General features: G+C 57.7%; 44 protein-coding genes and 7 pseudogenes (1 of these 51 running past the window's edge). 16 read left to right on the top strand and 35 right to left on the bottom strand.

Going from position 1 to position 57,671, the window contains the following annotated elements; genetic code table 11:
* Positions 1 to 242: the end of an amidase gene (locus H281_RS0100295; protein ID WP_020065085.1), read on the top strand. The gene continues 1,213 nt to the left of window position 1, outside the view; 242 of the gene's 1,455 nt are visible here — the last part of the coding sequence; its start codon lies beyond the left edge, outside the window; it ends in the stop codon at positions 240 to 242.
* A gap of 181 nt (positions 243 to 423) precedes the next feature.
* On the opposite strand, the gene H281_RS0100290 is transcribed toward H281_RS0100295, so the two are convergent.
* From H281_RS0100290 to H281_RS35790, 13 genes and pseudogenes are all read right to left on the bottom strand, one after another.
* Positions 424 to 1,233, bottom strand: coding sequence for a helix-turn-helix transcriptional regulator (locus H281_RS0100290; protein WP_027804164.1), 810 nt, complete (start codon positions 1,231 to 1,233; stop codon positions 424 to 426).
* A 255-nt stretch (positions 1,234 to 1,488) separates the two neighbouring features.
* Positions 1,489 to 3,750 carry a catalase/peroxidase HPI gene (gene katG / locus H281_RS0100285; RefSeq protein ID WP_020065083.1) on the bottom strand — a complete coding sequence of 754 codons (2,262 nt, stop codon included), beginning with the start codon at positions 3,748 to 3,750 and terminating at the stop codon, positions 1,489 to 1,491.
* Between the two features lie 648 nt (positions 3,751 to 4,398).
* Positions 4,399 to 4,863 (bottom strand): DUF3331 domain-containing protein, encoded by a 465-nt coding sequence (locus tag H281_RS34170; protein WP_241077825.1) that lies wholly within the window; start codon positions 4,861 to 4,863, stop codon positions 4,399 to 4,401.
* A 722-nt stretch (positions 4,864 to 5,585) separates the two neighbouring features.
* The gene (locus H281_RS0100260) at positions 5,586 to 5,897 is read right to left on the bottom strand and encodes a DUF1330 domain-containing protein (RefSeq protein WP_020065079.1); all 312 of its coding nucleotides are present in this window, start codon (positions 5,895 to 5,897) and stop codon (positions 5,586 to 5,588) included.
* Positions 5,894 to 6,484, bottom strand: coding sequence for a type 1 glutamine amidotransferase domain-containing protein (locus H281_RS0100255; protein ID WP_027804163.1), 591 nt, complete (start codon positions 6,482 to 6,484; stop codon positions 5,894 to 5,896). Before H281_RS0100255 ends, H281_RS0100260 begins: the two co-directional genes overlap by 4 nt.
* Before the next feature lie 860 nt (positions 6,485 to 7,344).
* Positions 7,345 to 7,926 (bottom strand): DJ-1/PfpI family protein, encoded by a 582-nt coding sequence (locus H281_RS0100250; protein WP_020065077.1) that lies wholly within the window; start codon positions 7,924 to 7,926, stop codon positions 7,345 to 7,347.
* Between the two features lie 203 nt (positions 7,927 to 8,129).
* Positions 8,130 to 8,507 (bottom strand): BON domain-containing protein, encoded by a 378-nt coding sequence (locus H281_RS0100245; protein WP_027804162.1) that lies wholly within the window; start codon positions 8,505 to 8,507, stop codon positions 8,130 to 8,132.
* 181 nt (positions 8,508 to 8,688) lie between these two features.
* Entirely contained in the window at positions 8,689 to 9,387 is a 699-nt protein-coding gene (locus H281_RS36695; RefSeq protein WP_020065075.1) for a hypothetical protein, read from the bottom strand.
* Positions 9,388 to 9,551: 164 nt separating this feature from the next.
* Positions 9,552 to 9,929, bottom strand: a complete 378-nt coding sequence (locus H281_RS0100235) for a tautomerase family protein (RefSeq protein ID WP_020065074.1) — start codon at positions 9,927 to 9,929, stop codon at positions 9,552 to 9,554.
* 403 nt (positions 9,930 to 10,332) lie between these two features.
* Complete coding sequence (locus H281_RS0100230) at positions 10,333 to 10,746, bottom strand: DUF3331 domain-containing protein (RefSeq protein WP_020065073.1); 414 nt, start codon at positions 10,744 to 10,746, stop codon at positions 10,333 to 10,335.
* A gap of 147 nt (positions 10,747 to 10,893) precedes the next feature.
* Positions 10,894 to 11,100: a hypothetical protein gene (locus H281_RS0100225; protein ID WP_020065072.1), complete on the bottom strand. Its 207-nt coding sequence runs from the start codon at positions 11,098 to 11,100 to the stop codon at positions 10,894 to 10,896.
* Positions 11,087 to 11,872 (bottom strand): annotated as a pseudogene (locus H281_RS34165) (helix-turn-helix domain-containing protein); the annotation flags it as partial. The pseudogene H281_RS34165 and the gene H281_RS0100225, both read right to left, overlap by 14 nt.
* Entirely contained in the window at positions 11,824 to 12,675 is an 852-nt protein-coding gene (locus H281_RS35790) for an AraC family transcriptional regulator (RefSeq protein ID WP_241077836.1), read from the bottom strand. The pseudogene H281_RS34165 and the gene H281_RS35790, both read right to left, overlap by 49 nt.
* Before the next feature lie 1,110 nt (positions 12,676 to 13,785).
* On the opposite strand from H281_RS35790, the pseudogene H281_RS37600 reads away from it, so the two are divergent.
* A pseudogene (locus H281_RS37600) lies at positions 13,786 to 14,398 on the top strand (LLM class flavin-dependent oxidoreductase); the annotation flags it as partial.
* 133 nt (positions 14,399 to 14,531) lie between these two features.
* Here H281_RS37600 and H281_RS0100200 read toward each other — a convergent pair.
* A complete protein-coding gene (locus H281_RS0100200) occupies positions 14,532 to 14,873 on the bottom strand; it encodes a winged helix-turn-helix transcriptional regulator (RefSeq protein WP_020065066.1) in 342 nt (113 codons plus the stop codon).
* 273 nt (positions 14,874 to 15,146) lie between these two features.
* Here H281_RS0100200 and H281_RS0100195 point away from each other — a divergent pair, with 273 nt between their 5' ends.
* On the top strand, positions 15,147 to 16,001 hold the full coding sequence (locus H281_RS0100195; RefSeq protein WP_020065065.1) for an SDR family oxidoreductase: 855 nt from the start codon (positions 15,147 to 15,149) through the stop codon (positions 15,999 to 16,001).
* Positions 16,002 to 16,618: 617 nt separating this feature from the next.
* Here the strand turns inward: H281_RS0100195 and H281_RS36690 are convergent.
* Entirely contained in the window at positions 16,619 to 16,771 is a 153-nt protein-coding gene (locus H281_RS36690) for a hypothetical protein (protein WP_020065063.1), read from the bottom strand.
* 146 nt (positions 16,772 to 16,917) lie between these two features.
* Here H281_RS36690 and H281_RS0100180 point away from each other — a divergent pair, with 146 nt between their 5' ends.
* Together H281_RS0100180 and H281_RS0100175 are read left to right on the top strand one after the other, a co-directional pair.
* The gene (locus H281_RS0100180; protein WP_020065062.1) at positions 16,918 to 19,683 is read left to right on the top strand and encodes an ATP-binding protein; all 2,766 of its coding nucleotides are present in this window, start codon (positions 16,918 to 16,920) and stop codon (positions 19,681 to 19,683) included.
* 549 nt (positions 19,684 to 20,232) lie between these two features.
* Positions 20,233 to 20,646, top strand: a complete 414-nt coding sequence (locus H281_RS0100175) for a tautomerase family protein (protein WP_020065061.1) — start codon at positions 20,233 to 20,235, stop codon at positions 20,644 to 20,646.
* Between the two features lie 1,385 nt (positions 20,647 to 22,031).
* Here H281_RS0100175 and tnpC read toward each other — a convergent pair.
* From tnpC to tnpA, 3 genes and pseudogenes are all read right to left on the bottom strand, one after another.
* Positions 22,032 to 23,585, bottom strand: a pseudogene (tnpC, locus tag H281_RS35340) (IS66 family transposase).
* Positions 23,586 to 23,641: 56 nt separating this feature from the next.
* The gene (tnpB, locus tag H281_RS0100160; RefSeq protein WP_020065056.1) at positions 23,642 to 23,992 is read right to left on the bottom strand and encodes an IS66 family insertion sequence element accessory protein TnpB; all 351 of its coding nucleotides are present in this window, start codon (positions 23,990 to 23,992) and stop codon (positions 23,642 to 23,644) included.
* On the bottom strand, positions 23,980 to 24,369 hold the full coding sequence (gene tnpA / locus H281_RS0100155; protein ID WP_020065055.1) for an IS66-like element accessory protein TnpA: 390 nt from the start codon (positions 24,367 to 24,369) through the stop codon (positions 23,980 to 23,982). Before tnpA ends, tnpB begins: the two co-directional genes overlap by 13 nt.
* A 134-nt stretch (positions 24,370 to 24,503) precedes the next feature.
* Here tnpA and H281_RS36685 point away from each other — a divergent pair, with 134 nt between their 5' ends.
* Positions 24,504 to 24,674, top strand: a complete 171-nt coding sequence (locus tag H281_RS36685; RefSeq protein ID WP_020065054.1) for a hypothetical protein — start codon at positions 24,504 to 24,506, stop codon at positions 24,672 to 24,674.
* A 32-nt stretch (positions 24,675 to 24,706) separates the two neighbouring features.
* Here the strand turns inward: H281_RS36685 and H281_RS0100145 are convergent, their stop codons facing one another.
* Positions 24,707 to 25,588 (bottom strand): NAD(P)-dependent oxidoreductase, encoded by an 882-nt coding sequence (locus tag H281_RS0100145; protein WP_020065053.1) that lies wholly within the window; start codon positions 25,586 to 25,588, stop codon positions 24,707 to 24,709.
* A gap of 47 nt (positions 25,589 to 25,635) precedes the next feature.
* Positions 25,636 to 27,015: an NAD-dependent succinate-semialdehyde dehydrogenase gene (locus H281_RS0100140; protein WP_020065052.1), complete on the bottom strand. Its 1,380-nt coding sequence runs from the start codon at positions 27,013 to 27,015 to the stop codon at positions 25,636 to 25,638.
* 1,319 nt (positions 27,016 to 28,334) lie between these two features.
* On the opposite strand from H281_RS0100140, the gene H281_RS0100135 reads away from it, so the two are divergent.
* Both H281_RS0100135 and fumC read left to right on the top strand, forming a co-directional pair.
* Positions 28,335 to 29,954, top strand: a complete 1,620-nt coding sequence (locus H281_RS0100135) for an NAD-dependent malic enzyme (RefSeq protein ID WP_020065051.1) — start codon at positions 28,335 to 28,337, stop codon at positions 29,952 to 29,954.
* A 14-nt stretch (positions 29,955 to 29,968) separates the two neighbouring features.
* Positions 29,969 to 31,441, top strand: coding sequence for a class II fumarate hydratase (gene fumC, locus H281_RS0100130; RefSeq protein ID WP_020065050.1), 1,473 nt, complete (start codon positions 29,969 to 29,971; stop codon positions 31,439 to 31,441).
* A gap of 227 nt (positions 31,442 to 31,668) precedes the next feature.
* Here the strand turns inward: fumC and H281_RS0100125 are convergent, their stop codons facing one another.
* A complete protein-coding gene (locus tag H281_RS0100125; RefSeq protein ID WP_020065049.1) occupies positions 31,669 to 31,995 on the bottom strand; it encodes a DUF4148 domain-containing protein in 327 nt (108 codons plus the stop codon).
* A gap of 911 nt (positions 31,996 to 32,906) precedes the next feature.
* Between H281_RS0100125 and H281_RS0100120 the strand changes: the two genes are divergently transcribed.
* Positions 32,907 to 33,608, top strand: a complete 702-nt coding sequence (locus H281_RS0100120) for a glutathione S-transferase family protein (protein ID WP_020065048.1) — start codon at positions 32,907 to 32,909, stop codon at positions 33,606 to 33,608.
* Between the two features lie 343 nt (positions 33,609 to 33,951).
* On the opposite strand, the pseudogene H281_RS0100115 reads toward H281_RS0100120, so the two are convergent.
* The 3 genes and pseudogenes from H281_RS0100115 to H281_RS0100105 form a co-directional block, all read right to left on the bottom strand.
* Positions 33,952 to 34,546 (bottom strand): annotated as a pseudogene (locus tag H281_RS0100115) (IS66 family transposase); the annotation flags it as partial.
* Positions 34,547 to 34,753: 207 nt separating this feature from the next.
* Positions 34,754 to 35,124 (bottom strand): annotated as a pseudogene (locus H281_RS35335) (DUF427 domain-containing protein).
* Between the two features lie 198 nt (positions 35,125 to 35,322).
* Complete coding sequence (locus H281_RS0100105; protein ID WP_020065047.1) at positions 35,323 to 36,021, bottom strand: glutathione S-transferase family protein; 699 nt, start codon at positions 36,019 to 36,021, stop codon at positions 35,323 to 35,325.
* Positions 36,022 to 36,186: 165 nt separating this feature from the next.
* On the opposite strand from H281_RS0100105, the gene H281_RS0100100 reads away from it, so the two are divergent.
* Positions 36,187 to 37,098, top strand: coding sequence for a LysR family transcriptional regulator (locus H281_RS0100100; RefSeq protein ID WP_020065046.1), 912 nt, complete (start codon positions 36,187 to 36,189; stop codon positions 37,096 to 37,098).
* Positions 37,099 to 37,768: 670 nt separating this feature from the next.
* Here the strand turns inward: H281_RS0100100 and H281_RS0100095 are convergent.
* The 3 genes from H281_RS0100095 to H281_RS34140 all read right to left on the bottom strand — a co-directional run bounded on the left by H281_RS0100095 (position 37,769) and on the right by H281_RS34140 (position 41,739).
* Positions 37,769 to 38,413 carry a hypothetical protein gene (locus tag H281_RS0100095; protein ID WP_020065045.1) on the bottom strand — a complete coding sequence of 215 codons (645 nt, stop codon included), beginning with the start codon at positions 38,411 to 38,413 and terminating at the stop codon, positions 37,769 to 37,771.
* An 87-nt stretch (positions 38,414 to 38,500) separates the two neighbouring features.
* Positions 38,501 to 39,304, bottom strand: coding sequence for a hypothetical protein (locus tag H281_RS0100090; RefSeq protein WP_020065044.1), 804 nt, complete (start codon positions 39,302 to 39,304; stop codon positions 38,501 to 38,503).
* 143 nt (positions 39,305 to 39,447) lie between these two features.
* Positions 39,448 to 41,739, bottom strand: a complete 2,292-nt coding sequence (locus H281_RS34140) for a beta-glucosidase (RefSeq protein WP_020065043.1) — start codon at positions 41,737 to 41,739, stop codon at positions 39,448 to 39,450.
* 440 nt (positions 41,740 to 42,179) lie between these two features.
* Between H281_RS34140 and H281_RS37170 the strand changes: the two are divergent.
* The 4 genes and pseudogenes from H281_RS37170 to H281_RS0100070 form a co-directional block, all read left to right on the top strand.
* Positions 42,180 to 42,431 (top strand): annotated as a pseudogene (locus H281_RS37170) (IS5/IS1182 family transposase); the annotation flags it as partial.
* A 644-nt stretch (positions 42,432 to 43,075) separates the two neighbouring features.
* A pseudogene (locus tag H281_RS37595) lies at positions 43,076 to 43,600 on the top strand (FAD-binding oxidoreductase); the annotation flags it as partial.
* A gap of 617 nt (positions 43,601 to 44,217) precedes the next feature.
* Positions 44,218 to 44,445, top strand: a complete 228-nt coding sequence (locus H281_RS37590) for a BBE domain-containing protein (RefSeq protein ID WP_408735230.1) — start codon at positions 44,218 to 44,220, stop codon at positions 44,443 to 44,445.
* Positions 44,446 to 44,475: 30 nt separating this feature from the next.
* The gene (locus H281_RS0100070) at positions 44,476 to 45,903 is read left to right on the top strand and encodes a cytochrome P450 (protein WP_033379384.1); all 1,428 of its coding nucleotides are present in this window, start codon (positions 44,476 to 44,478) and stop codon (positions 45,901 to 45,903) included.
* 584 nt (positions 45,904 to 46,487) lie between these two features.
* Here H281_RS0100070 and H281_RS0100060 read toward each other — a convergent pair.
* The 5 genes from H281_RS0100060 to H281_RS34120 form a co-directional block, all read right to left on the bottom strand.
* A complete protein-coding gene (locus H281_RS0100060) occupies positions 46,488 to 46,856 on the bottom strand; it encodes a nitrile hydratase accessory protein (RefSeq protein ID WP_020065039.1) in 369 nt (122 codons plus the stop codon).
* A 1-nt stretch (position 46,857) separates the two neighbouring features.
* Entirely contained in the window at positions 46,858 to 47,529 is a 672-nt protein-coding gene (nthB, locus tag H281_RS0100055) for a nitrile hydratase subunit beta (protein ID WP_020065038.1), read from the bottom strand.
* Positions 47,526 to 48,185: a nitrile hydratase subunit alpha gene (nthA, locus tag H281_RS34125; protein WP_020065037.1), complete on the bottom strand. Its 660-nt coding sequence runs from the start codon at positions 48,183 to 48,185 to the stop codon at positions 47,526 to 47,528. Before nthA ends, nthB begins: the two co-directional genes overlap by 4 nt.
* Positions 48,186 to 48,485: 300 nt before the next feature.
* Positions 48,486 to 49,100, bottom strand: a complete 615-nt coding sequence (locus H281_RS37585) for a plasmid partitioning protein RepB C-terminal domain-containing protein (protein WP_020065036.1) — start codon at positions 49,098 to 49,100, stop codon at positions 48,486 to 48,488.
* A 310-nt stretch (positions 49,101 to 49,410) separates the two neighbouring features.
* The gene (locus H281_RS34120; protein ID WP_051120877.1) at positions 49,411 to 51,006 is read right to left on the bottom strand and encodes a recombinase family protein; all 1,596 of its coding nucleotides are present in this window, start codon (positions 51,004 to 51,006) and stop codon (positions 49,411 to 49,413) included.
* Between the two features lie 207 nt (positions 51,007 to 51,213).
* On the opposite strand from H281_RS34120, the gene H281_RS35555 reads away from it, so the two are divergent.
* Both H281_RS35555 and H281_RS36680 read left to right on the top strand, forming a co-directional pair.
* On the top strand, positions 51,214 to 51,591 hold the full coding sequence (locus tag H281_RS35555; protein WP_020065033.1) for a hypothetical protein: 378 nt from the start codon (positions 51,214 to 51,216) through the stop codon (positions 51,589 to 51,591).
* A 504-nt stretch (positions 51,592 to 52,095) separates the two neighbouring features.
* On the top strand, positions 52,096 to 52,377 hold the full coding sequence (locus H281_RS36680) for a hypothetical protein (RefSeq protein WP_164701804.1): 282 nt from the start codon (positions 52,096 to 52,098) through the stop codon (positions 52,375 to 52,377).
* 1,565 nt (positions 52,378 to 53,942) lie between these two features.
* Here H281_RS36680 and H281_RS0100020 read toward each other — a convergent pair.
* The 3 genes from H281_RS0100020 to H281_RS34110 form a co-directional block, all read right to left on the bottom strand.
* The gene (locus tag H281_RS0100020; protein ID WP_408735232.1) at positions 53,943 to 55,016 is read right to left on the bottom strand and encodes an NAD(P)H-dependent flavin oxidoreductase; all 1,074 of its coding nucleotides are present in this window, start codon (positions 55,014 to 55,016) and stop codon (positions 53,943 to 53,945) included.
* 737 nt (positions 55,017 to 55,753) lie between these two features.
* Positions 55,754 to 56,824 (bottom strand): hypothetical protein, encoded by a 1,071-nt coding sequence (locus H281_RS36675; protein ID WP_164701802.1) that lies wholly within the window; start codon positions 56,822 to 56,824, stop codon positions 55,754 to 55,756.
* 142 nt (positions 56,825 to 56,966) lie between these two features.
* Positions 56,967 to 57,671, bottom strand: a 705-nt coding sequence (locus H281_RS34110; RefSeq protein ID WP_020065029.1) for a transposase, incomplete at its 5' end; no start/stop codon positions are given.

Genomic DNA, 57,671 nt, shown 5'->3' with positions numbered 1-57,671 from the left:
TCCAATGGACGCAGCGAGTCTTTCAGCATTCTCCCTTCACGCCGCCCTTCAACGTCTCCGGCGTCCCGGCGATGTCTGTTCCGCTTGAAGCGCACTCCGCAACCGGTTTGCCGATCGGCATGCAGTTCGCAGCAGGATTTGGACGGGAAGACACGTTGCTGAGGCTGGCCGGACAACTCGAGCAGGCCCGTCCGTGGGCCAATCGTCGGCCAATGCTGTGGGCGGGCAACGGGCCGAAGTAAGACGGACGCCGAGAGCATGGGAAACGCATGTTGGCGACGCAACAGCGTTAATCAGACCTTTGCTCATTGCTCAGCTACAGGACCGGTCTTCCCGGCCGGCAATGTCGGACCGACGCAAGCTCAGATTGATTGCGTCGATCCCTGCCGGCAAACGTGCCCATCGGCGCCGACTCTCATGAGCCTACGCATCGGAATTGCCTGCCTCCGCAAGTCGCGGAAGGTACGTCACGAGTGAGAGGTCTGGCCTGCCCGTCGGTGTCAGTGCAACGTATGTGAATTCGATGTGGCCGCCCGAAGGATGTCGGAGCCGTTTGTCGCCCTCGTCGAAACCCTTTACGTTGGTGTCTTGCCACCAGTCGCGGAACTCGGCGCTTAGCGCCGTGAGCTCGCTCACCAGCTTGTCAAACGGAGCTTTATCCGGTGCCTGGGCGCGCGCCGCGCGGAAAGCTGAGATCATGCCCCGGGTCATCTGTTCCCAGTCGAGGATGAGCGCACGGTACGGCTTGTAAAGGAATAGCAAACGCAACGTATTACGTTCGTGAGGCTCGAGTGATCCATAGTCGACGAAAAGATCGCAGATCGCGTCGTTCCACGCAAGGATGTCGAGGCGCGTGTTGCGAACATACGCCGGGACGTTGATCGACCGTACGAGCAGTTCTAGCCCCTCGCTCACGCCGCTTCCGGTCGCGACCTGCGAGAGCTCCCGAGCGGACAGCGCGAACAGGTGCGCAGATTCAACAGCATCAAGCTTGAACACTGCCGACAGTCTACGTAGCGCGTCTGCGGACGGCTGGATGTCGCGTCCCTGCTCGAGCCATGTGTACCAGCTCACGCTGACTCCGGCGAGCACGGCGACTTCTTCGCGTCGCAGACCGGATGTACGGCGCCCGCCTTGGGGCAGATTGAAGTCGGCAGGCTGCAAGCGCCTGCGGCGGCTCGACAGGAAAGAGCCAAGCTCACGGCGTTGTTCGGGAGAGGGTCGTCTAGACATTGTTGAGTCGATATTGGTTGATTGTCAGGCGGCACAACAGAGTGCACAAAGTCTATTAGAAGGGCGCCACGTCTGAACGATGGATGCGTTCGGCTTCTATTGAGCGGCCAAGTGTGCCTATCGCACCGCAATTTCCCTCGCAACGCCGGCTTCGCTGGTCACACGCCCTGCGGTCGCGGTCGCCGATACGAGTCGTCGTCTGCATCCGTGATGACTCGCTGGCGACATGACAACAACATCGCGGCGTTCGTCACATCAGGGCACACGCAGATCAAAGCGATCGAGATTCATAACCTTCGTCCATGCCGCGACGAAGTCGCGCACGAACTTGTCCTTGCCGTCCTGGCTTGCATACACCTCGCCGAGCGCGCGTAGCACGGCGTGTGACCCGAACACCAGGTCAACCCGCGTACCGATCCACCTAAACTTGCCGGTAATGCGATCAGTACCGGCGAACTCGTCGCACGCAGTGGAGACCGGCTTCCACTGCGTGTCCATGCTGAGCAGATTAACGAAAAAATCATTGGTAAGCACGCCTGGACGGTCAGTGAATACACCGGGTGCGTCAGTGTCTGTCGATACACCCAGCGCCCGCAATCCACCGATCAGTGCTGTCATTTGCGGCGCCGTGAGCGTCAGCAGTTGCGCCTTGTCGATCAGCAGAGCCTCGGCGTGCACCCGCACGTCGCGCTTCCTGTAATTGCGGAATGCGTCCGCGATGGGCTCCAGGGCCTTGAACGAGTCGACGTCAGTCTGCGCCTGCGACGCATCCGTGCGGCCCGCGGCAAACGGAACCGACACTGCGTAACCGGCCTTTTTCGCGGCCTCCTCAACGCCAACGCCTCCCGCCAGAACGATCAGGTCTGCAACCGATATCTTCCTGCCATCCTTCTGCGAGTCGTTGAAGGTGCGTTGAATGCCTTCCAAGATGTCCAATACGCGCCTTAACTGTTGTGGCCGATTCACCTCCCAATCCTTCTGGGGCGCGAGACGGATGCGTGCGCCGTTGGCACCGCCGCGCTTGTCTGATCCTCGGAACGTCGAGGCGGAAGCCCACGCCGTTGACACCAACTCGGTCACGGAAAGCCCTGATCCGGCGATCTCCCGCTTGAGCGCGGCAATGTCCGCGTCGTTCGGTAGCGGATGATCAACCGGCGGAATCGGGTCTTGCCAGCCAAAATTCTCCGCAGGTACTTCCGAGCCAAGATACCGTGCGCGAGGGCCCATGTCCCGATGCGTCAACTTGAACCAGGCGCGAGCGAACGCATCGGCAAACTGATCGGGATGCTCCAGAAAACGGCGGGAAATCTTCTCGTATTCCGGGTCGAACCGCAGGGAAAGGTCCGTGGTCAGCATGCCGAGTCGAACCTTCTTTGATGAGTCATGCGCGTGCGGAATCGTCTCTGCAGCGTCTTTCGCAATCCACTGATGCGCGCCGGCCGGGCTTTTCGTCAGCTCCCATTCGTGGCCGAACAGGTTTTCGAAAAAGCCCATTCCCCATTGGGTGGGCGTGCTGGTCCACGTCACTTCGAGCCCACTGGTGATAGTGTCGGCGCCCTTGCCAGTGCCGAACGTGTTCTGCCATCCAAGGCCCTGATGTTCAAGTCCAGCCGCCTCCGGCTCCGGCCCCACGTGGTCGGCGGGGCCTGCACCATGTGTCTTGCCAAATGTGTGGCCGCCCGCGATCAGGGCGACCGTTTCTTCGTCGTTCATCGCCATGCGGGCGAACGTGTCGCGAATGTCGTGCGCGGCCGCAAGTGGGTCGGGGTTGCCGTCGGGGCCTTCGGGATTCACATAGATGAGGCCCATCTGCACGGCCGCAAGCGGGTTCTCAAGATTGCGCCCCCCATCCGTGCGGCTTTGCTCGACTCCGTGCAGTTCTTCATCGGCGACGATCACGCCTTCCTCGCCGCCACCCGCCGCCTTTCCATAGCGAACATCGCCGCCCAACCAGGTCTTTTCGTTACCCCAGTAAACGTCCTGATCCGGTTCCCATGTATCCTCCCGTCCTCCGGCGAAACCTAAGGTCCTGAAGCCCATGCTTTCAAGCGCGACGTTGCCCGCGAGGACAAGCAGATCGGCCCAGGAGATCTTCTGGCCATACTTCTGTTTGACCGGCCACAGGAGTCGACGCGCCTTGTCTAGGCTCACGTTGTCGGGCCAGCTGTTGAGCGGCGCAAAACGTTGCTGTCCTCGTCCCGCTCCGCCGCGACCATCACCAGTACGGTAAGTGCCGGCGCTATGCCAGGCCATGCGAACGAAAAGCGGACCGTAATGACCAAAGTCAGCAGGCCACCACCCTTTCGAATCAGTCATGGCAGCGACCAGGTCCGTCTTGAGCGCAGCGAGGTCAAGCGTATTGAAAGCTTGCGCATAGTCAAATTGGGAATCGAGCGGATTCGACTTGCTGGAGTGCTGGTTCAGCAGGTCCAGCCTCAGCGCTTCAGGCCACCAGTCGCGATTGGTAGTGCCGCTGGCGGCCGCATGATTGAATGGGCACTTCGAGGTATCAGACATCAGATTAGTCCTGTTTTGTAGCTGCTTTGTGTGCTGGCTCTTGCTGCCGCCAAACCGTATGCCTGGCAACAAGCGGGAAAAAATCGCGGAAAGGCACTCTTACTCAATCAGAGACTGCAAGCCAATGCAAACAGCTGCCCCGGCGATGTCGCGCGGCTCGGGGAGTACGGTTTCCGCGTCCCCAAGCAAAGCCGACTGGAAGGTCGATGCCATCAGTGTCTTTCGCTTCCGAGACTCAACCGGTTCAAGACCTCAGTCACCCCAGAACTTGCCGCGCCCGCTGTTGCGAAAGCTCGATTTGCGCCACCTCAAGCACCGTTCCCGCCAGTGTTATCGCCCCGGAACTGGCGAAGACAGACACCTGCGCCGCCCTGTCAATACCACCTGCATAGACCAATGATTTCCGTGCGCTGGCTGCGAGATGGCGGTTCTCAATCCGCCTCGCCTTCATTCGCGCCGCGCGCTGTACTTTTCCTGGCTCCTTCGGCGGTGCCAGATAAGGCTGAGCAGGCGGCCGATATGCGACATCCGCCCCGTCGGCGAATGTAACCCCCTGCCACGGACCTGTCGCAAAAGCGCCGTGCAGGCGACGCGCTGAAGCGCTGCTTTCAACCTTCTTAAGTGAATTTCCCGATTTGCTCGCAGACACTACGTCCACCGTCTCGAAGCTGCTTCAGTGCTCTCCAGAGAAATGAGTGCGCGCGCCTTGTCGCCGCCGCATTCGTTTAGCTCATGTGCGACTTCGCTCGCGAGAATCATCGCCTGACCGTTTGCTACGGTGCGACGCCGCGCTTGGGGCTTATAAACGATGTCGTCCCGCCGGATGGCTTTACCGCCCAAAGCGCAAACACCGCGAGAGCGCGCCCGGCAGCGTATCCATTTCTGATCGCTGTAATAGCAGCGGGTCGCATCCTGCCAGAGGACCATGATCATGGTGACACTCAGGCGCTCCAGTACGCGGATCCGTGCGTGCCGTGACGACCCATCTTTCTTTTCCGCGTCTTCAGAAAATATCCCCACGCGAACTCCTGACAGATTTCGCATGACGTGGTCCCAGATTGTCAATGACGCTTGTCCGTCGGTCTGGGCTAACAAAATGCCGTTATTCTGCAAGATAGTCCTCCCAAAGAGCAAAAAGTCGGTACCCCTTGTTAAACGTGGGCTGCGCGCCGGAATTGCAGCGTGTCAGTGAAACGCCCGAGCCCTCGCTACTGCCGCTCTGAAGTCGGCAGGTGAACGAACTGCGCGTCGAGCCATCTGCCCGTTTGCAAGTGCGCTCCGGTGAAACGGCCTATCGACACGACCGTGTCCCCGGCGGCAAAGATCTCATTGGGGGTTGCCTGCTAGGCGCGCCATCCACCCGCAATCCTGCCGAACACCCCTTCGCCGACCTCTGGGGAAGTCCGATAAGGGTTGCAGTCTGAATAAATGAAGTTTTCCGCCTCATTCAATTCAATCTAGAGGGCCATGCAGCCCGCGTAGCGGCAGCGTCACGTCGCCCTAGCGCTCCTTACAAGCGCTACACGACAAGCCTTTCAAGGCGAGATCATTTGTGATCCTAAATTCTACATGTTCTATTTACTGCCTTTTGAAATACGATTCATATCAGTTCTTCATTTCGAGCGTCGTAACGGTCATCGCCATCGCAGGTGGCGACGCTGTCGAGACTGTCCGGTTACGGCGGGTTGTTATGACCGGTCCGGGTTCTAGGAATCAGAAGCAACCACACCCGCGCGGCAGAGAGCATCGCGTGAACCATCCTGATTTCCTCGTAATAAAACGGTTGAGCGAAAAGAATCGCCAAGAGCCACTTCCTCACGTTTGCCATTGACAGCCTAGCCCGGTGCGCCGGTGTCTTCATCGTTACCCGCGACGAGGAACACCCGAGATACGCTGCCTTCGCGTCTGTGAGGCAGCGCAGTCTGATATTCGTCGCTGGCGTACCAGGCGCGCGCGGCTGCCATCGTGGGAAAGGACAAGATCGCTACGCCTTCGGCCGGCGCTCCTTCAAGCACTTCGTGCTCACCGTAGAACGCTATAGGAGTCAACGGATGCCTGGCACGCGCGAGCGGTGCCAGACTCCGATAGCGGCTGAGTGCTGTCGCATCGATTGTCCGCTCGCGCACGATAACGACATACGCGGTCATTTGTCGACGCTCCCGGCAGTAGTCAGGGCGCGGGCGGATTCGAGCGACGACCCGGCATTCTGCCCGGTGATAGACAGCCCGTCCTCAACTACATATAAGCTCCAATCGGGACCGCGCGGATAGATCGCGCCTTTTGTCTTCAGCTCATCCTCCACAAGAAACGGCAAGATGGCTTTCAGGCCAGCCGCCTCATCTTTCGTGCTTGCAAAACAGGTAACACGTTTGCCTTCTACGAGCGGCCGGCCGTCGCGGTTTTTCACACGGCGAGGAACGCCCGTTGCGTGCCAGACCGGCGTGACCGGCTTGCGGGCTGCCGGGGAGGCCTTGATCAACGCGATGGACGTCGCATCTTCGGCCAGATCCCATAGCGGCCCATTGCCCCCCGGGTAGAACTTAATCTGATTCGCGGACTCGTTGCTCTTTGATTCGAGAGGTGGCCGGCCGCCATTCGGCGACGCCAATGCGATGTGCGCGCCCGCTTCCCGGAATTTGTAATAAGGCGCACCAAGCTCCTTCCGCCGGAAGGCGGTCTTTCGGCCGGTATCCCCGAGCTCGTGGTGGGACGTCAGCATCATTGATACTTTCATGAAAAACTCCTGGCGAGTACCGGCCACGTTGCCCTTGTCGAGAAATCGGCCTCAATCCATAAACGGAACGAGGCTTTCGCATTTACCGTCGCCGACCACCGAGTTTCTTAACCTCGTCCGCAACGCCCCTTGCAACCACGGTCAGGGCTTTTCGGCACTAATGTGCACCACAGAGTTGACTCTAGCGAAGGCCACGTCGATCAAGAAGTAAATTGTTGTAAAGCACCATTCGAAGGAACGGCCGAGCATTCAACAACCCTCCTGCTTCGCACCATCGGGAGTATTCGATCTCTCCGCTGGGTTCGCCGCCATTGCAGGTCGTTCTCGGTCAGCAAATAGACACCCGTGTTCGACGGTAAAGGAATGGCTTGCAAAACCGTGGAACACGGCGAAGAAAGCCAATGACCGTTGCTGAGACATCATCCAGCAAGACCTGCCATCTTGTGTTTTACAGCAGTGTTCTGTTAGGCGTACTACGAGAGCGGCTGACCAAATGGGGAGGTAGCGCTCTAGATACCACATCGGCAAATCCATCGCGGGCCCACGGTGCATCAGCTCACATCAAAAGCCGCCTTCGGCCGACGGGCTTCAAGGACGCGCCAGCGGTCTGGTTCGCTTGAAGTCCTACAAGCGCTGGAGAATATCCGCAGGCCCATCTGAAGGACTAGGCCAACTGGATCGATGGACTTCACGATTGTGTCGGGGAACTGGACCCCATTTGTGTCGAAAGCGTCAGCATTTCCGCAACGATGTCGCAGGAGCCGTTGTCGCTGAGCCCCAGTCCGCGTCCGCGCGCGCCGCCACAAACAGCACTTGCAAAACCGATCAGCGGGGCGATAACAACGCCCCCCGAACGCTGTCTAGAGTTTGATTTCGGTGCCCAGTTGCAGAAGAACCTGGGCCAGCCATCTGGGATGGGCAAGATAAACTGGACAAGTCACGAAATTGCCGTCGGTGATCGCATCATCCATACGGATGTCCGCATACTCGCCGCCGGCCAAACGAATATCAGGCGCACACGCGGGATAACCGGAAATGCGCTTGCCGCGGATAACGTCTGCAGCTGCAAGTAACTGGGCGCCGTGGCAGACCGCGGCGATAAGCTTTCCGGCACCGGCGAATTCCTGCACGATCTCAACGACACGCTCATTCAGGCGAAGATATTCCGGTGCGCGGCCGCCAACGATCATCAATGCATCATAATCGTCCACTTCGACGTCATCGAAATTTGCATTCAAGATGAACAGATGTCCTGGCTTTTCGGTGTATGTCTGGTCACCTTCGAAGTCGTGAATCGCAGTTTTTATTTTGTCTCCCCTCTTCTTGCCGGGACACACCGTATCAACCTTATGACCAATCATCTCCAATGCCTGGAAAGGCACCATCATTTCATAGTCTTCTGCGAAATCACCAGTCAGAAACACGATTCTCTTAGCTGCCATATCACTATCTCGTCGAGGTAATCAATGTCCAATCGATTCGGTCGAACCGCTATCGATCCCACTCAAACTAGTTCAGACCACCGTCACATTTACCCTCCGGGTATGTATCGCGTGGGAATGCATGGACCGGAGAACGGTAGCGTCGTGCCACGATATTTTCGCCGGACGGTCCGGTCACTGGCCCGCCTCCATGTGCGATGTGCTTAAGCGCCGCCTTCGGGACGGAGCGACAGCCTGCTGGTAACTGACGTCACTCCCTGCACTTTCTTCGCTGCCGCGACGGCGAGTGCATCCTGATCCTGACTGTCGATCTGGCCGGCCAGCGTGACACGTCCCGTGTTTGCGTTGCCGAAGACGGAAATGGTCGCGCGTTCGAGACCCGGCGTTTTAAAGAGCGCTTTCTGAACCGTTTTTGAGAACGCACGATTGGCCGCACGTACCGACTTCTTCGTCGGCGTCGCCTTGGAAGTTGCAGCTGCGATATCTGATGTCGCGGCGTCCGCAGCGAATGTTTGGGGAATGGCTGAGGCGATGAGCGAGAGCGTGAGACCGCTGGTCACAACGAATTTGCGAAGTGTCATCATTAGATTCTCTTGTGGTTACAAAACACAGGCTACGGATAAACAGCAAAAACAGCGAAAGCGACATGCCGAAAACGAAATTCACTAGGGATACGCTGATCGCAGTATCGCGAGCGAGACTACATCGGCTCAGAGGCGGCAAAGTACGGCGTTTCGGTCAGTGATGAGGGAGTCACTGGCCTCACATGGGCGGAACGATCCCCCTGCCCACAGCGATAAGCCCCGCTTTATTGCCCGGGACGGTCTTTATGAAGACGGTAGACCCCACCGCAACTGCTGACCGGTCGACCGGAATAAATCGCGTAACCGGCGCGGTGGACGGAACTACGATACGCGCCGCCTTATTGCCGACAAGAATCACCGTTAGTACATGTCCTGCCTCGCTGCTGCTCCTGGCAGATACGATGCCATTGGTCATGCTGGTGTTAGTCAGCTTGGGTGTTGCAGACGAGACGCCCGAGACGACGCCATTGGTCATACTCGTTGCAATGGTGCCTGACGGGTTAGCGCCTGACGTGTCAGGCAGCGGATCCCAACTCGCGTAGCCCGCACGACCCGCGCGCATGCTGTCTGGGATCAGCACGATTTCGACCGCTGTCCAGTGATTTCTTGGCCCCTTGCTCGCGGTGCCGATGAAGTCGTTGGGCTTGATCGCGTCGAAGCTTGAGGGAACAACATCAGCGTATGTCGTGAATGATCCGGTCTTCAAGGTGAAGGTACGGCCACTTCGCTCTTTCAGCGTGATGGTCTCGTGATCGATCGCGACAACAGTGCCTCGAACTCGAGCTGGTGCATCCGTCGAGACTCTAGAATCGCCGAAGGCCGAAGCAATGGCGAGCAAGGCGGCAGCCATGAATAGAAGTACGCGAAGGGAAAGCATATGGCATTACCTCGTCGTTTAGGCGGAGCGTGTCCTTTCTCCAGAGTCCGCTCCTTCGCTGCTGATAGCTTCGTCCAGAGCCACCAGCAGCAACGCACGCACGCCGAGCCACGTCCGCAAAGACCAACCTCGACATTTGTGAAATCGTGGCGAGATGCGAGCCGTTAATTCCAAGGTTCGCCATTGCCGAATGACCAATCCTCGCGATCGACGTACACCATATTGATCATCACGTCATCAGGGCGAACGGATAGTTTCTTTTTCAGTTCGTCGGCTATGTACCGGAAGAAGGCTAGCTTCGAATCTTTGTTGTTGCCTACAGTGCTGGTTACCTGAATCAAGATGAAATCCGGCGATCGATCAAAGCCGAGAAAGTGGGGATCGTAAATCAGATTTTCGGGCGAGTGCTCTCCGACGACAATGAAGCGATCGCCGTCCGGCGCCTTTAGAACATCAACGATTCCATGATACACAACGTCGGCCAGAGTGGCGCGATACTCGGCGGTTTTCCCTTTAGCCAAATCGATTCGAGCAAACGGCATAATAATCTCCTGTCTTGCAAAGCTGGAAGAGTTGAGGGTACGCTGACACGAGGACTTCGGCATCGTGCTGTAAGCAATCTACGGAACACCTACCGAGCAGTAAATGCTAAAAGCTCTCAACTTTCTGCCTTATTCTGGAACAGGTCATTCTTCTCGCTCAAAGTGTTACACGCCGCGGATTTGATTGGTCGTTGCAGTCTTTTTCAAAAGGAAGTCAAAGGCAGCGACCCACCGGTAGGGGTCAAAAACTGGCGGGAAGCTAATAAAACAATCGCCTAGCAGATCGCGCGTTAGCCAGCTCTTTGTGGATTCGAGTGACTGCATGAAAAAAAGCCGACTTCGTGTCGGCTCAAGCAAGTTCGGGAAGCCGCTGCATCACATGCATCGGCGTGACCCGGTCCGCTCAACCCTCCGGCGCTTCGTCGAGAGCCGTCCGCAAAATCATTGCGCTTGCATTGAGCGGCGCCGGCCGGCACGGGCGAGGCTTGTAGACAGCGTCGCCGCATTCGATGCGACGTCCGCTCAACGCGCAGACCCCCCCCACTCGCGCGCGGCACGCATGCCAGACCTGGTCGCCATATGAGCAATGCGTTGCGTCGTGCCACGCCAGTGTGGCCGTGTACGGCGAAGGACGGTCGATCACGATGACCTGTGCCTGTAGCCACTGCCCGCCTGCCGGCGCGCGGCGATGCCATACTTTCTTGTGAGCAAGGGCGGCAACATCTTCGCAATCGGCCGGCTGCGTGTCGCCCGACAACGCGGACAGCAAGCCGAGTGTGCGCAGCCACGGGTCTGTGTAGTTCGCTTTGTCCAACATGATGACGCTCCTGTTCGAAATAGACGGAGAAGCCGAGAGTGAATAACGCGGCAATCGCTCGCGCGGTGAGCAGCGCAGTGAGGGCCGCGCTGTCTCGTTCGGCGGCATTGGCATAACGGTGCGCTGCACCGCCACGACGACGTGTGCTTAAGCCGGTTCGTTGTGCATGCGGACACTTTCGTCGCCTTGCGCGACGGGTGACTCACGCACCGGCCCGCCGGTCTGCCGCAGAAATGCTTCGCTCACTTCGAGAAAGGCGTTGATTCGCTCGTTGATGTGGATATTGATTCGCACGCTGATCAGCGGACCGGTGCATGCATTGCTACGCGCGTTGATTTGTTTAGCGATCGACATTTTTCTTGACCCTCCAGCAATGCGGCGTCTCGCCAACCAGCCGTTTGAACACCGTCGTAAAGTGAGCTTGCGAGCGAAAGCCACAACTGAGCGCCACGTCGAGCACGTTGTGGCGCGAAGTCAGGAGAAGTTTCTGCGCATGCTCGATGCGCTTCTGCACCAGATAGTCGTGAGGACGCATGCCTGTTGCGCGACGAAATTGCGAGGCGAAATGCATGCGCGTCAAGCCGGCACTGTCGGCCATGTCCGCAAGTCTGATGGGCTCGGACAGATGCGCGTCGACAAAATGGATCGCACGGTTTAGCCGCCACGGCGGCAACGTGCTGGCCTTGCGAGCGGTGCGCTCCGTCACGCTGAAGTGACGGGTGATCACGCACGAAACAATCGCAAGGCTGATGCTATCGGTGAAGACCTTGCCGAGCGCAAGGTCCTGCGGTATGGCAAGCGCCTCTGCGAGACGGCCGAGCGCAACATCGCGCACGAGCTTCTGATCGTCGATGCGGATTTCGATTTCGCCAGCATGAGCGCAGCCAAAAGTGTCCCCGATGCATTCGCTCAAAGCCTGCTGCGAGACGAAAACATGCAGCACATCCGCCGCGAATTCGAACACTGCGCCGCACTGTAATTCAGGCGCGATGATCTGAACGGCCTCTGCCGTCACGCGTCCGTGAATCAGAGTCTGCCCCGCATGAGAGAAGGTATGCGACGTGCATTTCAGATTCATCACGATGCAATGGTAACCGGCATTTCCGGCATTGAACACTCCGTGCGGCTCGCAGTGGCGATAAATGGTAAGCCGTCAAACATGCTTGGAGAGCTCCTGCCGACATTTGACGTCGTCAAATCGCGCCGCGGTGAGTCACCGAACATCCGCATGTATTCGCGAAAGAACTGAGACGCACTAGCATAGCCAACCTCAATTGCAACGCTTTCCACGTTTGAGCTGCCGGCCATCAGACGGCGACGCGCTTCAAGCAATCGAAGTCGCTTTTGATACTGCAACGGCGTCGTTGCCATAACAGACTTGAATTGTCGATGGAACGTCGCGGGACTCATCGCAACGACACTTGCAAGGTCCTCCATACGAATCGGCTCATTAAATTTTTCTCTCAGATATCGAACCGCTTTAAGCACCCGCCTTTCGTGACTATCGTTCGTTAAAGCCCGTATTATTGGATCACGGTTTCGGCTAGTAAGAAGTCTATAACAGATCTCGCGCATGATCCCTGGATATAATGTTGATATCGATTCAGGATTTTCCAAAAGGCGAACACATCGCAGTGCACAATCGAGAAGCTGAGGGTTTGGGTCAAGTAAAACTTCGCTATATGCAACGTCGTCATTAGCCACATTTGGCTCGAGTCCAAGTTCTTGGATAAGTTGTTGTGACTGGGAAAGATCAAGTTCAATCTCGAGTCTTACAAAAGAGCTCGTTGAACAATTGTCCAAATGCGGATAGCTGCAATAGCCTTTATCTGCCACTACAGATGCTTGGCAACGCTCAAAGGCCTCGCAGTTGTTGCGAGAAATTGTAATACAGACTGCTGGCCTTATTGTGCGACGGACAGGATGCATCCCGCGCTTTAAGCGCTCGATCGTCATACCTTCAATCGCGGTATCTCTTTTGTCGCTATAAAGATCCAGTACATATGCAAGCTCTTGCCAACTGGTTCTGCGCAAGACGTCGGTTGCGGGGTTATTCATGTTGCACTCCCGTTCGGTTCGTGAACCTTGTTGTTTGCAGCAATTGCCTGCTCCGGCGTTACCCATCTTCGCCAATGCTCCGGCCCATTCAGAAAATCTTCCGGCCGGTGTACGCTGCGCCTTCTCGTGCAAGACGTCTCAATAAAAACTACAGCTGTGGTGTCTTGAGGATACTTTGCACCGTGGCTACCAGAGGGTTAATTGAGGTAAATTACGATCTGTTATCTGAGCCTAGGTCCCACGGACGTTGCGGATCAATCGTCCAAGCTTCGTTGCGTCGCTAAAAAATGAATGCCGGTTGACACCGCTCACCTTGATGCGACGACTGCTCGTTAGGTATCCTTTGTATACGTGCACTTGCAGAGTCGTCCGACCAACTAGTTGGTCTCTTCTGGGGACCTGCCTGAATATAGCCGTCGCTCGCTGCTTGTTGCCTACGGCGGACCGTTGGCCGCGGGATTAGCTCCGAGCGAATGCGCTGCTCAGCCTGATGAAGCTGTTTTCCTGCGAAGTGCGATTTCGCTTTCGCGAGTTACCAGCATTACTTGCGCAACGGCTGACTAGAAAAGTACACCGCAGCCGGGCCCGGTTACAGTAAATCTTAGTAAATCCTTTTTTGGATGCTGTGTTCGGCGTGGTCGTTTTTGCGACTAGATACGACCCTTTCGGATGAGCATCCAGCCTGACTCATAGCCCCTTATGTGCGCGACGCAACCGACTCGCCGCCTCCCGGTAATCCCGTGAGTCAGCAAGCACATCCTGCTGCCTTGCTCGGCGTCGCAAGTCATGAGAAGCGTCGATTGTGTTGGAGCGGCCCGCCGAACAAAGACACTGGCGCGGTGATGAAGCGCTCGGAACGCCAGGTATGTATAAGAGCGCTCGGCAAACAGCGGGCTGCCTTCGTTCCCTCGGCAAGCTCGACGATTAGCTGGTCAATCCCGAGCACCTGCGGGCTCGACAGTTGCATGAAGGAGTCGACCATTGACGACAGCAAACGGACGGCAGCACCATGCGGATACCGCTGCAGCCCGCGTATCTGTAGACGATGCCCTCATTCTCGGCCTTACGCTGCGGCTGCTGCTCGAAGGCAACAACGTCGCGGATTTCGACGAGCAGTTGGCTTTCGCGCGCTGTGGATTCGTGACGTGCCCTTGAACACCCGGATTATCGGGACCCGGTCGGCCATCTCAGCTCTTGGGTTTTTCTCCGCACGCTCGCGAGCCACACGCAGCGTATCGCACTCGTGAGCGGCGCGATTATGCTAACGCGCTGCGCCACCCGTTGCCTTGCCAAGGCAGTGCTGTCGGTGAGTGCCTTTAGTCATGGGCGCTTCATTCTTGGACTGGGTTCGGGTGACCGGCCGCCTGAATACGCCGTGTTCGACCGCAAGTCGGCTGAGCGGCGCGAGCCCTATCGCCGCACTGGGACGCGCTCGCCGCGGCGCTCAGCAAACGGGTCTCGGTTGGCCCCCAATCGCGCGCCCGAAGACGCGCCCGCCTTGCAGCTGTTGCCTGACGGCGCGGACGGCGTGCCGATTCTGGCTGTGGGTTCTGGCGGTCAAAGCGTCGACCGGATCGCGCGGCATTCGCTTAGATAGATGCCCTATCATCTCGATCCCGACGCGCACCGCGCGCGTGACGGCATGCCGGTGCGCCGCCGTTGAGGGCTAAGTCGGGCCACGCGTTTGCTTTCCTCGGAGCGGTCATCGGACTCTATAAGCAGAAAACCTACTCGTTATCGGCATCCTCGGTAGAAGCGACGCGAGCATCGAAGCGCGCTCTTGCGGCCTCGACTTCTCCGAGGTTCTCTAGCGTCCAGAGGTACAGCGCCTGAAAGGGCTGATCCAATGACCGTCCGAGCTCGGTGATCCGGTATTCGACAGAAATTGGCGACGTCGTAATGACTTGCCTGTCCACGATGCCGTTTCTCTCCAGACGACGCAGACACTGCGTTAGCGCTTTCTGCGTTATTCCGTAGATACGACGCTTGATCACGTTGAATCGCAAAGGCCCGTCGCGTAGCGACGCAAGGATCACCATCGACCACTTATCGGCAATCTGGTCGAGCATTACGCGACTCGGGCAGACAGCGGGTGGCGGGACATCGATTTTAGTTTTGCTCACGTGGTTCCCTGGATGATACCTGGTTGCATAACGGTGCCTAATTGACACCTAGTATAAACGCGATACCATGACTGTGCCTCACCCTTTCCACACAGGACTCAGTCCAGCCCGCTTGCGAATACCAAGCGCGTCACGGAAGTTCTCAATGCAGTGCGCCATAAAGCGCGGGATCGAAAATCGGCTTGGGTTGATAGTCCATAACTGAACAGGAAACGCAAAGTGATCGCTGTCACCGGCGCAAATGGAAATCTCGGTCAGCTTGTGGTGAAAGGCCTGCTTGAACATCTTCCTGCGACACAAATCGTGGCGGCAGTTCGTGACCCGGCGAAGGCGGAAGGGCTGAGAATGCTGGGAGTCCAGATCCGCAAAGCCGACTATGACGACCCAGAAACGTTGGTGGACGCATTCGCCGGGGTGGATCAGGTACTGCTGATATCGGCCGTCGTGCCAGGCGAACGGCTGCGTCAACACAAATCCGCAATAGATGCGGCAAAGACGGCTGGGGTAAAGCTTGTCGCCTATACAAGCATGCTCCGCGCTGACACCTCTTCTTTGATACTCGCATCTGAACACAGTGCAACAGAAGCATACCTGAAGGCTTCCGGTATGAACTTCATCCTGCTACGGAATGGCTGGTATCTGGAAAACAGCACAGATGCGATCGCCCCAGCACTGGCTCGTGGCACGATCATTGGCAGCGCGAGCGTTGGGCGTTTCGCCGCGGCGTCGCGCGGCGACTACGCACAGGCCGCTGCCGTGGTCCTCACCCAGCCGGGCCATGAAAACAGGACGTATGAACTCGCGGGGGACCATGCTTTCACTCTGCCAGAGTTTGCCGAAGAGCTCTCGAAGGTAGCTGGTAAGACGGTTACTTACAGCCACCTTTCCGCGAAAGAATACGAGGACATATTGTTAGCTCACGGTTTGCCAAAGATGATCGTGGACGTTGTCGTCGACGCGGAAGTGAAGTCGGCGACGGGACAACTCGACAGTTCATCGTCCGATCTGGCGACGCTCCTAGGCAGGAATACCACCCATTTTTCGGACGCCATCAGGGCAGCGTTGCAAGTTTGACTGGAGCTCGCGAATGAGCGCGTCTGGTCGCCCTGCTCGTTTTATCGGGCTGCCGTGCCACCGCGTGACCCACCAATCACGACCCGTTCTCAACGTCTTGCTTAACATGAACGCGTCGGAAATACTCGCCGTTACATTCGGCGCAGCCTTTTGCGGCGTTGCCAAGTTAATTTTTTAGTTAGGTCAGATGCCATAATGAAGGAACCGAATTGCTCTATCACAGTCACCTCGCCTCGAGCCGCGGTCATCAGTAGCACTCCGTGCGCTGGTAGCTCCGCTCCAGATGAGCTCCGGTGGCATCGAGGTACTGCTTTATGAGCGTGGTGTGAACGTGACTTACAAGGCGTCCGACGGTGGTGCGATAAGTTTCGGCAAGGGCTTCGCTCGCCAAACCGAAGCCGTGCGCCATACTTACTGTGGCGCGCGACTGAGGACTTAGGCGCCGAACCCGCCAGGTTGCTGCAAGAGCGGCGCGTTACAGCCGCGACCAAGCGTTTTTTCAAGCGTGGGTCAGGCTCGAGCCCGGTGCCGCGCAAGATCGTTACCGATCAGTTGCCGCAGCTATCCAGCGGCGAATGCGGAGATGCCGGAGCATGCGAATGTGAAAGAATTTTTCGTCAAAACAGTTTAGAGTTGCGGAAGCCGTGCATGCGCCGCTCGCGCATCGGTTGGTGGCTGCTCTCTGCGTAGTTTTCCGCCCACAAGAGAGATTTCCTCTTTGCTTCGGTGAGAGCCGGCGACATTTCGATTTCAAGCGGCATCTCCTGCATGCTTCACGCTATCGCAAGCAGCTCCCAGCCTGTTCCGTTGAATGCCGTCAATCGTTGAAAGCCGGTCGACTCCTTTATGGCCAGTAGTCGCACCTGCAACCCTGCCGTCTCACTTTCGGCAAGTTGGCAAAGCCAAAGGAAGTAACATGCGATCGCAGACCGTCGATGAGGGATCTTTCGTGTTTGGGCCTTTCGTCTTTCTGCCCGGACGACGAACGCTCCTGAAGGGACAAAAGCAAATCCGACTCGGCTCGCGTGCGGCGGAGATCCTGCATCTGCTTGTCTCTCGCGCTGGCGATTTGATAACCAAGGAAGAATTAATCGCACATACCTGGCCAAGTACCTTCGTCGAGGACGCGAACGTCAAGGTTCATGTCAGCGCTTTGCGCCGGGCTCTCGGGGAAGTTCGTCCAGATGCGACCTACATTGCCACTGTTGCTGGACGCGGCTACCGCTTTGTTGCCCCGGTTCTGATGACGAACGAAGGAGGGCCGCGCGAGTTCTTTGCTGCGTCGCTCACGACCGCTCTCCCCGCTAAGGCGAACATTGTTGGACGCGACAGCGAGATCGAAGCAGTGACACGTGCACTTGCCTCTGAGCGAGTCGTCACACTTGCTGGTCCGATTGGAGTCGGAAAGGCCTCTGTTGCACGAGCGGCGGCCGGATCAGTCGCCTCGCAATTCAGCGACGGCTCATCTGTTATCGATTTTTCGATGATTGGGGACTTGAGCGAAGCCTCGAACTTCATAGCAGTAGTGCTTGGCTTGCGAGCGGCCCCGGACATGACCGAACCGCTGCTTGACTACCTGCAGCATCGAAAAATGCTGATAATCTTGGACCACTGCGAACGTGCGCCAGTTTCGTTGCGCGTTTTTGTGTCGCGCTTCTTCGCTTCGCCGAGCCGGTCGACGATTCTCGCCATCAGTCTTGAGCCTCTGCGGGTGCCGGGTGAGAGAGTTCACCGGATCGGGCTGCTTCCCTATCCGATCAGGTCTGAAAGCGTCAAGCTTTCCACAGAAGCCGCACTCAAATTCCCCGCCGTTCTTATGCTTGTTGAGCGCGCCCGCGATCTTGCTGGCTATGAAGTGACAGAGGACGACCTTCCGGCGCTCGTCGGCCTGACGCAAATCACAGACGGGAGACCCCGTTCCATGATGAGTGCACTGTCTAATCTGCTGCCGCAGTTTTCGTTCGCTGAGATGCTGGACATTGTCACTCGGCGTGTACTTCATGGTCCACAGGTTGGAGAGCCAGACGATCCCCAATGCCTCGTGTCTGGTAAGACCGATTTCGGCTATGGTCGTTTGTCTACCGAGGAGGCAACGCTGTTCAGAGTGCTATCTGTCTTCTTTGGCCATTTTGCTCTGGAAGACGCGGTGGCACTAACCCGTCCCCTGGGCTGGGATATGCATCAAACCTTCATGGCGCTCAGTAGTCTTATCGCCAAGTCACTTGTATGGGTCGCCGCGACCGGCAACGTTGTCACATATCGTCTGCTTGCGGCGGAGCGTTTTTTTGCGCGAGCGCGGCTAAACGAGGCGCCGGAAGAGTGTCGACGCGCACGCACGCTTCACTCAAATTTGATCTTGTCAATTATGCTGAAGGGCAGGGACGAATGGCGCTGGGGCAAACCGGAAACATGGCGTTGCCAATACTTGAGCAGGAGTGAAGATCTTCTAGAGGCAATTAAGTGGGCAGCCACCGGCGATACCGATGCCGCGCTTGTGTTGAAGTTGACGGAAGTGGCAGGCATGCTATGGGACGAGCAGTCACAGCTTGTCGCGCACTTGGCACACCTGCGGCGGGCGCTGGAGATTGTCCCGGACCGTCCAGACCTGACTGAGGCAAGGTCAAGGGTTGCCACCTCATATGCCAGAAGTCTTACATTCTCCGGTGATCTTGGTGAAGCAACAGGCCGCGCGTGGTCAGCAGCCATCGCAAGTACAGCGGAGGCTAGGAATGAGACGAATTATCTCTCCACAGTCCTCGGCTACTGCTCATACCTATTGATAACGGGGCAAAGCGACAAGCTTGGTGAGCAGATCACAAAATTCCAGGCGGTGGCGAAGCGCTCTTCAGACCCCAGCGTCGTTTTCGACGTCGAACGTTTGAAGCTGATTGCCGCTCTTGACGCCGGTGATGCGCTAGCGGCTCGTGACGGCTTTGACAATCTTGCCCGATGCGTGGGACACAGCTCGCCTTCGTCCGATATAAATCGCTATCGGTCTGAACGCTATGTTTCCATCCAAGCGTACGGCGCACTCGTCCGGTGCCTCACAGACGTCACTTACAAGGCACCAGAATATAGTGTTTTGCTGGATGACGATGTCGCTGTCGCGTTTCCTCCCGGAGCTCGGGCGATATTTTGCACGGTAGCCGCTCTGCCCATTGCATACTGGCACGACGACGCAGATCAACTAGAGAAGCTGGTTATGAGTGTTCGTGCCCACGAACGTTCCGATCAGGCGGTTCTGTTCCGGCTCATTCTAGACTTCTACGACACCGTGGCTAGCCATCTTCGGGGGCAAAAACATGCGCTTGCCGAGATGCACAGCCTTGTGACGCAACTCATAGCCTCCGGTTATCAGAGGCGCACAGCCTTCTATCTCTCCATGGTTGCAAATGCGGCTTTGGATCTTGGTGAAACGCGCCTTGCTTCGACGTTGATCGAGTACGCTTACAAGCAACACGAGCGTTGCCAAGAGATGTGGTGCCTGCCAGAGCTGATACGCGTCGAAGCAAGATTGGCCTTAGTAATGGGCGACGGGAAGATAGCACTAAGTCTTCTCGCCGCTGCGAGAAGCCAAGCCATAAAGATGGGTTTGCAGCTCTTCTTACGGCGGATTCAATTCGACGAACAATCGCTGCATGATTCTGCCCGCTCTGATCAGCGGAGGGCGCAGTCTGCGTGACCGGATTCCTTCTTCCTCGGCATCGGTGTCCGCACGAGCGGCCGATGATACGAGCCGGCTCAACAAAACAGCGATCAGCAGAAGAAGCGCCAACGATGTACCAGCGGGCGTCATAAGTCGATTCGCCAGCCCCCTCACCGCCGTTGTCGAACAGACGTCTGCAAGCAACTTGTTGAATGCTATTACGCAGACGTGAGCCATCGTACGAGAAACCGGGCCACCCGCGGGGTCTCAGGCGTCAAAACGATGTGGGCGAGACATCATTGTGCATTCAATTGAGAATTTCTGATATTCATCACCGCGCAGAGACGCCGGATACTAAAGCACATACTCGCAGTGTATTGCTGGCATGCAAGGCATCGATGAAGCGCGTAACTCCCTTGCAAGTGTTGATAGCAGCAGCCTCGAATGTATCGATTACCTACAGAACGCCTGACGCGATCTATGCGTGCGGCGCCCCAATAATCGTTTTCCATGAGAACCCCTTACTTTGCAGCGTAAGAGACAGGGGAGTCTTGTGACGGAATCTCTTGAGCATGGAGAAGAGACATGCCAAAACTGTTTGTTCAAGCGCGCGAAGGAACCTTTACCGCCGACGCTCGCGCTCGAGTGGCGGATGCGCTCACGGATCTTGGAATTGCGTGCGAGCGCCTTTCTGACGCCCCCAAGGTTCGAGCCGGGATCTGGGTGTTCTTCACCGACCATTTGCCAACCGCCATTTACAGCGGCGGCGAGATTCCAACTATTCCACCAATCGGTTTGATCGTGTACGCCCTTGAGGGCGGAATGGATGGCGCATCCAAGCAAAAATTCATAAAAGACGCTACTAAAATCTTACACGACAACGTTGGCAAAGATAGCGATCGAATTCCAATTTACATTGCGATCAACGAAGTACCTGAGGCTAATTGGGGCATGTATGGACTGCAGGTTTCGCTGGCCACGCTACGCGCGGCCCCATAGTGCCCGGAAACGGTCGGGCGGTGGAAGGAAACCGGATCGTCGCGATTCAACCTATCTATTGATCGTGCAGGTCTGGTCACGTCATCAACCGCGTGCCCGAACAAATGCGAAACCCGGGCATACATAGACGGACTTCGACGAAGCTCCAGGAGCTGCAAGTTCATCAGGGCATCGTTATCGCTGAGCCTAGATGGTATGGGCGCCTCCCGCCCTAACGGGCGTCGGACGCCAGGCGCGTTGTCCGGATTCACTGTATTGTCCCGCGCGACTGGTGTGATTCACAGCGATGGCCTCAGAGGCCCGACCTCGTGAGTTCTTGCCAACCGGGCCCGCGAGCCATGTTCTCATGGACGCTTGCGGCAGCGCTTATCACCGGGTGCGTATGCTTGCGCGGCGTGGTCATGATGACGCACGGTTCATCGCAGCCCAGAGTGCGAGCGTTCGTAAGGTCCTATAAAAACGGCGCAGCGGACGTGTCAGCAATCTGGGAAGCAGCACAGCGTCTTGGGATGCGCTTCGTGGCTGTCTGGAGCGAGGACCAGCGGCTATGCTCGCCCTGCATGGCACCCGCCAGCAAGTGATCCGCATTCGTGTCATGCAGTCCAACGAGTTTCGCGGTTGCTCGATGCTTGCAGACAGCCCGAAAGACGGCTTTCACGACCTCGCAAACTCGACGACTAAACGTAAGCGACTAGCAATGGCACCTTGACGCCCGAGTTGCCTGAAGACGAGTTATGTGATCGTGCTGTTTGATATTCTCGTGGTGTAGAGTTGGACCATCTGGGTCTGATTCGGCCGATGCGCCACCTCGCGCAAGGAATGAGCACTGCCATTCGAGACGTTTGAAGCGACGATGTGGCAGCTTGCTCAACGCTATACGGGCAAGGTTGGCTACCGCAGAGGGGTTAAGTCGGAAGGGCTTCGCGCGAGCTCCCCGTTGATTGACTGCTCGGGGTGGGTCGGACTGCTCTTGTCGCAAGCGATGGAAGCGGAGAATATTGCTTCCGGCCTATCAGCTTTCAGTGCCACTGCCATCTCTTCGGTGCAAACCTGGTCCGATCGGATCATCGATGTTGTCCACACCCGAACACATTATCTTCTTCAGGGCGAGGACGTCTGCGCGCAAAGACTTCCCAGATCGGCCACGATCGATCTGAGGATGGGAGCACCATCCTGAGCGAACAATCACCCTCGCATTCGCGGAATTACGCACATCGCACAGGTTGTCCATAGGAGTCGGGACGATGCTGCTTTCGTTTCGGAAGCGTATGGTGGCTCTGAGAGAAGCGGGTTGTTGCTCGCACCGCTCGACGAATGGCTTGATCTCATGCAGCCATACGTTTGCAGCGGAGATGTGTGGGTCGTTGATCCGAGTCTTATGGCGGTTAGCAGGCTCGAGAATTCTGCCAGCGATGAGGCAGTAAATCGGTGATTGCGCTCGCTTTGTGTGTTGGAAGTCGTGTGAGGATGTCCTTGAGATACGTGTGCGGGTCGTGCCCGTTGAGTTGCGCCGAGCGCAGCAGACTCATGATCGCGGCGGCGCGCTGCCCCGCCCGCAGCGAACCTGCGAACATCCAGTTGGCCCGGCCGATCGCCCACGGACGTATCTGGTTCTCAACCCAGTTGTTGTCGATGGGTACGCTCCCGTCGTCGAGATAGCGCGTGAGCGCTTCCCAGCGTTTCAAGCTGTAATCCAAAGCGTTCGCAATGCCGGAGCCGTCGGATACGAGCTTGCGCTGCGTGGTCAGCCATTCGTGCAAGGCGTCGTAAACCGGTTTGGCCCGTGACTGGCGAAGCCGGTATCGCTCATCCACATTCAGTTCTGCTGCGTCACGCTCAATGTCATAGAGCGCTGAGAAGAACGGCAGGGCGTGCCCCGCAACCTGACTGCTGTGGATGGCGTGTAACTCGAAGAACTTTCGGCGTGCATGAGCTGCGCATCCGATCTCGATGACGCCCTGCTGGAATGACGCCTTGTAGCCGCCGTAGTCATCGCACACCAGCTTGCCGCGCCAGCCTTCGGGGAATGCGCGGGCATGTGCACCGGCGCGGCTGTCGGCGAAGTCGTAGACTACCCCGCGCAGGTCGCTGAACTGAGTGGACGTCTACGCCCACAGGTACGCACGGTGCGTCTTACCCTTGCCAGGGCTGAGCATCTGCACTGGCGTTTCATCGGCGTGCAGCACGCGTTGCTGCAGAATCTCATGGCGCAATACGTCGACCAGCGACTGAAGCTGCACACCGCACATGCCCACCCACGCGCCCAGCGTGGATCTCGGTATCGCGAGGCCCGCGCGGCTAAAGATTTGTTCCTGGCGGTACAGGGGGAGGTGGTCCGCATATTTGCTGACCAGTACCGACGCAAGCAGGCCGGCGGTCGGGATGCCCTTGTCGATGACGCGTGCGGGCACCGGGGCCTGGATCAGCGTCTCGCACTTGCGGCATACCCATTTACCCCGGATATGCCGTTCCACCGTAAACACGCCCGGTGCGTAGTCCAGCTTCTCGCTGATGTCCTCGCCGATTCGCACGCGCTCGCAGCCGCAGTGACACGCCGTGCTGACAGGCTCATGGTGGATGTCGGTGCGAGGCAACTATGGCGGTAACGGCGTGCGTTTGGGCTGCTCACGTTGCCGTTCAGCCGGCGAGGGTTTGAGCTGTTCGAGCTCCATCTCGATGGCAGCGATGTCACCATCGATGGCTTCCTCAAGCAGGCTCATCTGCTCGCTATTGAGCTGCTCGCTGCGCCGGCCGAACTGCTGGCGCTTGAGGATCGCGATCTCGTGTGACAGCTGGTCGATGCGGGTCTGCCGGTAATGCAGTTCCCGATCCCGCTCACTGACCTCCCGGTCCTTCACCTGCACCTCGGCAATCAGTTGCACTGCGAGGGCACGCAACTGGTCCGGACTGAGGGAGTCAAGATCGATGGGCAGGTTCATGCAGACCAGTCTGCCAGAAGCCACACACCGGTGAAGCGAAACTGTTTACGTCGCCGTCATACGATGCGGATCACGCCGTCCTGCCCAATGCGCTGCCACGGCAGCCCCAGCACCAGGCCAGCCAACTGTTCGTGCGTCAGCGCGTGCTGCTTCTTCGGCTCGCTGCCGGCGTGCGGCCAGACGAACTGTCCTTGATTCAGGCGTCGTGCTGCCAGCCAGATGCCGATCCCGTCATGAACGAGCAGCTTCATTCGAGTGGCCCGGCGGTTGGCAAATAGATAGGCGTGGTGCGGATGCGCGGCGCCGAACACCTTGACCACACGCGCCAGTGCCGTGTCGAAGCCGGCGCGCATGTCCAGTGGATCGACAGCCAGCCAGATCTCGTCGACCCGGATCACCGCAGCCACTCGCGCAGCCAGGCTGCACACTGGGCTGCCTCCGATATCGGCCAGCTGACCGTGACCGTCTGATCTCCCCGGCGCACTTCGATGCGGATCTCCGCCGAATGCGGGCTCCGGGTTTCTAGGGCAACCGGCACAAATGCCGGCGCGGGTACCGGTTGCAAATCTGTCGGACGGCCCGCCAGGCCCTTCGGAAGCCTGCCTTCTGCCTGATCGACCCAGCGTCGCAGCAGGTTCGCGTTGAGCCTGTGTTCGAGCGCGACCGCTGCGACTGATACTCCGGTTCCGTGGCAAGCAGCTACGACCTTGGCCTTGAACTCCTCGCTGTAGCGTCGCCGGCGTCGACGTTCGGAGGGTGTGCCTTCTTCGAAGATAGTGTTCACGTGTCCGCTTATTCGTTAAGTGGACACGATACTCCCAAGAGCTTTACCGAATCTCAAGATGAGATGCCCGGCTGCTTACGACTAAACGGCCAGATTGCGCGAGCTCGAACAACGCACTTCAAAATGGCGTCGTAATGATGAAGCATGGGGACGACTTGGAAATTCCTCGTGTCGCCTTGCTGCCGCTGACGGCTGCAGTGATGGTCGTTGAAAAGGCAAGCGTTTTGATCCGGGAGCGAATCTTCTGGAAGGGGGTTCTCACTCGCGTCAAGACCACCGGCGCGAGCGGAAATTACGGTGACTAACAACCCCCTTAAACTCACAGCCCCCGATTAAGCTATTTGTTGATCCTCTTATCGTTTGCGAATAGTTTGACAACCGCCGTCATATTGAGGTCGCCGAGCTTCTCGTCCATGGCTTTGAGAAACACATTATGTACCGCACTGACTGTCGGTACCATTGAGTCGCCACCGGCCGTCGTCACGGTGTAGCCGAGGTCTTTAGCAAGGAGCTTTATGGGGAATTTGCTCTCAAAGTCCCCACTTAGCATTGATTTCGTATCATTTGTGAGGTGAGCAGTCCACATCGCTGTTCCCGCCACAGCATCCAGGACCTGCTTTGCGTCGACGCCGTGCCTCCTGAGCATTCCGATCATTTCTGCGATCGTGCTCAGCCCAACACCCATCAGGGTATTAGTAACCAGCTTTGCCAGCGTTCCCGCACCGGTCGGCCCAGCATGACGAGTGCTTGAGCCCAATGCCGCCAGCACATTTTCGACCCGCTTCAGCGTTCCTTCCGCACCACCAACCAAAAACACAAGGGTCGCGTCTTCGGCCTGCGGAGTACTCCCGGAGACCGGCGCCTCCAGCATTTCAATGCCTTTTTTGCCTAAAGCATCATACAGTTCGCGGGCCCACGCAGGGGTAATTGTCGAGCACTCGATAGCTATGGCTCCATTCTTCATGCCTGCGCTCGCACCGTTTGTTGCATCCAGCCAAACTGCTCGCGATACCTCGTCGTCGCGAACCATCGTGAAGACAAACTCCTTACCATCGGCCGCTTCTCGCGGAGAATCGGCGGTTTTAGCGCCTGCGCTCTGCAACTTCTTGACTGCGTCCTGTGACAGGTCATAGACCGTCGTGTCGTGACCCGCCTTAAGCAGATTCGCGGCCATGCGCGACCCCATGGCCCCTAATCCGATAAACGCTACGTTGCTCATGTCTTTACTCCTCTCGGCGCTCTTGCGAACGCAGTTAGCACGTACGGTCAAAGGTTTTCGATCCAGACAGTCTGTGCGTTCACAAAGGCATGGGCGCCGAAGTGAGAAAGCTCCCGACCATACCCGCTGTTCTTTACTCCGCCTACAGGAACTCGAGGGTTCGTAGCAGTAAAGCCATTGATGAACACGCCTCCCGTATCAAGGTCGCGTGCAAGCTTGCGCGCTGAATCGACGTCGTTCGTCCAGATGTTTCCACTCAGACCGAATTCACTTGCGTTAGCCGCCGCAACGGCCGCCTCGATGTTTGAGACGCGGGTGATAGCCGCAACGGGACCGAACATCTCCTCGTCGAATGCGGCCATACCCTGCTGTACATCACCCAGTACAGTAGGTGTATAGAACGCGCCTTTGCCGTCTGGCTTTTTACCCCCGCACAGTACTCGTGCCCCCTTTGCAACAGTGCGTTCAACTTGTTTATGAAGTGCGTCCCGCAGATCTACTCGAGCCATCGGCCCCATTTGGGTCAACGAGTCTGTTGGGTCGCCGACACGGATGGCCTTCGCCGCTTCGACAAACAAGCTCTCGAACTCGTCGGCGATGTCTTCCAGCAGAATAAACCGCTTTGCCGCGAGACAGACCTGCCCTGCATTACTGAATCGGCTTGTGATGCCAGCCGCGACAGCTTTCGGAATATCAGCGTCCTTACAGACGATAAAAGCGTCCGACCCACCCAACTCCATGATGGTCTGCTTAATCACTTTTCCCGCTTCCGAAGCGACTGCGGAACCTGCTCGCACACTGCCGGTAACAGAGGCTCCCCGCACTCGTGAATCATTGATTACATTTACGATATCCTCTGTCTTGAGTATCAGGTTCTGGAACGCACCCTCCTGAAAGCCGGCTTCAAGCATTACGCGCTCAAATTCCAGCGAACTCCTCTGCGTGTTAGGCGAATGCTTTACCAAGACGACGTTGCCCGCGAGAAGTGTCGGAATTGCCATGCGAGTCAGTTGCCAAATCGGAAGATTCCACGGCATGATCGCAAGGATAGGTCCGAGCGGTAAATACGAAACATACGCCTCGGCCGATCCTGTTGTAGCCGGCACGTCAGCAAACATCTGTGGTCCATGCTCGGCATACCACTCCGCCTCCATGGCGCACTTCTCAATTTCGGCCAGCGCCTCAGAGGATATCTTGCCCATCTCCGTCGTAATCACCTTGGCAAGCCTGTCCTTGTTTTTCCTTAACGTCGCGGCAAGATTTGAGAGAAGGTGGGACCGTTGATAAACGGACAGCTTCCGAAACGATCGGAAGCTGTTTTCAGCACGGCCGAGTGCCGCTTCCGTTTCCGCTTTACCGAAGAAGGAAAACGTTTCAATTTGTTCGCCGTTGGCGGGATTTACTGTAGAGAAAGTGGATGAGTTCATGTGTCTTCCTTGTCACCTTTATGGTGCAGTTGGTTGCAGATTTAATCGTGCAGCGTGGTATGGAAGGGCCCTGAAGCCGCGGGCGTGTCAAGTTGCGCGGTAGCAGCACTATCGACCCGCCTACCTTGTTGCGGACGCGTCGCGTCGGGAAGCCACCTCCGGGTTTATTTGGGCGAAAAGGCACTCAACACCGGAGTCCGGCCATTCGTGTTCCACAGAATGGCCATGTCAGCGCCTCAACCCAGTTACCCGCGTATCGGTGAAGGTCCGACAGCGCGCCGTAATGGGAGCGCTGACACACAGATCACTGTCCACCACTTCAGTGTGGCGGACGTTGATGGCAGGGATGAAGGCCAAAACCTGTCAAGTTCATGCCTGATCCTTTCACGTACACCTACGGATCGTCGACGACGCTTACCTCTCGTCACCTCGCATCTGACGAGTTTATTATGCAAAAGGATCAGGCAGACTTTTGAGAGCATTTGACATTTACTGGACCTCATATTCGAGACATCGTACGTAAGCGTCGAGAGAGACGAAACACGCCAACGAACTTGTCGTAACAGGCCATCGGAACGTCCAATTGAATAGTCACACGGTCGGGAAGCTTAGAGATGAGTGATTATTTACGGGAACGGGAATGAGGTGGATACGCGGTCCAGACGACTTTACTGATTAGATCTTCACCGTGTTAAAGCAGACGGACACTGTATCGAAGCGTCACGGGTCGCGTCGGACTCGCAACTGGCTCAATGACGTGCTCAGGCGCGTAGACGGCGTGTTCGCGCGAATGTATTAAGCCGACGCAAAGGGTGGCCGGTGCGGTATCCAGCCAGAAAAGCTGTCTTCGTGAATTTCTCCTGGAGACCTGTACTCGAATTGCAGCGACCGCATGCCGTTTGGAAAGCGTTTCGTACAACGCACCTTACGTTGGATTGTCGGTATCCCGATAGATCGGGCCGCGTGGGACCAATTAACATCCATGGCACCTCCTCTGGTTGCTCGAACCGACGTTCTGGTGTTGCGCCTCAACGAGGCAGTCGAGCCGCACGCGAGCGCGCCTATCTCTGGAGAACAGTACAGCGCCACGCCAGGTTCGCTCTAGGCCTCGACCGGGTACAGCGTTCTAATCAAAGCAAATGCAGTAGGGGGCTGCACGCCCCTCACGGAGCCCAAGCGCTAAGTCTCAACGGGTACATAAGAGAAGAAGAACGTAGCGGTCCTGCAACGGCAAAGAAACTCGGATTAGCGCCACATGTCGCGGCAGACCAATCGCGCCGGTGCTTCCGGCTAGAACGACCTTATCTAAGGAGTTGAACATGCATGATTCGCCTACGTCCGGCGTAGTTGTACTGAACGATCCGACGCGCAACAAAGGTACCGCATTTTCTGAGCGCGAGCGTTCGGAGCTTAAGTTGGAAGGACTCTTACCGACTGCTATCGACACGCTGACGGTGCAGACCGAACGCGTTCTCCAGCATCTGGAAGCTAAGCCGACAGACGTCGAACGCTACATCTATCTTCAGGATCTTTGCGAGCGGAATATCACGCTTTTCTATGCCGTCATTATGACGAATCCGGCCCGTTTCATCCCCATTGTGTATGATCCGACAATCGCCGATGCCTGCCTTACGTATGGGCACATTTACCGCCGCCCACAGGGTATGTATCTGACAAAGCGGATGGTAGGCCGTTTCGAGGAAGTACTAAGACACTGGCCCAACCAGGACATCCGCTTCATTTGCGTTTCAACAGGCGGCCGCATATTGGGCCTCGGCGATATCGGTGCGAATGGTGCTCCTATCCCCATCGGCAAGCTTCAACTCTACACAGCCTGCGCAGGCGTACCTCCGGAGAAGCTACTGCCAATCCATCTTGACATTGGCACCACGAATGCCGCCTTGCGCGCTGATCCGCTCTACACTGGCATGCGGGATCAGCCGCCTCCGGATGACGAAGTCGATGCGATCGTTGATGATTTCATGGCCGCGGCGAACCGCGTATTTCCAGCCGTATGCGTGCATTTCGAAGATTGGAGAGGCGACGACGCTATTCGACTGCTCGCTCGGTACAAGGATCAGTACCTCGTCTATAACGATGATATCCAGGGAACGGCGAGCGTCACTCTCGCGGGACTAACGACCGCACTGCAGATAAAGAACGAACGCCTTACCGACCAAAAGATATTGTTCGCCGGCGCCGGATCCGCCGGTATTGGCATCGCTAATATGATCGTCGAGGCCATGATGAATGAAGGGTTGTCTAAAGACGACGCTTTGGCTCGAATTGCCATGTTTGACAAGAATGGTCTGTTGTATGAGGGTCGGTCAGATTTAAACCCGTGGCAGAAACCCTTCGCGAAAGACTTGCCTGAGACGAACGATCTCGTCGAGGCGGTCAATGCTTTCAAGCCAGCTGTACTGATCGGTGTCAGCACCGCCCCTGGACTGTTCAATGAACAGGTCGTCAAGAGAATCGCAGCGATCACCGATCGGCCAATCATCTTTCCCTTGTCAAATCCAACCGACAAAGCCGAGTGCACGGCTGAGGAGGCTTATCAGTGGACCGACGGAAAAGTGCTCTTCGCCGCTGGCGTTCAATTTCCAGATGTCACTATTGATGACAAAACGTTTCATCCCGGTCAAGCGAACAACTTCTATATTTTCCCCGCGTTCGGACTCGCTGTCTTCGCCACGCGGCCTAAGCACATTGACGACAAGATGTGGATCGCCGCCGCTCGGGGTTCAGCTGATCAGGTAGACCAGGCGTCGCGCGACAAGGGAATGTTGTTCCCGGCACAGAATGGAATTCTTGAAGTGGAACTCACCACTGCAACCCGCGTCGCTGAGCATATTTTCGAGCGCAATCTGGCCACGGTCGAGCGTCCGAATGACATTCGTGCCTGGATTCAGGCTATGGCTTACACCCCGGCCTATTAACGGAGACTGCATACATGACGACATCTATCGACGACGAAAATGCCAAGCAGCCGCCAATGCGCGATTATCCTATCGGCATCCAAGCCACGGGCAAACGGAAGGAGTTTGATTCCATGGGCACCGTCGAAGTGCCTGCCGACAGGTATTGGGGTTCGCAAACAGCGAGGTCATTGCAGCATTTTTCAATCGGCGACGATCGTATGCCGAAGGCCGTCTATCACGCCTACGGCATCGTCAAGAAAGCTGCGGCGCTGGTAAACGCAGATGCGGGTCGGTTGCCAAAATGGAAAGCGGACGCAATTATACGTGCCGCGGACGAAGTAATTGCTGGCAAGCTGGACGATCATTTTCCGCTTTTCGTCTGGCAGACAGGTTCCGGCACACAGTCAAATATGAACGTCAACGAAGTCGTGTCGAACCGCGCGATCCAGCTTCTCGATGGGGAGCTTGGAACTCAGCAGCCAATCGGCCCAAATGACGACGTCAACATGGGTCAGTCATCGAACGACAGCTTCCCAAGCGCGATGCACGTCGCGGCAGTGTCGCTGATCGATGAGCGCCTTGTGCCGGAACTGTCCAAGCTTGCCGAGGCAATCGAGGAAAAGGCGCAAGGCTGGATGGACGTCATCAAGGTTGGACGTACGCATCTGCAAGATGCCACACCCCTATCGGTGGGACAAGAATGGTCGGGTTGGGCAGCGCAGCTACGTGCCGTGATTGCCGAAGTCGAACGGTGTCGCGAAGGTCTCTATGAGCTGGCTCTTGGCGGTACGGCGGTCGGCACCGGGCTCAATGCACCGAAGAACTTTTCTCTCAATGTTGCAAAACAGATCGCACAGCTGACCGGCAAACCCTTCGTCACCGCACCTAACAAGTTCATGGCGCAGGGTTCGCTCGATGCCATGGTCCGAGCCTCTGCTGCAAATAGAGGTGCTGCCGTGGCGTTGATGAAAATTGCCAACGATATGCGTTGGTTAGCGTCTGGCCCTCGCTGCGGACTGGGTGAACTCAAGTTGCCCGCTAACGAGCCGGGCTCGTCAATCATGCCTGGGAAGGTCAACCCAACCCAATGCGAGGCGATGGTCATGATCGCAATTCAGGTCATAGGCGAAGACACGGCGATTGCGTTCGCCGGCAGTCAGGGCAATTTTGAACTGAACGCCATGCGACCGATTATCATCAACAACTTTCTCCACTCTGCAACCATCTTGGCCGACGGGGCCGAAAAATTTCGCCGCTTTTCCGTCGAGGGCACCGCCCTTGACCGAGAACAGATCAAGCGCTATCTGGACAATAACCTAATGCTGGTCACCGCACTTTCACCGGTCATCGGCTACCAGAACGCTGCTCACATTGCAGAAAGCGCGCAAGCCTCTGATTCGACGCTCAAAGAAGCCGCATTGCAATCCGGTGAAATCGACGAGCAGCAGTACGACAAGATCATTGTTCCACGCAACATGGTCGGTAACGGTGTAGCGGGCGCTTGATTGGGTAAAAGAATGGCTACCCGATTCTGACGGGCCGGTATGAAAGCCTCAGCTTCGACTTCTTTTCTGGCTCTAACTTGGCGGACGAAGAAACGACGAGGCATAACTGGGAGAAATCCAACAGCAATTGAGCGGTCGGACGGCGTACTAAAACCAAAATGGGCTGGCTTGCTCTCGATCAAAAGAGCAACCAGCTCGTCTTGGCATTCTCGACACTGCAGCTCAGCTTAGTGACCGCTATAAATCGACATTGCATCGGTATTCGCACCGGTGTTCGCGGCCGGTTTGAAGGAGACGCCTGATGAAGACGATCCGCCCCGGACTCCACCATAACCGGTTGCTGCGCCATTCTGCCCGGCGACGAGCGCTTCAGCGGCCTGGATCTGTGCCGGGTACGTTGCCTCATCACCGTCGCCCACACGGTAGCCTGCCTTTTGGAGTTGAACCAATTCGGCACGTACTTGCGCACGGCTGACAGATGTTTCTGACTGCGCAAACGACGAAACGGCGGGAATAGCGAGAGCAGCGACGACGAGTGATTGAACGAGTTTCATGATATTTAACTCCAGACTTGGTTTTTTTCGCAAACACCCGTTTGCGATTCAGTGATGCCAGTCTACCCATAGCAATCTCTATGAAGAAGGCGTCTTGTAATCCTATGACTGCGGGTCATAGGCGACATGATGCGGAGTACTTGTTATCAACGAACGTACCGGATACATGCACACGTTCAAGAACGTTTAACCAAGGAATTTTGGCGGCGGATGGATCGCCGACGCAATGCTCATCCGCCTTATGCAGCGTCCTCATCGGATTACCGCCTCGGTGCCCCCCTCAGAACGGCATCCCCAGAACCCTACGTCCTCGAGCCGATCTCGACCAAACTAACAAGGAAATTCGCTGGCAACACCGCGCAACGCCCCACGCTGTCGAATCGGTCACGTTCCTGAGATCGCCGTTTACATTCGCCGAAATACGCAATCAATAGCACGGTCGGGTCTAGCGGCGGCTTTTGGGTCCACGCATCATCGGCTTCTTAAAGCACTCGACCTGCAGAGAGGTAGAAGCATCGTTGGCCTTAGCCGGTATCAGAGTTTTTGTCGTGGCGTAGGAGTCCTCTTGGTTTTCCAAGCCAGTTCGACCGTCTCCTGCGCATCGTCAGATCGCATCCCATTAGCTTTTTATGGCGTGCGCCCGGGATCGAAGCTTCGCCTGCTGCCTGGAACTTCGGGAACACAAGTGTGGATATCTTTGATCTTGCTAGCTGTGTCCATTGCAGTGCCGATCAGGTTCCACGAGCGAAGACTTCGGATGGCTCAACCGCTTTCGACGCCTCACACGTGGCATAAGAGAATCCGTCACATAGATGAGAGCTTTTGACATTTACAGATAGCACCGACGGGAACAATCTATTGAATAGCACCAAACGAGCAATACTCTCATCCATCTCCCGGAATCCACAGGCATGACCGACAAACTCCACCTTTTCACTTCGCCTTCGGCCTTCCCCAACCCGCAACGCCTGCGGCTGTTCATGTACGAAAAGGGCATTGCCGCGCAGTTTGACGAAACCATCTACGACATGACGCCGGTCGGCGAACAGCGTGGCTGGCGTCACCTGAAAATGAATCCGTGGGGCGAAACGCCGACGCTTCAGCTTGCTGATGGCGGCTTTATTTCAGAAACAGCCGCCGTCGTCCGATACCTCGACCAGAGCTATCCGGGTCGTAAGATCATGGGCGAGACCCCCCTAGAGCAGGGCTTGGACAACATGTGGGACAATCGCATCTGGGTACACATCCTGTATCGGATTGTCACCGCCTTTCATGTGTTGCGCACAGGACTCGGCATCAAGCTCGAACTGACGAAGAATGAGGCATGGGGCGAGCATTGCCGCAAGGAAGCATTGGCCCACGCCGCGCTGGTCAACAAGCATCTGTCAGACGGCCGCGAATGGCTGCTCGGCGGTCAGGAGCCCACCTTTGCAGACATCACGCTGGCAACCGCAATAGCGTTCTCGAAGTTCCCGGTGAACGCCACTCCGCTCGACGAGCGTTTCGAATTTCTTGATGCCTACTGGAAGCGTTGGCAACAACGCCCGAGCTTCAAGGCCGCCTACGCCGACCGCCAAAGTGGCATTCCGGAGCTCGACAACGCTACTGTGTGAACGCAGCAGAACAGTCGAGACCTCCTGCTGAACTCGACGACCTTTTTCTCGCCGGCGAAACCAGTAGATGACATAAAACGCCCTTAAGCCTTGGCTGCGGGCGTTTTTCTCTTCCAGCGCGACCCAGCTCCGCCTCCTCATTGGTGAACGGCTGCCCTCTACGCTCGTGACCGCCTCCTGACGCTTGTCAACGTCGCGCGCAATTACGCCCGCAGTGTCGAAGTAAAACCGTGTATTTGCGATGATCCGATGATCAGCCGCCGAATGGATCAGGTGAGCTCTTTCGGGGGCGGGCTGGCCGTCGGCGTACCGGTTCCGCAGGCGCGAGATTAAGCGGAGATTATCGGATCGTCGGGTGGTCGGCGATGCGTGCAATGACGTATGCAGGTAGGCTTCGGGACCATACCGTTCAGCCACGCAGAACCAATCAGGCTGTAAATCGCATCCGCACGTTTGCCGCCTGAGTCGGCACTGGCGAACAAAAAGACCTGGCGACCGATTGATTGCCACTCACGTAACGCGCGCTCGGCGATCTGGTTGTCAATCTCGGCCAGCTCTTCCTCGCAGTAACAGAACAACGCAGGCCAGCGATTCAAGGAATACTGTGGCGCTTTCGTGGTGTGCGGCTTCGCGGACAGTGTAAGGTTCGTCGCCTCAAACCACCGCTTTATATCTTCAAGCAGCGGCACAAGCTTTTCCTGGCGAAGCACCGGCGGTGTCGTGTCGTCGGCGTGGACCTTGGCGCCACCGGGCGCATGGCGGCACACCGCGCCGACCAACGGGTTGAGCAACCACGTCAAACTTGCCAACCAGTGGCCCATGAAGCCCGCTTCCATCTCGACGCCGTCGCGCGCGTACATGACGGACCGGCGATAGACGGGATGTCGCGCGAACTTCGATGTTGGGATGTGGGCGAGCAAAGCCGGACCCGGCAGGCCCGATCGAGTTGGGCTGTGGTCAACGCCACGACACCAGCGTCAGCGCGAGGCCATGCGAAGCGTCCCTTCAAGGCTGAAAACCTTTGAATACTTGCAGGAAGAGAATCCGGGCCTGTCACCGGAAGCGGCCAAACAGGCGTGCGCGTTAAGCGATGAGCGACGTCAGGGTTCGCAGTTGTTATTGAAGGCAACAAAGCTCTGTCAACGCTAGACGATGTTGATAGCGTCCACGCCGTCCGGATAGAAGGCCAAGTGAGAAGCTATTTGAGCTGCTGCAGCAAACGGATGTTCATAAGTCCATGCGGCGTTCACGCTACGCTTTCCACCTGCTGGAATGCGGTAATAAGCACAGTCCCCTTTGTAAGGGCAATACGTTGCATGGAGAGTGCGCTCGAGCTGATCCATGCGAACGTCGTCGCGAGGGATGTACAGGACTGCCGGATAGCTTGCTTCCCGCAGGGATAACGCTCGGTACTGTCCGCAATGATGGTTCCCCCCAGCGTCACCATAACGCGGCGCGATTCGGGCGTGATCGTGATTGGATGGTCAGGCCCGGACAGTTTCATGGTCTTATTCATACGGTACCTCCGAAAATAACAGACAGAATGGGGCGGTTAATGAACCTGCCGCGCGACGCGTTAAAGAGTAACGACAGTCTCTCGAACGACTATTGTCGGCCGAGGTAAGCTACCACGGCCGCCCACCACCAACCCAAAGTAGACCCGTTCAATGGCGCGATACCCATTTTTTGAACATCGCGCGACTTAACGTCTGGATCAAGCCTTGTTGTCCAGTTCAGGGATGCCACTGCTGCGATCGGCATATGCGGCTTGGAAGCTCGGACGTTGCTGCCAGCGCTTCCAGTAGGCATCCAGAAACTCAAAACGCTCGTCCAGCGGCGTAGCATTCACCGGGAACTTTGAGAACGCGATCGCGGTTGCCAGAGTAATGTCGGCGAAAGTAGGCTCATCGCCTCCAAGCAGCCATTGGCGCCCATCCGACAGGTGTTTGTTAACCAGTGCAGCATGGGCCAGCGCTTCTTTACGGCAGTGTTCGCCCCACGCTTCGTTCTTCGTCAGTTCGAGCTTAAAACCGAGACCAGTATGCAGAACATGGAAGGCCGTGACGATGCGATACAAGATGTGAACCCAGATCCGGTTATCCCACATGTTGTCCAGCCCCTGCTCCAAAGGCGTTTCGCCCATCACTTTTCGACCGGGATAGGACTGGTCGAGATATCGGACAACGGCGGCTGTCTCGGAAATGAAGCTACCGTCAGCAAGTTCAAGCGTCGGCGTTTCGCCCCATGCATTCATTTTCAGGTGACGCCAGCCACGCTGTTCGCCGACCGGCGTCATGTCATAGATCGTTTCGTGAAACTGATCTGCAATCCCCTTTTCATGCATGAACAGGCGCAGGCGCTGGGGGTTAGGAAATGCCGAGGGCGAGGTGAAAACATTCAGTTTGGTAGTCATTTGCGTCGTTCCTTAGTGGGAGTCGAAGATGGCGCCAACCCCGTATGTGCGAAAGAGTTGGTCTCAATTCCTTGTCTGCGCGAGCAGTGAGTGCACTTTATTAGCTTGCCCAGTAGAGATAAATGGTGTACAAATCAATTCATCTATTACATATTGGAATAAATAATGGGCAGTGGCGAGTCGATCCAGCTCGGCAGCATCGAGCAATTCTGTAAGGCTGCGGAGTTGGGAAGTTTCACAAGCGCGGCCGAGGTTCTTGGCGTAACCCCGGCGGCGATCAGTCGAGCGATCAGTCGGCTCGAAAAGCGTCTTGGGGTCCGCCTGTTTTCGCGGACAACGCGCAGCGTCAAGGTCACCAATGAAGGAGAGCTTTATTGGAAGGAGTGTCAGATAGCGCTCGAGCAAATCGCAGAGGCCGAGCGTGCAATCACCGGCGCGCAGACAGTGCCGAGTGGGCTGCTGCGCATCAGCGTCAGTGCCGCTTACGGGACATATCGCTTAATGCCTTTGATGCCCAAGTTCACTGAAGCCTATCCACAGATCGACGTTGAGATAAGTATCTCGGACAAGATCATTGATTTTGTTGAAGAGGGGTTTGATCTTGCTATCCGATTAGGTATCCAGCGTGATTCGCGACTGGTGGCATATAAGCTGGAGGATGCGTCTTTAGGAGTCTTTAGTACACCAGACTACTTACGAAGAAAAGGCACGCCGCTTTCGCTCAACGATCTTGAGAAGCATGACTGCATCCAATATGTGTCTCCTAATACCGGGCGGCCGATGCAGTGGTTGTTTACCGATGGGAAAGGGGCTGAGATTGAACAACCGATAAGGAGCAGGATGCGCGTACTCAATGATGCGCTTGGGTGCGTCGCCTGGGTCAATGCGAGCGGCGGCCTTTACCAGACATACCGCTTCGCGACGGCCGAAGCTTTGAAGCGTGGCGATCTGGTGGAAGTCCTTCAGGAATACGGCGGACGCTCCCGCCCATTTTCTATCCTCTATCCACAGAATCGCCATCTATCAGCGAAGGTGCGCGCGTTTGTCGACTTTCTACGGTCAGCCGTAAGCGCGTAGCCAGCGCAGGAAGCGGCACACCTTTACGCCCTCATCGTCGCCGGAGCGCCCCGGGTCCGTCGATCCGATCGATCTGTCGGTGGCAATCAGGAAGGAACGTGACGAGGTTTGGCCTATCCATCGGGATCCTCCGACCACTCGGCGCACGATATGATAGAGATGCCATCCTGCCCTGCCTCAAGGATGCACGCCGGGTAGAAGGCGCGTATCCAGCGCAAACCGCTCGTCGTTCCGGAGCTTGAAAGTTCCAGTTGCCGTCGCAGTGTCGATCAGAAGATTTCACGAATGCCCGCTGACAGCACTGGGGATTGAAACAAGAGGATGCTCGGACAACAGTCCGTCACCAAACGCCTGCTGATTGGGACTGATCGTGCCGGAGTCGTAGAGCGAAGTAAAGTCGTCCGCACAGAGCCCCATGCCAACGGCTGACGGACGCCTCAGGTACGGGATTTCATGCGAGAGGCATGCATCGACCCTCAGCCGCCCTTCCGCCTCATCTAGCCAGAACGGCCGATTCCGAGGGTACAACCGCCACTCGCGGCAGAGTTTGTGCCGACCGAACACCCGCCATCTCGGTGTAGGCTCATCAAGGGCTTCCCTGTCAGCGGGATGCTTCGCGAACCCGCTGGAATCGTCCACTGGCTCCGATCGACAGCGCCGCCAAAGCGGCTCAATTCTGAATGTTTTCCTCGCAATCGTTCCAGTACCGCAGCGGGTCGCGATGTTGTGGATAGCGTAAGTTGAGCCACGCTGACAGCCTGGTCCAATCTGGATGATTGGTACCCGTCTGAGCGGACCAGATCGATGACCGCTCAAGTATCTGACCGTTCCCGCGATCACGGACAAGCAGGCTGCCTAGTCCGCTTGAACTGTTTGCTTGTGACTCAATAAGATACCGCGGCAGAATTTTGAGTTCAGCATCCGCAGCCCAGCCGTATAAGGCGCGGACCACGCCTGACGGATCTCTCAGCTCTATGGGGCCGCTTCCCGGGCGAACGGCTGTCCATCCTTCGGGAAACTCGGTGACAACCTCGTTTTTACCTTCCCTCACCCACTTCACGCGCCATGCCCGGACCATCGCCTCGCGCATGCGAGACACCGACTCGTAGCCAACAGGCAACTCGATCGCCATCGGAAGCGTAATGAGGTTGTCTTTCCAGAATTTGGTTTCGTCGTCGACGCGCTCGACCACGTCGAATGCTCCTGCTTCGAATGGGTTCTCGGGCCGGCCCGATGCTTTCACGTTGCCGCGGGGCAATCCCTCGAAAAGGCGCTCAGCATCATGGCGGGTAAGTTTTGTCTTTCCTTTGTTCATGGGTCTTCCTACAGCAAGGTTGTTGTCTCGCTAACGCCCGGGCCACATGATTCGGCCACTGCCGGCCGCGCGTTTCCGCCGACTTCGTCAGGGTTTCGCATCCTCCGGCTTGGGGCTCCAGGCTGCAGCCAAGCGGCTTTGTACAGCGACGAGTTGGTCATCGGTGGTCGCCACCAGCCACAAACGTGAGTGCTCGGCGATCTGGCGGTTGTGGTCCTTCAACGGTCCCATTGTGGCAGCGGACTTCCAGGCCACTGGGCCAATTCGGCTGCTCCGGCCCGACGGCGCACCCACCAGCAGGCAGTAAGGTCCAAGAGGAAGCGAGACGAACGGAAGGGCCGGACTAGCGCGCACGCGCCAGTCGATGAACGGCGCCTCGTTGATGAGCAACGGAGTGGGCAAGCCGTAAAGCACACTGAAATCGTACATCGACAGTTGCTCGCGCGCGCCCGCGTAAATACGCCGGATATCGTCGACAACCGCGGCGCGGATTTCATCATCGAACATGGGCTCCTGCGTATAGCGTGCAGAGGCTTCCTGAGCGTCAATCTGATATGAGCTGAACAGGCCAAGTTCCACGCAGTCCTGCACTGCGCGCTGGACCTCCGCCATAGAGCCGGCTTCCTCCGGCTTGCCCAACTGCGCTGCCCGCAAAAACCGGGCAAGACCCGCCTCCTGGATCGGCGGCCCCTCCACAGACGCATCGTCGTCAGCATCCTTGTCGAGCGGCACGAAAATGTATTCTTCGGCCGCGAAGCGCGACTTCCTGCCTTCGTCAAACTTGATTTCGCCATCGATGCAGTCCAGATAGCGAGTGCCGATTCGACCATGCTCCCAAACCCAATTCTTCAGGAGCGGACGTAGCGGATGCAGCCTGTCGTGATTAGCCATGGGTGTCTCCAACTGCCCAAGTATAGATCCAGGTGGCCGCTTGCTCGGCGGGAAAAGCGGGATCGGCGCGAGTTCGCGGAAGCCATACTTGACGGACGATTAAGCGACCTCCGAGCCATCGCGCCGACCATGCCGATTTATGGTCATCTAGCCCAGTCCCATCCGAACGGAGCGGGATCACGGCTGACGTTGTCATCGCCATCGCCGGTGTCGCGCATCGCCACGTTAACCGTAAAGGTGCTCTGTGCAACTATGTTGTCGGATGCATTGCCGACATAAACCGTATAAGTCCCCGCGGCGATTTTCCAGCTCTGCGCTGCATTGTCCCAATAGCTAAGCGCGTGAAAACCGTTAATCGGATAGATGTACATCGAAAGCGCCCTCTTCTCGCCCGGTTTGAGCAGCACTTTCTGGAATGCAATCAGCCGCTTCGTGGGCTCGCCGAGGTTCGGCGGCAAGCCCAGGTAGACCTGCGCGACCTCCGCGCCTTCCCGCAGCCCAGTATTCTCCACGGTCAGCGCGACCAGAATCGGGCCGTTGCCGGTATAGCCACGCGGCGAAACCTGGACGTCGGAAATCTTGAAAGAGGTATACGACAAGCCGTGACCAAACGCGAACAACGGTTTGACCTGTCGCGTGTCATACCACCTGTACCCGACCAGTAGACCCTCCGAATATTGCACAACGGGATCCGACCCGGACGTTCCGGGGTACCGGTCCGGCATGCTGGTAGGAGTATCCGTAGCCAGTCGTGGATACGTCACCGGCAGCTTGCCGGAAGGATTGGCCAGTCCAAACAGCAATCGCGCGACGACGTTGCCGTCTTCCTGTCCTGAGTACCATGTCTCCAGAATTGCCGGAACCTGATCGACCCACGGCATCAGAACCGGGTCGCCGTCCTTTAGAACGACGATCGTTCGCTCATTGCGGTTCGCGACAGCCGCGATCAGCTTGTCCTGCCCTTTCGGCAACGACAGATCGGGACGGTCGCTCCCCTCTCCAGTCACGACGCCCGCCATGACGATCGCGACGTCGGCCGTCGCCGCAGCCGCGGCGACCGCAGCGTCCATGCTGCCGTCGTTCGGCGCGGCGAGCGTCTTCACGGTCGCACTGGAGCCTAGCTGCCGAAGTACGTTCGTGATCCCTTGCTGTGGGCCGACGGTGTAGGTAGGCACTACTCGCGAGCTACCGCTTCCGCCAGCGATAGCATCATCCACATAGGTATTGTGGCCAACAATCGTGATCGATTTGACCGCGCCCGACAGCGGCAGCAGATTGCCGCTGTTCTTCAATAGCACCGCGGACTGTTCTCCAATCACACGGGCCTCGGTTCCGTCATTCTGGATCGTCGTGGAATCGAGCGGCGTACGGGCTACCGGACGATCGAAAATACCGGCTTTGAACATCTGCGTGTAACGACGGGTCAGCGCCTGGTTGACCGTCGCCATGGTCAACTGGCCTGTCGCCAAGGCCGCGTTGAGGTTTGGCGGCGTGAACCAGATACCCGACTGCATCTCGAGGTCCAGACCGGCATTCAGCGCCGGTGCAGTCGAATGCGTTGCGCCGAAGTCAGACTGGACGTAGCCCATGAAACCCAGTTCACCGCGCAAGATTGCATTTAGCGCTCGCGGCGTTTCACACGCGTACGTCGAGCCGATCCGGTTATAAGAACACATCACCGAAGCGACATTGCCCCTTCTGACGGACACGCCGAATGGCAACAAATAGATTTCGTGAAGCGTACGGTCATCGACGACCACACTCACGGTGTTCCGATTCGCCTCCTGTTCGTTGAGTATGAAATGCTTGGCCATCGCAATGACGCCGGTCGCCTGCGCACCGCGGATCTCGTTTTCGGCTATGACACCGGCGAGTACGGGGTCTTCACTGAGGTACTCGAAGTTTCGGCCACCTTGTCCAACGCGGACCGCGTTCATGCCGGGCGCTTCGACCACGTGCAGGCCCAGCATGCGTGCTTCACGGCCCAACACGTCGCCGTACGCTCGGGCAAGGGTGGGATCGAAGCTCGCGGCCAGCGCCATCGACATCGGCAATGCGGTCGCCCGGTCCTGCGGCACGCAGTCGCCCGCCCCAATGCCAACCGGGCCATTCGTAATCCGGAACGTCGGGATACTCAGTGCCGGTATCCCCGGGATGTGACGGATACTGTTTCCACACGCCGGCACCTCGGCTATCGTGCCGCTTTGACCATGCAACTGGGCGGCTTTCTGATCCAATGCCATCGCACCAACCAGCAATGCCGCTCGCTGCTCGGGAGCAAGAGCCGTATTCATCCACGGCGGCCCACTTGCCGCTTGCGGCGCACCCGCTGACAGCGAAACCAACGCGGCAACGGAAACGGCGCTTTCACATGCGATGCGGATCGCGCGATGCGGGATCCCGCGTAGATGAGGTGATGCTTTGAGATTCGACATATCGGTTCCTCGATCGAGTGATCAAGGAAAAGGGGACCTGATATGCAATGGGCCTCTTGGTTGTTGGTTTGCGGCATTGCGAATCCAGTCGCCGTTTTTCTCGAGTCACGGTTCATCGGAGTGACACCAGGCGAGCCCTCTTGAACCGGCTGCTGAAGCGGAATCACACAAGGTAGTTACTTCAACGGACGCAGCCGCATCGATCGTCGTCTTATGACTGATTTTAGTGCTGCGGCTGGACGCAGCTTCAATCTCGTAAACCCTGCTGAGGCCAACCGTCGCGTCACAGTAAATCGCCGCGACGTCGTTCGTTGCGCCTGTTTCCAGCAACTAAGACCTCGCCCAAAAGGTACGCGCGACCGACGGGGTGATCGAGATTACCGAGGGCTGCTATCGTCGTGGCCACGCCATGGGAGTCATGCTTGACGATCGCGGGCAGCGGCATGGCACGTTTACCTGATGAGAGGGCCATCCTGCGGTTTTGCCAGCTGCTCGAAACGCACGGCCTGGCGACGCAGGTGGTCGCACCAGTCAACTAGGTCCTGATTGCGAAGGGCCTGATGCTGAAAGTCGGTTCGGTGGTCGACGCCACGTTGATTTCAGTCCAGGTTCAACGACGAACAACGCCGGGACGCCGTGAGCCGGACATGCCTTCGACGCAGAAAGGCAGTAACTGGTACTTCGGAACGCGAGCGCTCGATGCGGCTCAAATATCCGCACTTGGCGAGTCAGCTGCGATCAGCGTGCGCTAAGACATTGCACGTTCATGGTAGTTCTGTGCCGAACGCGGCAGTCGCTCGTCGACCCACTTCGGCCGAGCGACTCACCGCGACGATAACGGCGGCTTCCAGCGTTCAACGGCCGCTCGCGGATTGGCCGAGTACCGGACACGCGAGTACGGCCGCCGCGAAACCAAAGTCCTTGCGAGCCAGCCCTGCTGCATCCGCAAACGGAGCGGTCTCCTCGCGGCAACAATCGGCGCGAGAGCGAACATTGGCGTAACCATGGTTTCTGAACCTTTTTCCCTTGCATGCCGCTTTCAATGGCAGCGTGAACCGACGAGTGACTAGCTGTGTGCTGGCTGCTGAGACAGAACAGTTTCTCTTCGATTTTGAGCCGCAACCATCGATCGGTACCGTGGTCGATCTGCACGATGCGGACTACACGCTCCAGGAAATACTCCATCTAGCGACTGTTTCAGAAAAGCGGAGAAACGCATGGCGAATTGCGCCTCGCATTAGTCTTTACGTACAGTCGGCGGCGCCCTATAACAAACCAACCTGCACAAAGTTCAGTGCGAACGCATGTGACTGGGGCGCCTTCAAGGAGAGAACCGATGCTGCCGATCGTATCCCTGGCCGACGCAGCGGGCGAGCTTGCTGCCAACTTCCGGGGGCAGATTCTAAAACCCACGGACGCCGCCTACGAAGATGCGAGAAGGGTCCACAACGACCTGGTCGACAAGCGCCCCGCCTTGATCGCCAGATGTCACGGCGTAGCCGACGTTGTCGAGGCTCTCGACGTCGCCCGTAGGCTTGGTCTTGAGGTTGCCGTTCGCGGCGGCGGGCACAACCTGGCGGGACGGGCCACGATTGATGATGGGGTGGTAATCGATCTTTCCCCGATGAAGGGCATACACGTCGATCCAGAAAGCAGAACCGTCTGGGCGCAAGGCGGTGTCACTTGGGGCGAGCTTAATCGCGAGACGCAGTTGCATGGCCTGGCCGTCACCGGTGGCGTGGTCTCGAGCACGGCCATTGCCGGGCCGACGCTCGGGGGCGGGGTGGGCTGGCTGCTGGGCAAATACGGCCTCGCACTCGACAATCTGCGTGCGGTAAATCTCGTCACAGCGGACGGCAAGGTGTTGCGAGCGAGCAAGAACCGGGAGCCTGAACTGTTCTGGGCGCTTCGAGGTGGCGGCGGAAACTTCGGCGTCGCCACGAGCCTTGAGTATGAACTTCACCCGGTTGGACCGTTCATTATGGGCGGCCCAACCCACCCGATCGAAAGCGCTCGCGCCGTGGTCGAATTCTTTCGCGACATTGCGCCATCGTTAGCTGACGAGCAGACGTTGTACGCAACACTGACGCATGCGCCCGAGGGCTCCGGCAAGGAAGTGGCGGCGCTGGTCACTAGCCAGTGTGGGCCGCTGGAAGGTGCCGAAAAAGCCATGCAGCCGCTGAAACAGTTTGCGCATCCCATCGGGGACGCCGTTGGGCCGATACCTTATTGCAAGCTCAATCAGATGCTCGACGACAATTTCCCGAAGGGCGCTCTGAACTATTGGAAGTCCAGCTTCCTCACCGAGCTAAACGACGCTGCGATTGATGCCATGATCAGATGCTTCGCACGGCGCCCGTCGACGAAAGCTCAACTGCTGCTCGAAAATTTCCACGGCGCAGTCACGCGCATTGAAGTGAGCGATACAGCTTCCCGCACCGTCGTGAGGGCTATAACTTCCTCGTGCTCGCTCAATGGATGCGACCGGAGGAGTCTGATGCATGTGTCGCGTGGGCTCGCGAAATGTACGAAGAGATGCAGCCTTTTTTCGCCGCGGGTCGCTATGTCAACTATCTGGACGACGATGACACCGGCGAGCCGATTGCAGCATACGGTCCCAACTACCGACGGCTTCAGCAGATCAAGGCCAGGTACGATCCGACAAACTTTTTCCACATGAATCAGAACATCCGGCCGCCGACCTGATGGGGGCGTGACGGGCAAACGGAGGAAAGCATGGCTGACCTTCATCTCAACACGAATGCGATTTCGCGAAAGGTCGCAGATTTGCCCGGCCCACCCGGCTTGCCCTTGCTTGGAAACCTGTTTCAGATGGCGCCCGCAAAACTCCACTTGACCTTGGAGCGTTGGGCCCGGCAGTACGGTTCCCCCTTCAGGGTCCAACTCGGCACCATTCCGATAACAGTGTGGACGCAACCAGACCTGTTTCAGACTGTCATGCGTGAGCGCCCGAACCTGTATCGACGTTTTTCGCCGATAGAATCCGCAATGACAGAACTCGGCGGAAACGGACTCTTCTCTGCCGAAGGCGCCGCGTGGGAGCCGCAGCGCCGGCTGATCATGCGTGCGCTGTCCTTTTCCAATATCAGGGCTTTCTATCCGTCGCTATCGTCGATTACCGAGCGTTTCCTCGTTCGCCTTCAGAGCGCTGCAAAGGAGAATAGAACGCTGGAGATGACGGACGAACTTAAGCGCTATACCGTGGACGTGACAAGTACGCTCGCCTTCGGCGAGGATCCGCACACGCTCGAACAGGAGCGCGGGGTGATACAGGAACAGCTTGCACTGATACTGCCGGCGCTCATGAGACGTGTCACAGCGTTATTTCCTTACTGGCACTATGTCTCGCTACCGGAAGACCGGCGACTCGCGCGTGCAATGGTGGAAGTGCATCGTTACATTAAAAAAATGATTGAACGAGCACATGACCGCATGCAACAGTCCGCTGATCCGTCACCGCACAATCTGCTCGAAGCGATGCTTGTGGCGCGCAACGAGCCCGATTCAACGGTGACCGACGAACTGATCTCGGCCAACGTCCTGACGCTGCTGGTCGCGGGCGAAGATACGACGGCAAATGCGATTGCGTGGGCGCTAATGTACATTGCCGCGGATTCACCTTTGCAATATCAGCTCTTCGAACAATCATCGGCAGCACTCGGTGAATCCCGGGTCTGTCCGGACTACGATGCATTAAAGCACCTCGATCTTTGCGAGGCGGTGTGCAGCGAGGCCCTACGGCTGCGGCCTGTTGCCGCCATACAGACATTCGAGCCGCTAGCCGATGTGTGCCTGGGTGGCGTTGCCATACCGGCGGGAACGCGCATGCTCTTGCTGACGCGCCCTGGCATGCTGGATCCGAAGCATTTCGCGCATCCGGAGGTATTCAACCCTGACCGCTGGAAGCACCCCAGGGACCCGTCTGACGGTGCGCATGAACAGAAGGCGTACCTGACATTCGGCGCAGGCCCACGAGTATGTCCCGGCCGTTATCTGGCAGGCGTCGAAATGAGACTCGTGATATCAATGTTGATGAAGCATTTCAGAATAGAACTGGCAATCGACCCGGAGGAAATCGAAGAGATTTCTGCCTTTACGATGGTGCCGAACAGAATGCCAGTGAAGCTTCATCCCGTCACCTGAGTTGCCGACGGCTGAGGGAGATCGTCATTCCACGCCTCACGCCACATACTCCAAACCGTTGGACCTGGGGCAGTTCAGACTCACGAAACTCGATGAGGGAAAATCTGGCATCGAAACCTGCGATTCATCTAGTTGCCGGACTGAGGTCAGCAAAGCCCGTCACGGCCGTCGGCGAATGGTCGCGCCAGCGGCTGCTGAGGCCGAATCGTGCGCGTACCTCGTCCCTCAGGTTCCGGATCAATACAGCCATTCCGATGGCAAGTTTCACCGCTCCCCGAACGTCTGGATGTGGCCGGTCACTGCCTCACGCAACCGGCATAGGAGACTCGACTCTCGCCCGCTCAGGATCGGCGGCACGCGACCCACGTCGGCCATTCGACTGTGTAAGACGCGTATGGCCCTCTCCAAGGGGCAAAGAGACTTTCGATTGACGCAGTTGTCGGGCGCGCAGTCGGTGGTGAGATGTGCAAGTAGCGGCGATGAACTCAACGTGGTTATCGCCTGAAGCCAGGGGGCGCTCAAGGTCCGACGTTTGAACGGCCGCTACCAGTCGAAGCTCGTGCAAGTGGGGGCGCGGGCCACGCTCACCGCAGTTCGATCGGCTTGCCATGCGGTGTTCGCCGGGCAGCCTCATCCCATGCGTTCCGGCATTTCAACAACGCGTCCGTTGTCACCCACCCTTTCGCCGTCGCGATCCGCTCGAGTGCGGTCAGCCAGTACGCGTAATACGTATCGCCGCGGTCCGGATCACCCAACGCTTGTGCGTCCCTGATCACACTGCTCAGATAGGCCGTCCATTCGGTCCACGTGACCAAGCCGCGCTCATGCAACGCAAGCGTCATCGCGAAAGCCGCCGCCTGCCAAGGTGCGTCGAAGACAGGTTCGGCATCTTCGCGAGTCGTTTCCGGCAAGCTGGAGCGATATTCCGACGAAGGTTTTTCGGCCGAGGTCATGTCAGGCTGCCGGCGCGTTCGCCATCTCGAGATACGGTTCCCAGCAGTCAACGCATACCGACGACGCGGTCGTATCCGCGCCCCACAGCTCGCTGGCTTCGAAGCGCACCGTACACAGCCATTGAGGCTGTTCGCCTTGGCCTGTTGAATGGGTGTCGGGAAAGACATGCGCTCCATGCAGTGCGATGACCTGGCCGCGTTTGCCGCGGCAATATCGTGGCAGCCGCGTGTGCGTGAGCGGATGCAACTGACGGGTCTGCACGCTGTCCCCAAGCGCGAAGCGCGCCTCGCCGGGTGCCGGACGATCAACCGGATTGCCTCGCAAAAGCGCGGCTGACACCTGGTCCGCCATCAACACGCGCGCAACAGGTACCGCCGCGGACATCGATGCGCCTGTATCGATTTCTTCGGCATTGACGAGGCCGGTCGCCAGAAGCAGTTTCCTGAGGCCCTCAAACCAGATCTCGTAGTAGCTGCTCGCGAGGTATTGCGCCGGCGCCAAGCTTTCGCGCGCGGCGCGGGACATGTCGAGGTTCCATTTGCCTGTCGCCCCCATGGCGAGCGTCAGCGCGTGGACCCGACGTTCCCAGTTGGCGTGAAATGGCGGCTCATCGGCCTCGGGCTGGACCGGACCGAAGGCCTGCATGCCTCCAAGGTCTTGTGCGCCATTCATATGTGCTCCTGATTCGGATAGCCGAGGCCGTTCGGCAACCCGGTGCCAATCATCGAATCGCGCGTGACGAGTGCAGCGAGCGCATCCTCGCCCATGCCTTCGGTGCCTGGCGGACGCATTGGCAACACCAGATATCGGACCTCGGCAGTGGAATCCCACACGCGAATTTCCACGTCGGCGGGCAGTTCGAAGCCAAATTCCTTCAGTACGCCGCGCGGGTCGATGACCGCGCGCGATCGGTACGGAGCCGCTTTGTACCAGACAGGCGGGAGCCCGAGCACGGGCCACGGATAGCACGAACAAAGCGTACACACCACCATGTTGTGCACAGCCGGCGTGTTCTCCAGAGCCACCAAGTGTTCGCCCTGCCGTCCCGTGTAGCCAAGGGACGCAATGGCAGCAGTGGCGTCATCCAGGAGCCATTGCTTGTACGCAGGATCGCTCCAGGCCCTTGCTACGACGCGCGCACCGTTGTGCGGCCCGACCTTGTGCTCGTACGTCTCGATGAGGATGTCGAGCGCTGCGGGATCGACATACCCCTTTTCCACCAGAAGAGATTCGAGCGCGCGTACGCGCAAGTCCATCTCCGACAGGGCGCTGCCCTCGTGATCGTCGGCACCGGCTGGCCCGCCTCCATGATGATCGTCGTGGCTCATCGGCGTTCGTCCCGGGGAAGGTGAATCGAACACAGTATGGCTGGCCAATCGCGCAAATGCAAACGCCGGATGCGGGGTGCGGAGCTCAGGGACGAATGGCAGCCTCCAGGAGCGAAGCCGACGCCTGAATGTCGGGGTAAGGCTACAGGCGAACGGCGCTTCCTGGCCGACTGCGGTAGTTCGAAGATGTTTGCGCGAATCACTTCAATCGGCCTTGTAACAGCAGTGTTGACGAACTGCCAGCAAATATGTCGGGCCCCGCTTCTAGGCACTCTGCCGGGTGTGTCACGTAGGACCGAACTATTCGCCCCTAGTCTCGCGTCGGGTTCCGTTCAGCCTCGCTCGATCTGCCTGTCGGGAAGCACATGCATACGGCAGTTTCATCGGTCGCCCAGGCGCTTTCGCCTTGTCCGAAGCTGATACGACTTCGCCCAGTGTCGCGACGGCGCCCGGAGCGTGTGACTTTAGCCACGCTGTGACAACGTCATCATGCATCCAGCCTCTGACGAAGCTCGCGGCCAGGGCGAGGTAGTAAAGGTCATCGTGATAGTCCTGCCTCAGGGACTGCACCGTCTCCTGCACGTGGGTAAGACGCTTTTCCATCCCGGAAAGCAGTCTTGTGCGATGGCGGTCAGCCTGCCGGCCGCGCGGATCGTCGACGCGTTGTGATGCAGGCGTGGCCGCAAGTAATGCACGCGCAAGATCGCCCGAACAATTGTCCTGCCCAACCATCACCTGAGCTGCAGTCAGCTGACGTTCGCTGACCATCCGCCTGAGCGCAGCAACGGTACGCTCAGGTAGTCGGTATCCGACCAGCACGGCGAGCGCCTCCGGACAGATGCCTACTGGGGCCGCGCGCCCGTCCGCGGACTCCGCGGCCCGGGCGACGAATCTGGCACGTCGGCCGGTTGTCATGAGTCCCTTCCGCTCAGCCGGTTCCAAAGCAGCCGCGGCATGGTCACATGCCCCTGATGGTTGAGCAACGCTACAAACGCCGGATCGGACAACAGATCGAACAGTACGCTTTCAAGAATGGCCATGTCTGCCCGGACGGATTCCATCCGTCGAAGAAGCGTCTGTTGCCGTGCGCGTTGGAGGCCCAAGACTTTTCGCGCCTTCGCCTGCGGCGTTGATCTCTTGCTCCCGGCGCACCGGTCGTCGTGCAATGAGTCCCGGGGCTCTTCCGCAGGAACAGCCAGATCAGGATCAACTGGAGTCGCGCGTATCATGGCATCGACCTCGCCCCCAAATTGATAACCGCTGGTAGCCCGTCGAGCGAAACAGTGTCCGTCAGCGCGAGCAGCGTTTTCAGATCGGGATGCCAGTACGCTTTGAAATGCGACTGGCCGTGACGGAACACAACGGTATATTCGCCTGCACGGAGACTGCCCCGCGGCAGGATGTGGAAATCAAGCAGTTCCGCACCATCGCGTTCCATGCGTCCATACACCAGGAAGTCGATCGCGAAGCAGTCCGGCCAGCGCGCGATCCAGTACGGCAGATGCCCCTGGATCATCCATGGACGGCGCACCACCAGTTGCATGCGCAACGCGCCATCAACGCACAACGTGGCGGTATGCTTTTCATACCTGACGTCGTGTCCCAGTTCACGCAGCATTGCAGTGACGCTGTGCGCGACGTGCTGTTCCATACGGCGCTCGACACACCGGTTTTCGGAGCGCGCGGGGTCGAGGTTCGGCGCATAGCCGATGACCTTGTACGCTTCGTTGAGACTGCCAAACTCGTGCGCCACCTGTTCCGCCGACGGGGCGCTCCGATAGTGCTTCAGCAACTTCTGGTTGATCCTGCCTGTACGGCTTATCACCTTGCGCATGCCATCAATGATTTCGTCGCGCGTCGGTCGCCGCCTGCCTTCCGCAAGCTTCCTCTGGACCGCCGCAAACAGTCGCCTGTCCACCACAGGGGCGAATGCACCGGTCACTCTTAGCCACTCATTCCCTGGCAGTTGCTGCCACGGACCGTCGAGCTTGGAACTCGTGCGGCTGTAGACGTTGGTGCCGATGTATTTCTCGTTGCGCAGAATCTGCATGACATTCTGCCCCTGCCAGGGACGCCCTTCCCCGTTGACGATCCCGAATTCGTTCAGGCGCCGTGCAATCCCGGTCGCCGTCACCGGTTGTGTCGCGTACCACTCAAACATCTTGCGTACGATCGCTGCTTCGCCCGTAGTATCCGGGACGACGATGACGCGGTCGGTCTGCACGCTCTTGTATTCGTGACGGGCAAGCGGTTGTCGAGCCTCTGCACGGTCGTTGACAAGCACACGCCGCAGACCGTATCCGACAGGTCCTGCGGTGTGGTATCCGCGCTGGACGTTGAGACAGTGGCCAAGAAATACCTTGCGCGACATTTCCCGGCTGAATTCGCCGGCCATTGCCCGCTTCATCGCTTTTAGTACCGATGCGAGTGGACTGCCGTCGTTCTCGAAGGGCTCAGCGACATAAATCACGTTCACGCCAGCGCGGCGGCACGTGTATTCATAGAACGCGCTCTCATCGACATCCTGAAAACGGCCCCAGCGGCTGACGTCATACACCAGAACGCTGGAAAACTTCCGGGCGGGGTTTTCGACATCTAGCAGCAGCTGGATAAGCGCTGGGCGCTCGCGCAACGTGAGACCGCTGATGCCCGCGTCTTCGTAATCGCGTACGATCCTTATGTTGTGTGTGGCGGCATACCGGGCAATCGCTTCGCGCTGAAAGAGCGGAGAATATTCCTGGCGATCCGTGGACATGCGAATGTACTGTGCAGCCCGGGGCGGCGCAGTCGGGTGAGCAGAACGCGTCTTGGGGGAAGGCATTGAAGCTCGACAGACGGGTAAACTTCAGTGCTAGTGGTTTTCGCTGTGAAGTCAAGGTCAATGACGGCGTCTGCCGGGAAAAGAGGCTGGCACTATTGCCCTGCGCCCACCCCAGTCCCGAGTCCGCGGCATTCACTGCAACGACATACCCGGCATCACCTTCCGCCAGTAATTCGCAGCTTTGCGAACGCGCGACCCCGCGACGCCATGCTCACCTATGCGATGGAACCAATGATCGAATTTGAAGGACTGGACGACGAAGGGCGCGCCGAACTGCTCTGCTATCTTGCAATAGCCCAGCTCGTTGCGAGGGCGCGCAGCGGTGCCTGGCTTCGCACTGACCACCTCGTTGAGTCGATCCGCATCTGGCTTATGGCAAACGGCGCGAAGGCGAACTGGCCAGAGCGGCTTCGGCTTGGTTCGTTCTCAGAAAGGCTCGCACTCGGCCTGAGGGAATTGCCGGGTATCGCCGACGAGGAATCCCTCGCCAGACTGTTCACAGACGGCTGGAGACTGGACTATCGATCGCCTATTGTGCGTGAGATCCACGCAACCTGTGTGGCCGAATTGAAAGGGAAGACATGACCTGCCAGCCGCACTTCCCTCTGCCTTCTGGCTACCGATATTGACGAAGATGTCGCACTCGTTGGATCGAACGGCCGACAGAGGCAAAGCACCTGAATGGACTTGAAGGAAACGCATCTGCAGGACTGGCGTCGGTGAGGCTTGAGCGAGTCGACCTGCCACTCCCGCTTGAGCTTTCAGGAAGTGCATCCCAAGGTTTGATACGGCTTTGCGCGGATAATCACCGGAGTGAGATCGTTGATGTCACCAGGACCAATGAAATGCTCCTAACTTGAGAAGTCTCGTTGACCTACAAGGGGATCAGAGACTGAAACCACGACAGTAACGGATCGAGCGCGAAGAGAGGAACGATTCGAAAATGTCGGCGATTGACAGACGCCTGTCGATTGGCTTTCCCCACTCGACCCGGAGCAGACTCTCGGGTTTGCCGAAATCAGACGTTCGGCATGTCAAGGTTCCGCAAGATTTGCCCACTCTCCCAAACACTTGAGGCGTTCCGTACCCGTGGCTAAACCCGACATCTTTGCTGCGGCGACGGCTTTTGTGGACTGGGCACGTCCATGGACTTTTTTCGGCGCGGTGATGGCTAATCCGGCACTTACGGACTCTGATCGCGCCGACACAAAAAACATCTGGCTGGAGGTGTGCCAGTCCAGTCACTGGCAACATAACAACCTTGGTCAAGGCTCTGCAACCGCGGACCACGCGCTCACGGTTGCTTTCCCCTGGTTGCCTCATCAGGTCCGTGGGCAGTTCGTGCGCGCCGCAGCTTATCAGTGGAAGTGATGTTCACTCGTCGAAACTGTCAGCGAATCAGCACGGGACGGTTAGTGTCCCCCCATGGCCGACATTCGCCCGATACATTGATCCGATGCTGACTTTCGTCGCCCGTTACCATTGACAGAAAGCTAACCGTTTCACCTGGTGATGTCGTGGAAGGGTTAGCTTTCGCGTTCTTGCAGCAGTAGCGCCTGGCGGATAGCTGCAGAGATCGCTATAACGTCGCTACGCACCGGGGAAGCATTCCAGATCACCAGCCAGCCAATCCGACAAACAACTCCTGACCATAACGACAGGAATGCGATGTATCGCAGCGGATCAAGCAGGTCCGGTCTCGGAGTAATCGCTCGGCGAATACCTCCAAGCACTCCGCCGCACAGCATGACGCCGAGGAAGAGCAAGGATATTGCCGCAAAAATGCGGCTGACTGCGGAGGACTTGAACGTTCCAACGAGTGACGAACCCCCGGCGCTTATTAGCAAACGCCCCTGAAACCGCGTGCCATTTCCACGCCTAACGTCACGCGCGACCCGCAACACGATATTGTCCGCACTGACTGCCTCGACCATGCAGAGCCGTCCCGCGCGCCAACTGCTGAGTTCCTGCAGCTGGGCAAGTGCGTTCGCTCTAGTCAAGGAACTTTCAAAACGCGCTGGCTTCCCCTTGAATACCATTGAAATGAGTACCCTTGACTTACGCACGCACGGCTCCGCGGTTTTGGGCGACCGCGCACACTAACAGTTATGCATGGATTGTTGACGATTTACGCATCGGCGTCGAGCGGCCGGAATTGGCCGCACTGCGTTCCATGACCAGGCTCGCCGCTCGTCCCCGACCCGCGTACTGGAGCGACTGCGCATAGTCGACCCGTTACGGCTGATCATCCTTCCGGAAAGCGGGCGGCCCCTCCCCTATTCTTCCCTTCGTTATCTCAGTCATTCTCTTTGTAGCTGTCTTTCGCTTTCTTGTAGCTGTTGTCAAAGGGCTTTATCTTCAGCAACGCGGCACGGCTTGTTATACCGCCGACAAGAGGAATTCCAAAGCCGAGAAGCAAGACGGTTTTCGCTGCTACTGGACACAGTTTGCATTCAAGTGCTATCGCCCCCAATCCAGTGCCAACGAGGATAAGTAGCAATCGCAGCCACGACGGGAAATTCCCATCCTCTATTAATCTAACTTTCACTGTCCTCTCTACGTGCTGTGCCACGAATATGTGCGTGGCAATTGTTGACGATTCTGGCCCGGATGTCGAAGGTCTGGTGATGGCCGCGTGCCGCGCGATGCGGTCGGCCCTAGCCGACCCATTAGGGACACTCGGGGTTGTCAAAAACGGTCACTCGTTGATGCACCAAGGCCGGCAAATGATCTCGTTAGATGGTCGCTGGATCTTTCTTTCCCGAGCTTCGAACTTTCTCGAGCCCACTGACTATCGATAATTTGGAAGCGGTCCGAGCAAGCCCCACACTTGCGCCACGCCCGTCATTTCCAGCGCCATAGCGACGGAGGAAAGCACGGTGAGCGACGTTTGCGTCCAGAGGCCAAGGTCTATCTGCCTTGTGGCTCGCACACTCCTATAAACGGAGGCCAGCCGCGCATTTCAGCGCGTCCTCCCACAGCCGGCCTGTTAGATGTCCTGCATCTTCCTCGCGCGCCAGTGCTGCGGCTTCACCTGCCCAGAGTATCGAGAAATCGCTGCGTCCGCTTTTTTCGAACGCAGCGCGAAGCGGATCCACTGCACCGGTTGCCAGCGGAAACGCAGGTGCGACCGCGCTCATTGGTCCTTGCTCGCACATGAAACGGGTGATCAGCCCGCGTGCCGGACGGCCCGTATAAAGGTTGGTCAACCGGGTCATGTCGTCACGCGCGGCACGCAAGGCTGCGCGGTGCATGCTGGATCTGCCGGCCTGCGGCGTCATCAGGTAGGCCGTTCCGATCTGCACGGCACTCGCGCCAAGTGCAATGGCCGCTGCTATTCCCCGGCCGTCGGCAATCGCGCCCGCTGCGACAACAGGCACGTTCACCGCATCCACAATCTGCGGTAAAAGCGCAAACAAGCTAGGCTGCGCATTGATGTCTGCGGTGAGGAACATGCCGCGATGACCTCCGGCCTCCACACCTTGAGCGATGATAGCGTCGACGCCGCGCCTATCAAGCCATTGGGCCTCTTCGACCGTCGTCGCGGAAGACATAATCATCGCCCCAGTGTTCTTTGCCCGCACGAGCAGACTCTCATCGGGCAACCCGAAATGGAAGCTGATGACAGCCGGCCTGGTCTCTTCGATTACATTGCACATGGCATCGTCAAAGGGCGCCCTGCCCGGCCCCCTTCCGGCGGCAGACACATCAATGCCAGTTTCCCTGTAGTAGGAAGCGAGTGCTTCGAGCCATTTTTCTTGCGCCTCCTCATCGGGGGTTGGCGCGGTATGACAAAAGAAATTTAGATTGAACGGGGCTGATGTCCCCGCTCGAATTAAGCCTATCTGTTCGCGTAGCTGCGTAGGAGTCAGCGCTGCACAAGCCAGCGAACCCAAGCCGCCAGCCTCGCTAACTGCAATTGTAAGAGGGCTCAAAGAGCCGACCATTGGAGCTTGAATAAGAGGAAGGCGGGAAGGAAGTGTCATTTTCTCGATCTGCAATTGGCCCATATTTCGGGGGCATTTGAGGTCAGATACCTGCACCGTCGGGACAATCCTGTTGTAGAGGATGAGGCAAGTGGATCATACCTGCATTGTTTGCGAGCTGACCTCGGCGATCTGATAGGACGGGTCGAATGACGGCTGCTGGCCGCCCTGCCTCATGCCGATCGCATCGACGGCTTGGCCTCCCGTGGTCTGGACCGAAGACACGTGACCCGACGCGGTCGGCCGTCGCTTCGGCACGAACGTCGGTTTGTGGCCCCACCAGCCGACAGATGAACAGCTTCGCCCGCAGTTTCATCATCGTTTCGATAGTCATTGAAACGTCTTCACGGTCGCCGACTGGCAAGCGAAGTTGTATCGCAGTCGGGATGTGCTGGACTCAAGGTGTCGCGCGCTTTCCTGGAGCAACGCTTTGGTGCGTTTCAGGCTCTGTTCGCCGCCTTTGTGAAACACTGCCGACCATCCGGGGGCATGCCGGTATGGCAGTCAACTTACCTCCGATTGAGCGCAAACCGAACGATGCAGGTGACTATTTTTGCGCGCCGCCGTTGGCGCCACGTCGCTGACGTTACCGCCGGACTGGTATGTGTCAGCCATTCGGCGACGCGGTTTGACCGCTCAGGCCGGGATAGCACCGAGGTCGGGCGTGTCCGGGCACGAGCTATTTGAAGCGCAGCAAGCGCTGGTCTCCGCTGCCATCGATCCAGCGCGCCGGTGAGCAAAACGCCTAAGCGTCACCGCTGTCACTCAATGTCGTCCGTTTCCCTGAGGGGACCTGGCGCCAGCGTTTGCTTGTTTATCAATTTGTTATCCGCGTACCTGCCGGGGTCCAGATGAGTTCTACCTTCGGCCACACGCTGCTGGGCGTCCGCTTGGTCCGACACCGACCACTTCATCGAACTGTTGCCCGTTTCGCTCTGGATCCTGTTCCTTATGTGTTGAGGCGAGAACCGATCGGCTGGGAATGGTGCTTGATGCGATAGATTCGCCGGCGGTCGGAAATGACCGGAATTATTGTTCCATGCATTGACCTTTCCATTTTGAAGAACAACTTCGCCCGCATAGGTCGGACGCCCATCCAGTGAACTTGCCAGATGTGGATGTCGCACCCCTTGTCCTTCCTTCCCGACGAATACGTTGTTGTTTTCGTCCGAGGCAAAATTGAATTTTCCTGTCGCGCCATTCTGCGATCCTGGTTTCTTCCAGATCCCGCCGGCCCCGTTATCCTGGACTAACGGCGTTGGCCTGTGCTTCGTATCCAACTCATCTCCCTTCACGTTGCCTAGCGTCACGGGTCGGCTGGGATCGTTTGGCGTGTGCAGTTGCGAACCCGCCGTCGCCTGTTGTCGCTGCGGCAAAACAGACTGCCTGAACTTGTCGTTGCATGCATTGAGGCGGCCTTGGTCGAGGCGACCAACGGGCGCTCGTGATTCCGCAGCCGGCAGCGGGCTCCTGCTTCGCAAGCCTTCTAGAGCGGCCGGAGCGCTGTTTCTGCGTGCAGGAGTCGCCGCGGACGTCGCTTTGTTCTCCTTTGGTGCTACCTCGTGGGGAGCGCTTATCGAGGAACCTCTGTTCGTGCGTAACAGCATTTCTAATTTTCCTTCGTGGCTTGGCAGTGAATCGAAGGTACCTTGTCCGGTCTGATCGTCGGTGACGAGTTGCGAAGCGCAGCCGAACAGAACGAAAGCCGGCGCGATGTCAATTGCATGCGTTTGTGACCGCGCGACAGTTGTCGTTAAACCGGCATTGGCAAGCAGGTCGCTCGCAGCCTCTGCTGATGTCGACGCACGGATCTGTAGCGGACGTCCGACCATCGACAGCCAATGTCTGCTAGTGGCCGATTCTGTTGAAAAAGTCGTGTTGTGGTTGGGGGCGCAGAAGTTGGCGACACGTTTCCGAGTTGTGGCGCTTAGCGAAGTGGCGAACTTGAATCAGGCAGCGATCCCCCGTTGCTGGTCATGTAGCGGCCTGATTCATCTGCTTGCTTGCTGGCATGAGCCACTTGGCCATTCTTCGCAGATTTTGCGCGGTTGCTGCCATCAGGAACTCATCATGAGCACCGCTTGGACCGCGCAGTCGCAGGCGATCCAGCTTCAGGATGCGCTTGAGGTGAGCGAAGAGCATTTCCACTTTCTTTCGCTGCCGGCGAGACTGCTTGTATTCTGCGGTTGTCGCGATGCGCCTTGCTTCATCGCGGGCGGCTTCATGGATGCTGCGCGTGATTTTGCGAAACGACATATTCGGACAGCATTGATTCTTCATCGAACAATGGCTGCAGTTCTTTTCACTCGATCGATACACGATGGTGTTGGCTTTCGTGATGTGCGTGCGTGGATTTTTCAGTGGACGCCAGTCGCTGCGTAGCGCGTTCCCTGCAGGGCATCGATACTCGTTGGCCTGTTCATTCCAGATGAATTCGCTACGGGAGAACGTATTGTCCTTGCGCGTTGTTTTATCCCAGACCGAGACGTGCGGCTCGATGTGTTTCTCTTCAACCATCCAGCCAAGCAGCGCTGCTGTGCCGTAGGCGGTGTCACCTACCAGCTTGCGGGGCGTCAGGTCCCATTGACGTTCTACACGGTCAATCATTGTTCTGGTTGATTCGACTTCCTGTGACCGATTCGCCGGCGTCGCCTCAACGTCCATAATGATCCCTGCCTG

The organism is Paraburkholderia caledonica, assembly GCF_000383275.1.
In the GTDB taxonomy this organism is placed as follows: domain Bacteria; phylum Pseudomonadota; class Gammaproteobacteria; order Burkholderiales; family Burkholderiaceae; genus Paraburkholderia; species Paraburkholderia caledonica.
Note: the sequence above shows the minus strand (reverse complement) of the source record. Positions and strands in the feature narration are given on the sequence as shown.

Excerpts from the sequence above, each read along its gene's own strand:
- H281_RS0100020 (WP_408735232.1), bottom strand. The coding sequence starts at position 55,016 with ATGGGCCAATTGCAGATCGAGAAAATGACACTTCCTTCCCGCCTTCCT.
- H281_RS0100100 (WP_020065046.1), top strand. The coding sequence starts at position 36,187 with ATGGGCAGTGGCGAGTCGATCCAGCTCGGCAGCATCGAGCAATTCTGT.
- H281_RS0100180 (WP_020065062.1), top strand. The coding sequence starts at position 16,918 with ATGCGATCGCAGACCGTCGATGAGGGATCTTTCGTGTTTGGGCCTTTC.
- H281_RS0100090 (WP_020065044.1), bottom strand. The coding sequence starts at position 39,304 with ATGGCTAATCACGACAGGCTGCATCCGCTACGTCCGCTCCTGAAGAAT.
- H281_RS34140 (WP_020065043.1), bottom strand. The coding sequence starts at position 41,739 with ATGTCGAATCTCAAAGCATCACCTCATCTACGCGGGATCCCGCATCGC.
- H281_RS0100290 (WP_027804164.1), bottom strand. The coding sequence starts at position 1,233 with ATGTCTAGACGACCCTCTCCCGAACAACGCCGTGAGCTTGGCTCTTTC.
- H281_RS0100135 (WP_020065051.1), top strand. The coding sequence starts at position 28,335 with ATGCATGATTCGCCTACGTCCGGCGTAGTTGTACTGAACGATCCGACG.
- H281_RS0100260 (WP_020065079.1), bottom strand. The coding sequence starts at position 5,897 with ATGACCGCGTATGTCGTTATCGTGCGCGAGCGGACAATCGATGCGACA.
- H281_RS0100145 (WP_020065053.1), bottom strand. The coding sequence starts at position 25,588 with ATGAGCAACGTAGCGTTTATCGGATTAGGGGCCATGGGGTCGCGCATG.
- H281_RS34120 (WP_051120877.1), bottom strand. The coding sequence starts at position 51,006 with ATGCCTTCCCCCAAGACGCGTTCTGCTCACCCGACTGCGCCGCCCCGG.
- H281_RS0100235 (WP_020065074.1), bottom strand. The coding sequence starts at position 9,929 with ATGCCGTTTGCTCGAATCGATTTGGCTAAAGGGAAAACCGCCGAGTAT.
- H281_RS0100060 (WP_020065039.1), bottom strand. The coding sequence starts at position 46,856 with ATGACCTCGGCCGAAAAACCTTCGTCGGAATATCGCTCCAGCTTGCCG.
- H281_RS36675 (WP_164701802.1), bottom strand. The coding sequence starts at position 56,824 with ATGGTCGGACGTCCGCTACAGATCCGTGCGTCGACATCAGCAGAGGCT.
- H281_RS0100070 (WP_033379384.1), top strand. The coding sequence starts at position 44,476 with ATGGCTGACCTTCATCTCAACACGAATGCGATTTCGCGAAAGGTCGCA.
- H281_RS36685 (WP_020065054.1), top strand. The coding sequence starts at position 24,504 with ATGATGAAGCATGGGGACGACTTGGAAATTCCTCGTGTCGCCTTGCTG.
- H281_RS0100105 (WP_020065047.1), bottom strand. The coding sequence starts at position 36,021 with ATGACTACCAAACTGAATGTTTTCACCTCGCCCTCGGCATTTCCTAAC.
- H281_RS35790 (WP_241077836.1), bottom strand. The coding sequence starts at position 12,675 with ATGCATCCTGTCCGTCGCACAATAAGGCCAGCAGTCTGTATTACAATT.
- H281_RS0100245 (WP_027804162.1), bottom strand. The coding sequence starts at position 8,507 with ATGACACTTCGCAAATTCGTTGTGACCAGCGGTCTCACGCTCTCGCTC.
- H281_RS35555 (WP_020065033.1), top strand. The coding sequence starts at position 51,214 with ATGCTCACCTATGCGATGGAACCAATGATCGAATTTGAAGGACTGGAC.
- fumC (WP_020065050.1), top strand. The coding sequence starts at position 29,969 with ATGACGACATCTATCGACGACGAAAATGCCAAGCAGCCGCCAATGCGC.
- H281_RS0100200 (WP_020065066.1), bottom strand. The coding sequence starts at position 14,873 with ATGCTCGACCAGATTGCCGATAAGTGGTCGATGGTGATCCTTGCGTCG.
- nthB (WP_020065038.1), bottom strand. The coding sequence starts at position 47,529 with ATGAATGGCGCACAAGACCTTGGAGGCATGCAGGCCTTCGGTCCGGTC.
- H281_RS0100250 (WP_020065077.1), bottom strand. The coding sequence starts at position 7,926 with ATGGCAGCTAAGAGAATCGTGTTTCTGACTGGTGATTTCGCAGAAGAC.
- H281_RS0100175 (WP_020065061.1), top strand. The coding sequence starts at position 20,233 with ATGCCAAAACTGTTTGTTCAAGCGCGCGAAGGAACCTTTACCGCCGAC.
- H281_RS0100255 (WP_027804163.1), bottom strand. The coding sequence starts at position 6,484 with ATGAAAGTATCAATGATGCTGACGTCCCACCACGAGCTCGGGGATACC.
- nthA (WP_020065037.1), bottom strand. The coding sequence starts at position 48,185 with ATGAGCCACGACGATCATCATGGAGGCGGGCCAGCCGGTGCCGACGAT.
- H281_RS36690 (WP_020065063.1), bottom strand. The coding sequence starts at position 16,771 with ATGCAGGAGATGCCGCTTGAAATCGAAATGTCGCCGGCTCTCACCGAA.
- H281_RS0100225 (WP_020065072.1), bottom strand. The coding sequence starts at position 11,100 with ATGTCGATCGCTAAACAAATCAACGCGCGTAGCAATGCATGCACCGGT.
- H281_RS0100230 (WP_020065073.1), bottom strand. The coding sequence starts at position 10,746 with ATGTTGGACAAAGCGAACTACACAGACCCGTGGCTGCGCACACTCGGC.
- H281_RS0100140 (WP_020065052.1), bottom strand. The coding sequence starts at position 27,015 with ATGAACTCATCCACTTTCTCTACAGTAAATCCCGCCAACGGCGAACAA.
- H281_RS36695 (WP_020065075.1), bottom strand. The coding sequence starts at position 9,387 with ATGCTTTCCCTTCGCGTACTTCTATTCATGGCTGCCGCCTTGCTCGCC.
- H281_RS37585 (WP_020065036.1), bottom strand. The coding sequence starts at position 49,100 with ATGACAACCGGCCGACGTGCCAGATTCGTCGCCCGGGCCGCGGAGTCC.
- katG (WP_020065083.1), bottom strand. The coding sequence starts at position 3,750 with ATGTCTGATACCTCGAAGTGCCCATTCAATCATGCGGCCGCCAGCGGC.
- H281_RS37590 (WP_408735230.1), top strand. The coding sequence starts at position 44,218 with ATGCGACCGGAGGAGTCTGATGCATGTGTCGCGTGGGCTCGCGAAATG.
- H281_RS0100095 (WP_020065045.1), bottom strand. The coding sequence starts at position 38,413 with ATGAACAAAGGAAAGACAAAACTTACCCGCCATGATGCTGAGCGCCTT.
- H281_RS0100120 (WP_020065048.1), top strand. The coding sequence starts at position 32,907 with ATGACCGACAAACTCCACCTTTTCACTTCGCCTTCGGCCTTCCCCAAC.
- H281_RS0100125 (WP_020065049.1), bottom strand. The coding sequence starts at position 31,995 with ATGAAACTCGTTCAATCACTCGTCGTCGCTGCTCTCGCTATTCCCGCC.